We start from the raw sequence: 43100 nt of genomic DNA, 5'->3' as shown, positions 1-43100 counted from the left end.
CCCCCCCCCCCCCCCGGGGCCGGGGGGGGGGGGGGGCCGCCCCCCCCCCCCCAGGGCCGCAAGGCGGCCTCACAAAGCTCAGCGCGCCGGCGCGAGCTTGCCTTTTTCATCGGAGAACACAATCTCGACCCGACGATTCTGCGCCCTGCCCCGCTCCGAGGCATTGGCCTCGATGGGGTACTGGTCGCCATAACCTTCCACCTGCAGGCGTTTTTCGTCGATACCCAGGTCCACCAGCATGTCAGCCACGGACTGTGCCCGATCACGCGACAGCTTGACGTTGTCCTCGGGGGCGCCGGTGCTGTCGGTATAACCCTCGATACGCACCACCCGGCGCGGGTTCAGTTGCAGGAACTGCACCAGCTTGAGCACGGTCCGGCTGGCGGAGTTCTTCAGGTCGGCGCTGCCGGTGTCGAACAGCACGTCACCCAACGTCATCACCAGGCCACGGTCAGCCTGTTCCGAGGCCAGCGCAGCAATCTGCGACTCAACCCACTTGCCCTGCTGTTGCACGCTGGCCAGCTTGGCCTCGCGCAAGGCCAACTGCAGGCGCTGACGCTCCAGATCGAGCTTGGCCTGGCGCTCCTGGCTCAACGCCAGCTTGGCATGCTCGCTGGCGATCTCGCTATAGCGCTGGCTGAGGTAAGCGTAATGGCGCACATCGGAACCGGTGCCGATGTAGCTGGACAGCCGCTCGGCGCGCGCCAGCGACTCGCCTGCGCGGATCACGTCACGCGGCGCACTGCGCAGCACATCGGAATCATCCTTGACCTTCTGGAAAGCAGCCGTGGCGTCATCGAGCGCGGCGCTGCTGCGCTGGCTGGCGCAACCCTGCAAACCGGCCGTTAACGCCAGCAACACCAACGCAGCCAAAGGGGTACGACCATTCATGGCTGCACCTCCAGTTGCTTGCGCAGGCGCTTGACCCGCGTCTGCAGCAACTGCAGCTGCTCTTCACTCTTCTGGTTCAGCACCTGGGCCTCGGCCAGGCGCGCATCCAGCTCGGCCTGCTCGGCGCGCATGCGCGCATCGCGGTAGTCTTCAGTCAGCATGTTGCTTTTGGCCCGGGCCAGCTTGTCTTCCGCCAGCTTCAGCGTTTCGACCTGTTCGGTGGCACCGACTGCCCTGGCCTGTTCCAGTGCCTGTTCGGAAATGCGCATCTGCTCGACAGGGGCCGGGTCATTGGCGCAGCCAGCCAGGCCGAGCGCGGCCAGGGCAAGGATTAGTGGTTGGGTTCTCACGCAATCTTCCTAGTGTTTGGGGGCGTCCGCCGGTACCTGCAACTGCGCTTTCCAGCGCTCGACATTACGTTGCAGCACCGCCTCTGACGCGCCGGAGATCGGCAATTCTGTCAGTTTTTTCGCCAATTGCCCACGCAACCAGCTGTCATTGCAGGCGGAGTTGTGCGATAGCGCCAGGTACAGGCCCGGGCGATCCACCGGCAGGCCGCGGGCGATCAGGTCATTGCTCATGCCCAGGCTCTGCGCCATGGCCATACCGGAATAGCGGCCTGCCAGCACATAATCCACCTGGCCGAGCACCAGTTTCTGGAACGCCTGGGTCAGGTTTTGCGCGGGCACCAGCTTGAGCTGGGCCTTGGCGAAGGCGGTAAAGGCCGGGGTCAGCCGTGCACGCTCGGACAAGCTGCCCTGGTACCGGGCCAGGTCTGCCGGGCCGTCGAAGGTCAACTCGGCATCGTGACGGGTCCACACCAGGTATTCATTGAGTTGCAACGGCGGATGGATGTAATCCAGCGCAGTCAGTTGCTCTACCTGCATGGGGGTGTCGAGCAGCAGGTCCATGCGCCCGCTGCGCACTTCTTCCAGCGCCTGGTCGCGACGGCCGGCATTCAGCACTTCCACCTTCACACCCAACTCGCCAGCCACCTGGCGCAACAGGTCGACGTTGGCGCCGATCAGGTGTTTCGGGTCTTTCGGGTCTTGCCACGAATAAGGCGGCGCATCGGGGCTGCCGGTGGCCACCAGGCGCTCGCATTTGCCTGCGGCCATGGCCAGTGGTGGCATCAACAGTGCCACACATGCCAGCACCCTGCCCGTTCCGCTCAACGTCATCCCTCGCTCCTTAACCCATAAAAAAACCCGGCCCCCTGTACGAGGGCCGGGTTCTTTATAAGTGAAGCAGGCGGATCAGACCAGCTTTTCCAGCTCCGGAACCGCTTCGAACAGGTCAGCGACCAGGCCGTAGTCGGCTACCTGGAAGATCGGCGCTTCTTCGTCCTTGTTGATCGCAACGATCACCTTGGAGTCTTTCATGCCGGCCAGGTGCTGGATCGCGCCGGAGATACCGACGGCGATGTACAGCTGTGGCGCAACGATCTTGCCGGTCTGGCCGACCTGCATGTCGTTCGGCACGAAACCGGCGTCGACGGCGGCACGCGAGGCACCCACCGCAGCACCGAGCTTGTCGGCCAGGCTGTACAGGTGCTTGAAGTTGTCACCGTTGCCCATGCCACGGCCGCCAGACACGACGATCTTGGCAGCGGTCAGCTCAGGGCGGTCGGACTTGGCCAGCTCTTCGCCGACGAAGGCCGAGATGCCGGCGTTGTGGGCAGCGCCAACAGCTTCAACGGCAGCCGAGCCACCTTCGGCAGCGACCGGGTCGAAACCGGTGGTACGCACGGTGATGACCTTGACCGCAGCGCTCGACTGCACGGTGGCAATGGCGTTACCGGCGTAGATCGGGCGCTTGAAGGTGTCGGCGGACTCGACCGAGATGATCTCGGAGATCTGGTCCACGTCCAGCAGCGCGGCAACGCGCGGCAGGATGTTCTTGCCGTTGGTGGTGGCCGGGGCCAGCACGTGGCTGTAACCGCTTGCCAGCTCTTTGATCAGCGGCGCGACGTTCTCTGGCAGCACGTGGGCGTAGGCGGCGTTATCGGCAACCAGTACCTTGGCCACGCCAGCGATCTTGGCAGCGGATTCGGCAACGCCGCCCACGTTCTGGCCAGCGACCAGCACGTGCACATCACCACCGATCTTGGCGGCAGCGGCGACAGTGTTCAGGGTGGCCGGGGCTACGGCACCGTTTTCGTATTCAGCGACAACCAGGATAGTCATTTAGATTACCTTCGCTTCGTTCTTCAGCTTCTCGACCAGTTCGACCACCGATTTGACCTTGATGCCTGCGCTGCGGGCAGCCGGGGCTTCAACCTTCAGGGTCTTGTTGGTGGAGGCGAGGGAAACGCCCAGCGCGTCTGGAGTAACGGTCTCCAGCGGCTTCTTCTTGGCCTTCATGATGTTCGGCAGCGACGCGTAGCGTGGCTCGTTCAGGCGCAGGTCGGTAGTGACGATGGCAGGCAGGTTCAGTGCCACAGTCTGCAGGCCGCCGTCGATTTCACGGGTGACGTTCAGCTTGTCGCCAGCCACTTCCACCTTGGAGGCGAAGGTGCCCTGGGCATAGCCGGTCAGCGCAGCCAGCATCTGGCCGGTCTGGTTGTTGTCGCTGTCGATGGCCTGCTTGCCGAGGATGACCAGCTGCGGCTGCTCCTTGTCGACAACGGCTTTCAGCGCCTTGGCCACGGCCAGGGAGTTCAGTTCATCGGCGGCTTCGACCAGGATGGCACGGTCGGCACCCAGGGCCAGGGCGGTACGCAGTTGCTCCTGGGCAGTGGTCGGGCCGACGGAAACCACGACGATCTCGGTGGCCACGCCTTTTTCCTTCAGGCGGACGGCTTCCTCGACGGCGATTTCGCAGAAGGGGTTCATGGACATCTTGACGTTAGCAAGGTCGACGCCGGAGTTGTCCGCTTTGACGCGAACCTTGACGTTGTAGTCGACCACTCGTTTGACAGCTACAAGAACCTTCATGGATTCCTCGTTACTCTCCGGTGAATAGATAGTCGCCTGGGGCAGAGCCCAGCGATGCGCGTGGGTACAAGGGCACCTCTAAAAACGTATCGGGAGGCAGTATCTTCACTGTGACCGAACAGTCTTGTCCGGACTCTTGCGACAAATACTCACGGGTCATTTCCTGTCGTGGCGTGTAAACTCCACTACAAACCGGCCTAAGCCCGCAAAACCCTGCTCCACACCTGGTCTTTAGAGGTGTACCTGCGCCCGGCTGCAAGCCTACGGCGAACGTAAAACCGCTCGTATCTTGACCGTAACACCCAATCCGGTCAATACGGCAAATCGGTCACCCTCCAGCCGCGTTCCTGTGATTTTACTGGCCTGCGGCAAATTCAAACAAACGTTTGTATTGGACCCGCCAAGTGGTGTAGATATAATGCGCGGCCAAGACAAAACGGTGTAGTCCGTCATTTGCGCAGCTACAGTTTCGCTCCCGTGATGAGCCACTGTGCGCAAGCACCCATAAGACAAAGCAACAGCACGAGCCTTGATGAGTAGGAGAGAACCTGTGGAACGCGAATACATGGAATTCGACGTGGTCATCGTCGGCGCCGGCCCGGCGGGCCTGTCCGCCGCCTGCCGCCTGAAGCAGAAGGCCGCCGAAGCCGGTAGCGAAATCAGCGTCTGCGTGGTGGAAAAAGGCTCTGAAGTCGGCGCTCACATCCTCTCCGGCGCGGTGTTCGAGCCCCGCGCCCTGAACGAGCTGTTCCCTGACTGGAAAGAACTCGGCGCACCGCTGAACACCGAAGTGAAGCGCGACGACATCTACGTGCTCAAGGATGCCGGCAGCGCCACCAAGGTGCCTGACCTGTTCGTGCCCAAGACCATGCACAACCATGGCAACTACATCATCTCGTTGGGCAACCTGTGCCGCTGGCTGGCCCAGCAGGCCGAAAACCTGGGCGTGGAAGTCTACCCGGGCTTCGCCGCCCAGGAAGCGCTGTTCGATGAAAACGGCGTGGTGCGCGGTATCGTCACCGGCGACATGGGTGTGGACCGTGAAGGCAACCCGAAAGACGGCATGTACACCCCGGGCATGGAGCTGCGTGGCAAGTACACCCTGTTCGCCGAAGGCTGCCGTGGCCATATCGGCAAGCAGTTGATCAAGCGCTTCAACCTCGATAACGAGTCCGACGTCCAGCACTACGGCATCGGCCTGAAGGAAATCTGGGAAATCGACCCGGCCAAGCACGAGCAAGGCCTGGTGGTGCACACCGCTGGCTGGCCGCTCGACGTAATGGCCAAGGACAACACCGGTGGTTCGTTCCTCTACCACCTTGAAAACAACCAGGTGGTGGTCGGCCTGATCGTCGACCTGTCCTACGCCAACCCGTACCTGTCGCCGTTCGACGAGTTCCAGCGCCTCAAGCACCACCCGGTGATCAGCCAATACCTCGAAGGCGGCAAGCGCATCAGCTACGGCGCCCGCGCCCTGGCCAAGGGTGGCATCAACTCGCTGCCGAAAATGGTCTTCAATGGCGGTGCACTGATCGGTTGCGACCTGGGCACCATGAACGTGGCCAAGATCAAGGGCAGCCACACCGCGATGAAGTCCGGCATGCTTGCCGCCGACGCGGTAGCCGATGCCCTGATCGCCGGCAGCGAAGGCGGTGACCAGCTGAATGGCTACGTCAGCGCCTTCAAGGCCAGCTGGCTGTACGAAGAACTGTTCGCCAGCCGCAATTTCGGCCCGGCCATGCACAAGTTCGGCCCGCTGCTGGGCGCGGCGTTCAACTATGTCGACCAGAACTGGTTCGGCGGCAAGCTGCCGTTCACCCTGCACGACACCAAGCCGGACTATGCCTGCCTGAAGCTGGCGGCCGACTCGCAGAAGATCGACTACCCGAAACCGGACGGCAAGCTCAGCTTCGACAAGCTCAGCTCGGTATTCCTCTCCAGCACCAACCACGAAGAGGAACAACCCTGCCACCTGAAGCTGACCGACCCCAACGTGCCGATCGCCAGCAACCTGCCGCTGTACGACGAGCCGGCCCAGCGTTACTGCCCGGCGGGCGTGTACGAAGTGGTCACCCAGGAAGACGGCAACAAGCGCTTCCAGATCAACGCGCAGAACTGCGTGCACTGCAAGACCTGCGACATCAAGGACCCGGCCCAGAACATCACCTGGGTTACCCCTGAAGGCGCGGGTGGGCCGAACTACCCGAACATGTAAGGCCCTGCCTTGCGATAACAAAAAGCCCCCGGTTCTCACGAGCCGGGGGCTTTTTGTTGGCCATGTGCGGTCGTTGTAGGAGCGGCCTTGTGTCGCGATCGGGCCGCATAGCGGCCCCCAGCAATTTGTGCCGGGGCCAAGATCCTGGGGCTGCTGCGCAGCCCGATCGCGACACAAGGCCGCTCCTACAAAGGCGGCGTCGTGCGGAAACCGGGACCGCTACATGTTCATTTGTCACCACACATGACCGGCATCGGCTCCGCGGCGAACGCCAATGGCTCACGACGCCCGAAATACAAGGCCGTCAGCAGCCCCACCGCCCCCATGATCAGACAAAACCCGACACACACCCACGGGCTCCACGGCATCAGCGCAATCAGTGCCAGCGGCGTGGTACTGGCCCACAGCGCGTAGGCCACGTTGTAGGTAAAGGAAATGCCCGACACACGGATCTCGGCCGGGAACAGGCCGACCATCACCGACGGTACCACCCCCACCACGCCGCAGCTCAACCCCGCCAGCGCGTAGGCCAGCCAGGTCATGCCCCACTGCCCCACCAGGCTGGCGTACAACGCGCCGACTCCCAGTGGCAGCAACAGGCTGTAGAGCATCAGCGCACGCCAGGCGCCCACACGGTCGACCAGCAGCCCGGCCAGCACGCAGCCAATGTTGAGGAAGACGATACCCACACTACTCAGGGCAAAGGTGTGCCCGGCAGTCATACCGAAGCGCTGTTGCATCACCGTCGGGGTGATCACCACCAGCACTACTACCGCCGACGTCAGCACACACGTCAGCAGCGCGGCCGGGATCAAGGCCCGGCGGTGCTCGCCGAGCACACGCCGTAGCGGAAACGTCACGGGTTGCTCCTGACGCGCGCGCAGGGCCAGGAACACGGGTGTTTCGCTCAGCCAGCGGCGCAACCACACACCAATCACTCCAAACACCCCTCCCAGCAGGAACGGGTAGCGCCAGGCGTAGTCGAGGATTTCCTGCGGGCTGAACAGCTGCGCCAGCAGGGTCGCGGTCAACGCCCCCAGCAAATAGCCAAAGGTCAGCCCGGCCTGCAGAAAGCCAAGGGCATAGCCACGCCGCCCGCTGGGTGCGTGCTCGGCGACGAAGGTCCAGGCACTCGGCACTTCACCGCCCACGGCAGCACCCTGCAGGATGCGCAGGGCCAGCAGGATCAGCGGCGCAGCGTAGCCAATGTCGGCGTAGGTCGGCATCACCCCGATCAGCAGGCACGGCAGGGCCATCATCAGGATGCTCAGGCTGAACACCCGCTTGCGCCCGAGGTGGTCGGCAAAGTGCGCCATCAGGATGCCGCCCAGTGGCCGCGCCAGGTAACCGGTGACGAAAATGCCGAAGCTTTGCAGCAAGCGCAGCCATTCGGGCATTTCGGGCGGGAAGAACAGCTGGCTGAGGGTCAGCGCAAAGAATACGAAAATGATGAAGTCGTAGATTTCCAGCGCGCCGCCCAACGCCGCCAGGCCCAAGGTCCGGTGGTCGCCGCGGCTGAACCGGGGCGGGCGAGCGGTATCGATGGCAGTCATGGCAGGGTCCGCAAATCGGCAAAGGGCAAGAGCATAACAAATAGCGGCCCGGTTGCCCTGCCTACAGCGGCGCTAGCGGTGGAACACGGTACGGGCGAAGTTGGCTCGTGGCCGCGGCCGCGCCGCATTGGCCGCCAGGGTGCCCGGCAGCGGCAACTTGCCGACCAGCAGCGGCGCGTCGATGATCGCCATGAACGACTCCAGCGCCTCGTTATCGGGCGCCTGAGGCAGGCTCAGGCTGACCGCCTGGCGCTCGGCCTGCGACACTGCAGGTACTTTCAACTGGGCTGAGTGGTAAAGCAGGGCGTGCTGGATCTGCGAACTGACACGGCAAAAGCGCTCCAGGTCGACCCCGGCATGGCTGGCCAGCTCGATATTGCCCAGCAACAGGTGGAAAGGCTGCAAGGCGCACTGCACCAGACGCTGCAACTCCTCGAAGCTGTCCACGGGGGCTATCCGGTAATAGCCCAGGCCATTGAGCAGCCGCTCCAGCTGCAGGCGCTGGCACGGGTGTGCGTCGGCGATGAGGATGCGCAGGGTCTTGTTTGCCATGGTCGGACCTGGGCAGTTGGGTAATGGGTGCATTCCATGACCTACTGCGCCAGTAACGGCTACTGCCAAGCTTACCCCCGGCAGCGGTCTTCTTTGATAGAAGTCGGAAAAACCGCATAAATCAAGTGATTGGCTGACGGAATTTACATTCACCTTCACGCCAGCAGTCGCCCCTGCAGACAACTCCCGCACTAAACCCAGCCACTCGCGTTTCGTATGAAAAGAGGCCCATGCCCCAAGGCATCGCTTCATACATTCGCGGAGAACCCAGATGTTTCGCCCTGCCCTAGCCTTTTTTGCCCTGACCCTGTCCAGCGTCGCATGGTCCGCCGAGCACTGTTCGGTGGACATCCACAGTACCGATCAGATGACCTACGACCTGAAGACCATCAACGTACCGCAGACCTGTCAACGCTTCACGGTGAACCTCCAGCACACCGGCACGCTGCCCAAAAACATCATGGGTCACAACTGGGTGCTGGCCAAAAAGGAAGACATCAAAGGCGTGACCACCGATGGCGCTGCGGCAGGCGAAGCCGATAACTACATCCAGCCCGGAGACAAGCGAGTACTCGCCCATACCCGACTGATCGGTGGTGGTGAAAAGGATTCGGTCACCTTCGACACCCGGGCGTTGCAGGCAGGCCAGGCATACGAGTTCTTCTGCTCCTATCCTTTCCACGCAACCATGATGAAGGGTGCCCTGACACTGGGTACTTCTTCCGCCGACTGAAGCTGGCGGCAAGTGGGCCGCGCGCCAGAAATGCGCTCAGGCTTCGGCCCACTCCCGCATGCGCAGGCGGCAATGTTTCATGGCGTTGACGATGTGCTTTTCCACCATGGCCCTGGACAGCCCGAGACGCGCGGCGATCTCGCCATGCGAAAGACCTTCGAGCTTGCGCAGCAGAAAGCACTGCTGGCAGGTTTCGCTCAATTCCGCCACCGCTCGTTGCAGCAACGCCAGGCGCTCTTCCTCCCGGCAGGCCCCATGTACTGGCGCGACGAAGAATCGCTCGTCGGTTTCCAGTACTTCCAGGGGTTCGACGCGACGCAACTGGTTGCGCCGATGGCCATCGGTGACCAGGTTCAGGGCAGTGCGATAAAGGAAAGCGCGCGGATGGGAAATCTGCGTGCCGTCACACCGTTCGAGTATCCGCAGATAGGCTTCCTGAGCAATATCCTCGGCAGCATGCTGGCTACCAAGGCGCGAACGGAGGTAGCCCACCAGTTCGCGGTAATAATGCTCGAGCAGTACACCCGAAGATGGCATCGAAGCGCTTTCCCTGTAGTCCGATGATGATAGAAACCCGATAGAGGCCAGGTAATGGCACTGCTGACCCATAAAATATAATAATTCTCATCAAGCTTAAAGACGTTGTTACATTTCCCGCGCTTGGTGCGGGTGTTCCCAGCTAAATCCGCGCTTATCGCTTTCGTTTAATCGGCAGCCTCCCTAGCTGATCCCTGGTGACAGCGGCCCTCTAATGGTCGGAATCCTGCATGATCCCACAACGCCTTACCCGTCGTGCCGTAACCCTCGTACTGTGCCTGGTCCCGGTGGCCGCATTCGCTGCCTGGCAATTATTGCCCGCCGAGGCCGATCAGCGGCCTTTCGTGAGCGTCAGTCGGGGCAACATCGAATCCAGCGTCACCGCCCTGGGTACCCTGCAGCCCCGTCAGTACGTGGATGTCGGCGCGCAGGCCTCCGGGCAGATCCGCACCTTGCATGTAGAGGTGGGTGACACCGTCAAGCAGGGTCAGCTGCTGGTAGAAATTGACCCTGCGACACAGCAGGCCCAGCTGGATGCCGAGCGCTATGCCATTGAAACCCTGAAAGCGCAGGTCAAGGAGCAGCGCGCCGAGCATGTTCTGGCCGAGCAGCAGTTGCGTCGCCAGCAACGGATGGCCAGCGACGGCGCCACGCGTGAAGAGGATGTGCAGACGGCCCAGGCCAAGGTACTGACAACCCAGGCGCGTATCGATATGTATCAGGCGCAGATCCTCCAGGCACAGGCCACCTTGCGTAGTGCAGAGGCCGAGCTTGGCTACACGCGCATCTATGCCCCGATCAGCGGCACAGTGGTGGCTGTCGATGCACGACAGGGGCAGACCTTGAACGCGCAGCAGCGCACTCCGCTGATCTTGCGGATCGCCAAACTGTCGCCGATGACGGTCTGGGCCGAGGTCTCGGAAGCCGACATCGGCCAGGTCAGGATCGGCATGCAGGCTTACTTCACCACCCTGGGCAGCGGTGGCAGGCGCTGGACCAGCACCGTCAGGCAGATTCTGCCAATTCCGCCAAAACCGCTGGATCAGCTCAGCCAAGGTGGTGGCAGCCCGGTCGCTGCCAGCGGTGCAAGCGGCAACGGGACCGGACGCGTGGTGCTCTACACCGTGCTGCTGGACGTCGAGAACGATGACAACGCACTGATGGCGGACATGACCGCACAAGTATTCTTCGTCGCCGGCGCCGCCAAGGATGTACTGACCGTACCCATCGCCGCGCTTCAAGGACGCGCCCAGGGCGAAGGGCTGCAGACAGCCCATGTCCTGACCGGCAAGGGCGACGTTCAGACGCGCCAGGTACGCACCGGGCTCAGCGATCGCCTGCGCGTGCAGGTACTGGACGGGCTGGCCGAGGGTGACAAGTTGCTGATCGGCCCTGTCGGCGGCGAGGGCTGACATGAGTACTCCGCTGATAGAGCTGGCAGGCATCTGCAAATCCTACGGTGGCGGCGACAGCCCACAGGTCGATGTGCTGCGCGGCATCGACCTGCAGATTCATGCCGGGGAGTTCATCGCGATTGTTGGTACCTCGGGCTCTGGCAAGTCGACCCTGATGAACATCCTCGGTTGCCTCGACCGCCCAAGCAGCGGGCAATATCGCTTTGCCGGCCAGGATGTTGCCGGCCTGAACAATGACGAACTGGCCTGGTTGCGCCGCGAAGCGTTCGGCTTCGTGTTTCAGGGCTATCACCTGATCCCTTCCGCCTCGGCCCAGGAGAACGTTGAAATGCCGGCGATCTACGCCGGGACCGGCGCCGCCCCGCGCGCCGAAAGGGCACAGGCCCTGCTGCAGCGCCTTGGCCTGGGAGACCGCACGGGCAATCGCCCGCGTCAGCTTTCCGGCGGCCAGCAACAACGGGTGTCCATCGCCCGGGCATTGATGAACGGCGGCCACATCATCCTCGCGGACGAGCCCACCGGCGCGCTGGACAGCCACAGTGGCACCGAGGTCATGCGTTTGCTGGATGAGCTGGCCGAGCAGGGCCATGTAGTGATCCTGATCACCCACGATCGTGATGTGGCCGCTCGTGCGCAGCGCATCATCGAGATCCGCGATGGCGAAGTGATCAGCGACAGTGGGGCCGGACAGCCACCGCCACAAGGGCGCCCGGGCGCGCTGCAGGCAGATGACCTTGCCCGGCGCCTGGTCCGCGCCGACAGCCAGGGCAGCCCCTGGCTGGGCGAGACCCGCGACGCCCTGCAGGCCGCCTGGCGGGTCATGTGGAGTAACCGTACGCGCACCGCGCTGACCCTGCTGGGGATCATCATCGGTGTCGCGTCGGTTGTCGTGATGCTGGCGGTGGGTGAAGGCAGCAAGCGCCAGGTCATGGCCCAGATGGGCGCGTTCGGTTCGAACATCATATTCATGAATGGTGCCCCCCCGGCACCGCGCGCGCCGCCCGGCGACGTTCGCCTCAGCGACGTGCAGGCACTGGCCGAGCTACCCCAGGTGAAGTCGATCATGCCGGCAATGACGGTGGAGGCGCAGGTGCGCTTCGGCAATCGCGACCTGGAATCGACCATTGGTGGCTATACACCGGTGTTCCCGAGCCTGATGAGCTGGCCCGTCAGCGAAGGCAGTTTCTTTACCGACAACGACCTGGCAACCGCGGCGACCGTGGCGGTGATCGGCTCGGAAGTGCGCAAGAAGCTGTTCGTCGACGGCCAGGACCCGATCGGCCAGTACATCCTTATCGAGAACGTGCCTTTCCAGGTCATCGGCGTGCTCGCCAGCAAAGGCTCCAGCGGCGCCAACCAGCGCAACGACCTGCGCATCGCCGTCCCGTACTCAGCAACCTCCATACGCCTGTCCGGCACGCAACACCCGGAATACGTGATTATCGGCGCCGCCGACAGCACGCAGGTGCATGAAACCGAACGGGCGATCCGCCAACTGATGCTGAGATTGCACGGTGGCATCGAAGACTTCGAGATCGACAACAGCGCGGCGATGATCCAGGCCGAAGCAGCGACGCGCAACGGGCTGTCCCTGATGCTTGGCGCCATTGCCGCCATTTCTCTACTGGTCGGCGGGATCGGCGTGATGAACGTGATGCTCATGACCGTTCGCGAGCGCACCCGCGAGATCGGCATCCGCATTGCCACCGGCGCCCGCCAGCGCGACATCCTGCGCCAGTTCCTGACCGAGGCCGTGGTGCTGTCGTTGGCCGGCGGCCTGATCGGCGTCTGCCTGGCACTTCTTATCGGCATGGCGCTCAGCCTGGCCCAGGTGGCCGTAGCGTTTTCCGCCCTGGCGATCGTGGGGGCCTTTGCCTGCTCGGTAGCCACTGGCGTCATCTTCGGCTTTATGCCCGCGCGCAAGGCCGCCGCCCTCGACCCTGTCGCCGCCCTGACCAGTGAATGACCATGACCAGATCCCCGCTTTTTCTGCTGCCGCTGCTGACCTTGCTAGGCGCCTGCAGCCATACCCCTGCGCCATTGGACAGCGGCATCGCTGCGCCCGCCAGTTGGCAAGGCCCGACTGGCGATACGGCTACCTCGGCGCAATGGTGGACAACCTTCAACAGCGCGCAATTGAGCCAACTGATCGAGCAGGCGCGCCAAGGCAGCCATGACCTGCGTGCTGCCGTGGCCAGGGTCCGGCAGGCACGGGCCGACCTGCGGATTGCCGGTGGCCCATTGCTACCGCGCCTCGACGCCAGTGCCGACGCCTATCACCAGCGGTTGCTGCGAGGCCAGGGTTACAGCGAACAGGACGCCTCGAGCAGCGAGCGGACCTACCGTTACTTCAACACTGCGCTGACCACCAGTTACGAGCTGGACTTCTGGGGTAAGAATGCCGCTGCGCGTGACAGTGCTCGCCTTGGCCTGCAAGCCACTGCACTGGATCGTGACACGCTGGAGCTGAGCCTGACGAGCAGTGTTGCCGATTCCTATCTGGGCACCCTCGCCGCTCGCGAGCAGGCGCGCATCGCCACGCTTAACCTGGATAACGCCGAGAAGATCCTGAACCTGGTGCGCACACGCGTCCAGGCCGGGTCATCCACTGCCCTGGAACTGGCCCAGCAAGAGAGCCTGGTGGCCAGCCAGCGACGCCAGTTGCCGCTGTACCAACAACAGGCCCGCGATGCGCAGATCACATTGGCGATCTTGCTAGGCGTACCCGTGCAGACACTGGAGCTTGCCGATCAGCCTTTCGAACAACTGAGCGGCCCGAGCATTGCCGCCGGCATTCCCAGCCAGCTGCTGAGCCGCCGCCCGGACATCGCCAGCGCAGAGGCACGCCTGGCCGCGGCTCAGGCAGATGTCCGCGTTGCGCGCGCGGCCCTGTTTCCCACCGTGAGCCTCACGGCCAGCCTGGCCTCCGGCGACAGAAAAGCCATCGACCTGCTGCACAATCCGGCGCTCAACCTTGGTGCCGGCCTGACTGCCCCCATTTTCAACAATGGCGCATTGCGTGCCGAGCGTGATCGCGCCATCGCGCGCCAGGATGAGTTGCTGGAGGCCTATCGCGGTGTTCTGATCACCAGCTTCGGAGAAGTCGAGAAGGCGCTGAACAGCGTCGACGGCCTGGACCGCCAGACACACTGGCAGAATGAAGAACTTGCCCAGGCACAGCGCGCCTTCGATCTGGCCGAGAACCGCTATCGGGCCGGAGCCGAAGACCTGCTCAGTGTGCTGGAAGCGCAACGCAGCCTGTTCACCGCGCAGGCCGAGCGGGTACGGCTGCGCCAGGCGCGATTGCAGGCAAGTGTTGCGCTGTACAAGGCACTGGGCGGGGGCTGGACGGCGGCGGGCACAGTGGTGACGGCAAGGTAGCCTGATGATGGCCGGCGAGCACCGGCGCAGCCGGTGCCATGTACCGCAATGCCCGCACCTCATACTGCGTGCGCTACAAACCATCCCGTCGTGGGCCCGGTGCCAGATGGCGGGCATACCAGGGCCGCTGTGGAACCCTGCCGGACAGACGATCGCCATCTTCCTCAGGGCTGAAGATGACTTGCAAGGCCAGTTTCATGGTCTCGATGTCCAGTTTGCCGGTACCGCCACCATTCCCCAATCCCCAGGCACCACAACCATCACGGGTAGGCCCCAGCCATGGCTCGGCCACACGCACCCAGCGCCCCGGCGCAAACCACGGCACACCATCGATCATGCGCCGCTTCACCTCACCCGGGTGCGCCTGCTGGTGGGCCAGGTACCAATCGTCAAGGCGGTCGTCGATCCAGCCATGAAAGGCCCAGAACACCGGGTTTGCATGAGAGGAAAACGGGTCGCCAAGGAAGTCGTTGTCGGCGCGGAACCAGCGTTCGGCAAAGTCATAGTTGCGGCGCCCGTATGGCATCGGGTAACCCGAGTTGGGATCTCGCCCCAGGGATGCCCAGCGCATGTGCAGCCAGTCGTGAATTCCCAACTCGATGCGTGAACCCAATTCCCCCAGGCACAAGGTGCTGAGGTATTGCGGATCATGCAACTGGGCTTCCCACAACTGGAAGTTGGCGTGCAACCCCTGGCTGCTCTTGACGTAGTACAGCCACTGGCTGAAAGCATCATCGCCAGCCGCCTGCCAGTTGGGCGGGACGCTGTAGCCGTCGCGATTATCGAGGTAATCGTAGAACGCCTGGGCGCCATGCCCGAGCGATGGACGTGCCGCAGGCAAGCTGACCCAGGAGCGCAGGTCCTGGACTTCACGTACGCCATGCAGCATGTGCCGATGCATGAACAGAAAATCCTCGCCGGAGCCGTTGCGGTGGCGATCATGCCCGCGGGCGTTGCGCTCCTTGCCCAACGGGCCAACCTGCCACCCCAGCGCACGCACCATCTGCCGCCGGGATTCATCGATGCGGTGCCAACGATCGCGGCTGGCATGCCACAGCTGATGATAGTAACGGCGCTGTGGTGAAATCAGGTCTTCGTGCAGGGCGGACACGAACGGCAGCCGCTCACGCGCCAACACGAAAGGCCGGCGAACGGCGACAAAGCCCGCCTGCGCACCTGAATGCCCTGCCTGGGTGCCTGCCAGGCGGACTTGCCCACTCAAGGTCGCACTGCCGCCACCCTCGCTCCAGTCAACCCAGATCTCATCCAGCACGGCATCGCAGTCATAAGCCACGCCAGAGCCAGCAACCATCTTCAGTTGTACCTTCGGCAGCCGGTCGGCAGCCAACGGCCCGTAAACCTGCAAACCCTGGCCGCCATACGGCGCAGTGCCCAGGTAGCCGCGCAGGGCACGCCCCCCCTGGCCTACGTCGAGCAGCAATTGCTGCGGCCGGGCCAGTTCGGCCAGCCCGGGATGATCGCTGGTCAGCCGCCAGTCCCAGATCCCGACCAGGCGCTCACCCAGCAGCGCATTGGGCAAGTCATCGACCGGCACAGCAGGCTCGTCACTGCTCAGCTCCGCTTCCTCGGCCCGCTGCCACTCCTGCCGTGCGTAATAGCCAGCAGGCAGTACTACACCGGCGGCCACCAGGCCAGCCAGGATCTTTCGACGTGACACCTTCATCCACTGTACTCATGACGTGACTCCTGCTGCGAAAACGAATGGTTGAGGGAGCGATTTAGAGGGTTGCTAAATTCTCTTGGCCTCGGCTCGTTTCACCCAGCAAGTTCGAACGGCATGGGGCCGTCGTGCAGGCGGTCGAGTACGCAATGAAGAAACAGGCTTTTTTTTCGCGCAGATGGCCATGGGTTCTGGCACTTCTGCTCTTGCTCCTGGCGGCCGCAGGTGCCTGGTGGTATTGGTTCTATCTGGCCAAACACCCTTACGGCCGGGAAATCGAACAACGGGCCAACGCCCTGCAAGCGCGCATTCCGGCCCTGGATGCACACCTTGACGTGCCGCTTAGCTATGGCACTGATGGCGAGGAACCAAACCGTGACGGCCCCACCCAGTTCGACTTGGTAAAAGCCGCCAAGGGCCGCCTGAGCGGCGCCTCGATCGCGATCTGGTCATGGCCGGAGTTCTGGAGCGGGCCCAATTGGCCGCACCGCCCCACACCCGGGTTCGAAGCCGCGATGGCCAATGAACTGGAAGTGCGCTACCGGATCATCACCAGCATCGCCAGGGATTTCCCTGCCCAGGCCGGCATCGCCTACACCCCGGCCGACTTCCGCCGCCTGGTCAGCGAAGGCAAGTTCGCCATCATCATCAGCATGCTCAACGCAGCGCCCCTGGGCGACGACATCGACAAGCTGGACCACTGGGCGGCACGCGGCATGCGGGTATTCGGGCCGGGCTACGTCGGCAACAACAGCTGGGTCGATTCGGCGCGCCCCCTGCCCTTCCTCGGTGATTCGGTCGACCCGCTGGGCGGGCTTTCCGACATCGGTCGCCGCGCCATCACCCGGCTCAACGACCTCGGCGTGGTTATCGACGTGTCGCAGATGTCCAGCCAGGCCCTGACCCAGGTCACCCAGCTGAGCCGGGCACCGGTCATGGCCTCGCACACCGGCGTGCAGGGCCTGATGGACATTCGTCGCAACCTCAGCGATGCGGACCTGGCACACATCAAGGCCACCGACGGGCTGGTCAACATCGTTGCCTACTCCCACTACCTCAAGCCGTTCTCGCGCCCGACCATCGACAAGATGAACGCCTTGCGAGCCAAGCATGGCTTGCCTGACGTACAGAACCAGACCCAGATGGGCACCACCACCGACCCGGTGTTCTCGATCTGGTCGGAGAAGAAGTTCGGTGAATACCTCACGCCGTTCTACGACATCCTCGGCGCCGAGCCCGAAGCGACCCTGGCCGACTATGTCGACTCGATCGATTACGCGGTGAAAAAGATCGGTATCGACCATGTCGGCATCAGCTCCGACTTCAACGACGGCGGCGGTGTGGCCGGCTGGGAAGATGTCAGCCAGAGCCGCAACGTCACCGCTGAACTGATGCAGCGCGGCTATTCCGACGAAGACATCGCCAAGCTCTGGGGCGCCAACTTCCTGCGTGTGTGGGAAGCCGCCCAGAAAGCCGCCAGACCGGCTCCTCCTGTTGCCCACAACCCGTAAGGAACTCCATGAAACGGCTGACTTCACTGATTGCCCTCGGTTGTCTCTCGCTGTCGTTCGACGCCCTCGCTGCCGACCCGACTGCACCAGGCAAGGTCTTCAAGGACTGCAAGGATTGCCCGGAAATGGTCGTGCTGCCCGCTGGCAGCTACGTAATGGGCACCCCCGATGACGAACTGGGCAAACAGGACGATGAAGGTCCTTTGCACACGGTGACATTCGCCAAGGCCTTCGCCATGAGTCGCTTCCATGTGACCGCCGGGCAGTGGCAAGCCTATGCCAGGGAAACCCACACCGTACTGCCCGATGGCGACGACCGCCCGGGGCGCCTGTGCAGGAACGGCAAGCCCAGCTACCCGCAAGGCCCCACCCAGCCGGCAGTGTGCATGACCTGGGATGAAGCGCGCGGCTACATCGCATGGCTCGCGAAGAAGACCGGCAAGCCCTACCGCATGGTCAGCGAGTCCGAACGCGAATACGCCGGCCGCGCCGGCTCCACCGGCCCCTTCCCGTTCCCCTTCGACCAGGAAGGCGAGTACCAGATCAGCAAGCATGCCAACACCTACGGGCCACGTGATGGGTTTACCCATACGGCGCCGGTCGGCAGCTTCCCTGCCAACGCATTCGGCATGTACGACATGCATGGCAACGTCTACGAGTGGGTCGAGGACTGCTGGCATACCGATTATGTCGGCGCGCCCACCGACGGCAGCGCCTGGACCACAGGTGGCACCTGCACGCACCGGCAGATCCGCGGCAACGACTACCTGGAGCCCCCCATTTTCTCCCGCTCGGGCAACCGCAACGAGCGCGAACCCGACGTGCGCGGTGACTGGCTGGGCTTCCGCGTAGCCCGCGCCCTCCAGGATGGCGAACACAACTGACAACCCACAAGGAAAGTGACCATGCCCACTTTGAGCAGACGCCGTTTCGTAGCCGCGGCCACCTTCACCGGCCTGGCACCCGCCCTGCCCGCCTGGGCGGCTGGCGCCACCAGCGCAGCGCCAGCGGACGACGGCATCATCCGCCTGGACTATAACGAGAGCCCCTACGGCCCCTGCCCTGCGGCACTCGAAGCGATGCTGCTGGGTGCACGGCAAAGCGGGCATTATTTTCCGGAACATGAATATCGCCTGGCAGAGCTGTTCGCTCGGCAGAACCAGGTTGCCGAAGACCATGTGGCGGTTTTCTGCGGCTCTCGTTCGCCGCTGCAGTACGCCCTGGCTCGCCACGCCGACCAGCGTGGCGTGGTCACCGCCGCGCCAACCTACGACTCGGTGGCCAACGGCGCGCGGGCCGTCGGCGCGACCGTGCATGAGGTGCCACTGGATGCCCGCCACGCTCATGACGTACGCGGCATGCTGGCCGCCGACCCGCAGCCCGGGGTGTTGTACCTGTGCAACCCGAACAACCCCACTGGCACGCTGACGCCACGCGCCGACATCGAGCACCTGGTCAGCCACAAGCCGGCAGGCAGCCTGGCAATCATCGATGAAGCCTACATTCACTTTTCAGACGCACCTTCCTGCCTGGATCTGGCAGTCAGTCACGACAATGTCCTGGTGTTGAGGACGTTCTCCAAACTCTACGGCATGGCCGGTGCCCGTCTGGGGCTGGCGATCGGCAAACCGGCGCTGCTCGCCGACCTGCAACGCCTGAACGGCTACAACTTCGTGCCGCTCGCCGCCGCCATGGGCGGTATCGCCAGCCTGCAACAGGAAAACCTGGTCAGCGAACGCAAACGCATCAATAGGGGTGTTCTGCTGAGCACTACCGACACCCTGCGAAAGGCCGGTTACCGCTGCACCGATGCACAGGCGAACTGTTTCATGGTCGACCTCGGCCGGCCGGCCAAAGCGGTGATCGAAGCACTTGCGCAACGCCAGGTTCGGGTCGGCCGGGTGTTCGAAGCATGGCCGCAGTGGATGCGCGTCAGTGTCGGCACGCCGGAGCAGATGCAGGCCTTCCTGAAGGCGTTCCTTGAAGTCATGCACGGCTGAAGCCAGCCACCTAAATCCACCCGTTGCGGCTTCGTTTCACACCTATCCAACAGCAGCGCACGCAAGGCGCTGCCCCCCCGCCAGCGTCGGCTGACCTATTCAGGAGCACATCATGTCCCAGCCCACCCGCGGCGCCGTGCAGGACCTCTTGGCCCTGCTCAAGCCGTTCAAGTATACCGTCGCGCTATCCGTCTTCCTGGGCATGGTCGGCGGCCTGAGCATCACCTTGCTGCTAGCCACCATCAACCGTGCCCTGCACGACGACACCGGCCTGACCCAAGGCGTGGTCTGGGGTTTCGCCGGCCTTTGCCTGGTGGCCCTGGCCAGCTCGGTACTTTCCGACATCGGTAGCAACCGGGTCGGCCAGAACATTATCGCCGCCTTGCGAAAGGAGCTGGGCGAGAAGGTGCTGTCGGCGCCCATCGAACAGATCGAGCGTTATCGCAGCCATCGACTGATCCCGGTGCTGACGCACGACGTGGACACCATCAGCGATTTCGCTTTCGCCTTCGCGCCACTGGCGATTGCCCTGACCGTTACCATTGGCTGCCTGGGATACCTGGCAATGCTGTCCTGGCCAATGTTCCTGCTGATGCTGGCAGCCATTGCACTCGGTACCGTCGTGCAGTACATCGCCCGGGCCAAGGGTATTCGAGGGTTCGTCGCGGCACGGGATGCCGAAGATGAACTGCAGCGGCACTACAATGCGATCGCCGGCGGCGCCAAGGAGTTGCGTATCCACCGCGCTCGCCGCCAGCGCATGTTCAGCCGCAACATCCAGGGCACGGCCGACCAGATACGCGACATCCAGATCCGTTCCATCAATACCTTCGTCATCGCCAAGACCTTCGGCTCGATGCTGTTCTTCGTGGTCATCGGCCTGGCGCTTGCCCTGCAATCCTTGTGGCCTAGCAGCGACAGGGCAGTGATGAGCGGATTCGTGCTGGTGCTGCTGTACATGAAGGGCCCGCTCGAGTATCTGGTGGGGACTTTGCCCATCGTCAGCCGCGCCCAGATCGCCTTCCGCCGAATTGCCGAGCTGTCCGAGCAGTTCTCCTCTCCCGAACCGCACCTGCTGCTCGAAGACAAGGCCAGCCAGCTTCCCGCCTTGTGCACCTTGGAGCTGCATGACGTGCGCTTTGCCTTCCCTCCGGTCGACGGCAATGCGCCGTTTACCCTAGGGCCGGTGAACCTGCAGATCAGCCAGGGCGACATCGTTTTCATCGTCGGCGAGAACGGCTGTGGCAAAACTACCCTGATCAAGCTGCTGCTAGGTCTGTATCCGCCGCAAAAAGGCGAGATACGGATCAACGATCAGGCCATCACCGCGCTGAACCGCGATGATTATCGTCAGCTTTTCACCACCATCTTTTCCGATTACTACCTGTTCGAGGACCCCTTCCTGGGGGCCCAGCAGGTGCCGGAAAGCGCCGAGGTCTACCTCAAGCGGCTGGAAATCGCCCACAAGGTCAGCGTCCGCGACGGCAGCTTCACCACCACCGACCTTTCGACCGGGCAACGCAAGCGCCTTGCGCTGATCAATGCCTGGCTCGAAGAGCGCCCGGTGCTGGTGTTCGATGAATGGGCTGCGGACCAGGACCCGACATTCCGACGCATCTTTTACACCGAGCTGCTCCCTGAACTGAAGCGCCTGGGCAAGACAATCATCGTCATCAGCCATGATGACCGCTACTTCGACGTCGCCGACCAGCTGGTGCGCATGGAGGCCGGGAAAGTGGTAGTCGAGGCGTGCGTCGCCTGATGCAATGAAAGCGAAATATTTGCATTCCGGTTTATGACCCGCCGTGCGTCATACCCGTAGTCAACATAAAAAACAGATCTGCCCAGCCTACTCATTCAACATTCACCACGAGCACCGAAATGCCCACTCACCTTCGTTTGAATCATTTGACCCGGGCGCTTGGCCTTCGAAGCGCTATCAACGTACAACTGCCGGCACTGGCATTGAGCCTGGCTCTGCCCTTGGCCGCCCACGCGCAAGATCAGCAACTGGCCTTGGACATCCCCGCGCAACCATTGAGTTCGGCGCTGCAGAAATTTGCCGAACAGACTGACGTGCAAGTGTTGTATGAGCCTGATGCCGTGCAGAACCTGCGCTCGGGTGCGTTGAACGGTCGCTACAAACTGGATGAATCGGTACGTATCCTGCTCAGGGAGAGCGGTCTGCGCTATCAGTTGCGCGACAACACCCTGACCTTGCAGGCGTCCAATGAGAGCGACAGTGCAATGCTCCTCGATGCCACAAACATCCAGTCCGCGGCCCTGGGTGCTACTACCGAAAACACGGGCTCATACACCACAGGTGTGACCAGCACAGCCACCAGGCTGGGGCTGTCGCCACGCGAGACGCCGCAGTCGGTTAGCGTCGTCACCCGCCAGCAGATGAACGACCAGAACATGCAGTCCCTGGAAGACGTGGCCATGGCCGCGACAGGGATCAATACCGTCAAGGGTTTCGGTACCGAGCGTCCACTGTATTACTCACGAGGATTTCAGGTGGACGACCTGCAGGTCGACGGCCTGCCGACCAGCGTGACCGAAAGCTTCTCGATGGACGTCATGTCCGTGAACAACATGGCCATGTACGATCGGGTCGAGATCGTGCGCGGCGCCAATGGTCTGCTGCAGGGTGCGGGCAACCCATCGGCGGCCATCAACATGGTGCGCAAGCGGCCTACCCGGGACTATCAGCTCAAGGCCGAGATAGGCGCAGGTTCATGGGATAACTACCGAACCCAGCTGGATGTTGGCGGCCCGTTGAATGCCGAAGGGACCCTGCGCGGTCGAACGGTACTGATGTACAACAACCGCAATAGCTACCAGGACTACGCTGGCAAGGAAAACCAGCTGTTCTATGTAATCGGGGAAGCGGATCTGAGCGACTCGACCACCTTGACCGTCGGTGGATCGCTGCAGCAGGACAACAACAACGGCTATGACTGGGGTGGGCTGCCGACACACAAGGACGGCAGCTTCTACGACTTTTCCCGCTCGACGTCCCTGGCTGGCAAATGGGCCTATCTGGACAAGCTGAACCGCAACGTCTTCGCCGATATCAAGCACGCCTTCAACGAAGACTGGAACCTGACCGTCGCGACAAATCTCATCTGGTCCAATGCGGACTTTCTGGCACAGGTCGGCTATCACACCGCCGACAGCGACTCGATGATGCAGTTCTACCCCAACAGCGCCAGATACGATGATGAGCAGATCAACCTGGACGCAGCGCTGAACGGCGCGTTCAACCTGATGGGCCAGAAGCATGAAGTGGTCGTGGGGACGAGCATGCGCCGCGATCGCCTGCAATACGTGACTGGCTCGCCTGCCATCTACCCCACGGTGGACGTCCTCGACTTCGACGCTTCGCAGTTTCCCAAACCGGAAATTGTCGGCGATCTCACACCAAGCCGCCATGTGCGCAAGGACAAAGGGATTTACGCGGCTACCCGCCTCAATCCTACCGACGACCTCCACGTGATCCTCGGCAGCCGCTTGAGCTGGGTCGATTACGATACCCAAGGGCCATGGGAAACCGACCGCTTCAAGGAAGACCGCAAGGTCATTCCGTACGGCGGCATCGTTTATGACCTCACTGATCAGACCTCGGTCTACGCCAGTTACACCGAAATCTACAAACTGCAAAGCAACTACAGTGTCGACAACAAGCTGCTCGCCCCCACGACGGGTAGCAACTACGAGATCGGCCTGAAGAGCGAGCTGTTCGACGGCAGGCTCAACACCTCCCTGGCGCTGTTCCAGGTCGATCTGACGGGTCTGCCCCAGGTCGTTCCCGAGGCAGGCCGTGTGTGTGGACCGAACCGCGACGCGCGCTGCTATACCGAAGGTGCCAAAGTGCGCAACCAAGGTTTCGATGCTGAAGTATCGGGCGAGCTCATGCCAGGGTGGAATGCCTCGATGGGTTACACCTACAGCCATCCCAAGTACGTTGCCGGGGCCAGCAAGGGCGACACCTACGGCACCGAAAACTCGCCTCAGCGACTGTTCAAGGCGGCTACCACCTATCAGCTGCCGGGTGAGCTAGACCAATGGCGGGTGGGTACCAGCATCTATCACCAGAGCAAGCTGTACCTGAACAACATTACCCAGAGCGCTTACAACCTGGTCGATCTCAATGCGAATTTCCGCGTCAACCAGAATGTCAGCGTCCAGTTGAACCTCAACAACGTGTTTGACGAGAAGTACTACACAGCCATCTTCAGCCCTGACACCGGTAACTACTACGGCGCCCCGCGCAATTTCGCGCTTACCCTGCGCTACGAAAACTGATCTGCCCTGCGTCAGCCATCTGTGAGCCCGGGCTCACAGGTGGCTGACGCCTTGCCCTTCTCCTTTGAACACCACCTCACCCGTCGATTCAGCAGGCCCCTGTGCAAGCGGGCTTGCCCTACGCCCCTGACTGACCAATGCTCACTGCCAGGCCAGTCCGGGCTGATGATCTATCGGGCTTTGGCGATCAGCGCAAGCAGGCTGTCGACCAACCGCTCGTAGACGGTTGAAACTTCTGCAGACACTGACATCATGCGCAGCAGATCGTGGGTCATTTCCTGTGCCAGGATAATCTCCACCTCCACTCCGGATGCTTGCAACCGCTCGGCGTATGCCTGCCCTTCATCCAGCAGCGGATCCAGGCCGGCCAGCAAGACGATGGCTGGCGCAACACCGCTCAGGCTCTCGACCCGCAAGGGAGAGAAGCGCCAGTCGTGACGATCCTGGGGGGTGCGGGCATAGAGGTCGTAGAACCACTCGAGCGTTTCGTCCTCCAGCAGGTAGCCCTCCCCGAACAGGGTGCGGGAGGTGTATTCGCTTGCCGCATCCGTGACCGGGTAACACAACAGTTGCCCGATTGGCCGGACCGCGGCAGCCTGGCCTTGCCTAGCGGCATGCAGGGCCAGGGCGGTGGCCAGTGTCGCGCCGACGCTGTCGCCGGCAAGGACGACGCGTTGCAGGTCCAGGCCCTGTGCCCGGGCCAGCGAGGGCAGCGCCTCGAGCACATCCCAACCGTCCTCGAAAGCCGTTGGGAAGCGGTGCTCGGGAGCCAGGCGATAACCTACCGAAACCACCGCGCAGCCTGACCGTGCGCACAGTTCACGGCATACGCCATCATGTGAGTCCAGGCTGCCGACGACGAAGCCGCCCCCGTGAAAATACACCAGCACCGGTAGCGGCCGGTCATCGGCTTGCGCAGGTTTGTACACACGCAACGGCAAGGCCACACCATCGCGTGTGGTACAGGTCAGCGAACCAAGTACCAGGTCCTGCGGCGCGGGCCAGCGCAGACGCTGCGTGGCCAGCTCGAAACTCGTGCGTGCCTGCACCGGACCAAGCCGATGCAAGGCCTGATCCTGTGGGTTCATTGCAACCATATCGAGAAACGCTTCCAAATCGTTGTTCAACTTGAGATTCCTTGAAAAAAACCGCCTGGCGCTTGCCCTCAGGCAGCGCCAGTCACGCAGAGACAGTGGTCGATCAGCAGTTCAAGTTCTTCGCGGTAGCTTTCCATCAAGGCATCGATGGTCTGCGCCCGATAACGGCGCTTGCTGTAGACGCATCGCAATGAAAGTGAGCCATCGTAGACCTGGCCGACGATTTCCAACCAGTTGGCCAGACGTGCCCTCGGGCTATAGCAGTCGCCTGATCCTTCCGGCGCGGGCTCGAGCAAGGCCTGCTTATCGAAGCTTTGGTCGAACTGGCCGAAATAGTTGAACGTCACACGCGGTTGAGCTGCAGCCGCCAGTCGCTCGCGCATCTGTGGTTCGCCCAGGTAACGCAACACGCCATAGCCGACACCCTTGTCAGGTACCGCCGCCAGTTGTCGTTGCGTCGCCTGGATCGACTCACCAACCGCCGCCGCATCACCCGGCGCCAGCCGTACCGGAAACATGCTGGTGAACCAGCCCACTGTCCGGGACAGATCCACGCCTTCGTAAAGGTCCTCGCGACCATGCCCTTCGAGCTGAATCAATGCGGCATCGTCCCCACTCCAACGGCACAGCACACGTGCCAGAGCCGCCAGCAGGATGTCGTTAACCTGGGTGCGATAGGCGGCAGGCGCCTGCTTGAGCAACTGTGCAGTCTTTTCCCGTGTCAGGTACAGATGGGCGGCCGCCTGCTCGCTGACCTCGTTGCGCCCACGCGGGTTGTCGCATGGAAGCTCGTTCGACAGCGGTTCGAGTTGAGCAAGCCACCAGTCACCCTGCCGCGCGGCAATCGATGCGGCCTCTGTGCGCAGAAGCTCTGCCCAGGCCCTGTAGCTAGTGGTGCGCGCAGGCAGTGCCGGCGTGTCGCCCTGGGTACAGGCTTGGTAAGCCCGCTGCAGGTCTTCGAGCAGTACCCGCCATGACACACCGTCCATGACCAGGTGATGAATGACCAGCAACAGTCGCATCTGCCCATCGGCAAGCTGTACGTGCAAAGCTCGCCAGACAGGCCCATCGACAAGCCCAAGGCTGCGTTGGGCCTGATTCGCCAGCGTCATCAGCGCCTGCTCGTCACACGCCTGCTCGCGCTGCAGCAGCGGCTGCCTGACCTCATCGGCTGTCAGGTAGCGTTGCAGCCAACGACCATTCTCCTGGACGAAGCGCAGCCGCAGGGCATCATGGTGTTCTTCGATGCATGCCAGCGCATGCTCAAGTGCATCCAGGTCCAGCGCGATGCGCGGTTTGAGCATCAGGGCCTGGTTGAAGTGCGCCGGGTCCGGAAGCGCTTCGGCGAACATCCACTCCTGGATGGGCAGCAGATTGAACACGCCGTCCACCGCTGCGGTGGCGGCGGCCTGCACGGGCGCATGATCGGCCTGTTCCTGCTTGCCGACAATCGCCTTGATGGTCTGGTAACGCAGCACATCACGCAGTTTGAGTTCCATGTCCAAAGTCGGGTGATTCCTCACCCGAGACACGACTTGCAGGCTGAGAATGGAGTCGCCACCGAGCTCGAAGAAGTTGTCCGTTATGCCGACGGAATCGACCTGCAACACCTCTTCCCAGATCTGCGCCAGCAACCGCTCCTGCTCGTTGCGCGGAGCGACATGCCCTGAGGACTCGAATATCGGCTCCGGCAGCCGCTTACGGTCGAGCTTGCCGTTCGGTGTAACCGGGAACGCGGACAACACGATGATCTGCGAGGGCACCATATACTCCGGCAATTCGCCGGCCAATGCGGCTTTCAAAGCCTTCGCCATGTTCGCATCTTCACCGACCACATACCCGATCAATTGCTTGCCCACCGACGTTTCGTGCACCACCACTACAGCGTCCCGCACCCCGTCCTGGGTGCGCAGCACGGCTTCGACTTCACCAAGTTCGATCCGGAAGCCCCTGATCTTGACCTGATTGTCGATACGGCCCACGTAGTCGACCGTGCCGTCATCACGTCGACGCACCAGGTCACCGCTGCGGTAGATCCGTGCTCCGTGCTTACCCAGTGGGTCAGGCACGAAGCGCTCCGCCGTCAGGCCAGGGCGGCCGTAATAGCCGCGAGCTACCCCGTCGCCGCCGATCATCAATTCACCCGCAAAGCCCGGAGGCAGCGGATTGAGTTCGTCATCGAGTACGCGAAGGGAGCGCCGGCCTACGGCATGGCCGATAGGTGCATAGGGAGCCAAACATTGACCGTCACCAGACACCTTCCACAGAAGCGGCGTCACCACCGTTTCAGTCGGGCCGTAGCCATTGGTCATCCAGGAAGGCTTGAGCGCCGCCCTGACCTGCTCGAACGTCTGTTCGGGCACCGCATCGCCGCCGAAGCAGTAGATCTGCACCGGTGGCGGCTGATCGCCGCTGGCCTGTACCGACTCTGCCAGTTGCTTCAGGTAAGCCGGCGGGAAGCAGGCGATGCTGATGCGCTCGCGCCACAAGGCCTGCAGGGTCTGCTCCACGGTCCACAAGTCGCCGTCGCGTATAACCAGCGTGCCACCACTGAGCAGGGTACTCAACCAGCGCTCCTGAGCCCCGTCGAAGGCGAACGACATGAAATGCAGTTCGCGCGTCGAGGGCCCCATTTCATATCGTTCAACGATAGCCTGGCAATGCCGGCTCAATGGCCCCTGAGCGACGGCCACGCCCTTGGGCTTGCCGGTCGAACCTGAGGTATAGATCAGGTAGGCCAGGTTGCCATCTTCGATGACCGCGGGAGGCAGCACGCTCCGCGAGGCAGGCTGATCGCCATCAGGCTCGACGACTTGTACGGTATTAAGTGACGGCAGGCGCTGAAGCAGCGAGTGGCGCGTCACCAGCAGCTGCATGCCCGAATCCTCGATCATCCAGGCCAGACGATCAGCCGGATACTCGAGATCCAGAGGTACATAGGCGGCACCCGTCTTCATGATCGCCAGCAATGTCACGACCAGTTCCAACGACCGCTCCAGGGCTACGCCGACGATCACTTCAGGCGCGGCGCCCTTGAGCCGAAGCGCTGTGCACAGTTGCTCGGCCTGCCGCTCCAGCTCCGCGTAAGTGAGGCTTCGCTCGGCACACACCAGCGCGACGGCATCAGGTTGACGTTGAGCGTGTGCTGCGATCGACTGCGCCAATGTCTGCGCACCGTAGACCGTCGCAGGCTCGGCACCCCATCGCGCTGCCTGCTCCAGTTGTGCAGGCAGCAAGCACTGGAGGTTGCCAAGGCGCGCCCGCGGCTGGCTCAGCATCGCGTCCAGGGTGGCTTCCATGGTCTGCCGTATACCTTGTACCGACGCCTCACTGAAGCTGTTGCGCAGGTACAGGTATTCAATCGACAAGGTGTCGTTGAGGTGCACAGCCAGGTCCATGGGGACGTTGGTGACACCCACGCCACTGGACTCGCCAAAGCCCACTTCAGTATCGGACGACTCGCGCATGCTCTCGTCGATCGGGTAGTTCTCGAACACGATGATACTGTCGAACAGCGTCTGCCCTGGGGTATCGGACCACCTCTGGACATCGTTCAGTGGGGTATGCGACCAGTTGCGCAGCTCCAGGTTGTAAGCCTGCAGGTCACGGAGCCAGTCTTCAAGGCAGGCGGTCGGATCAAGTTCCTGCGATACCGGCAACGTATTGATGAACAGACCCAAGGTGCTGTCGGCGCCCGGCAGCGACTCCGGCCGACCGGCGACGGTCGCCCCGAAGGTCACCGCAGATTTGGCCGTGTAGCGTTGCAGCAACAGCAGCCAGGCACCTTGGATCACGGTGTTGGGCGTGATCCTCAGGCTTCGGCAGTAATCCTGCAGCCGCGTCGTCCACGCTTTGTCCCAGCGCGAATAGAGCGCGTTGTGCCCGGTTTCGATGGAGCTGTGCCGCGGGTGAATCGTCTGGGCCAGCAAGGTAGGCTCGACACCTGCCAGGCTTTCACGCCAGAACGCCTCCTGCCTCCCCTTGTCCTGGGACTGCAGCCACGCGATGAAATCACCATAGCGACCGACATTGCCGGACACCGGTTTCCCGGCGTAGTGCTGCATGACCTCGGCAAACAGACGGGATGTGCTCCAGCCGTCCATCAGGATGTGGTGGCTGGTCCAGATCATGTGATAGGTGTTCGAGTCGAGCTTCACCAGCAACAACCGATGCAGAGGCGCCTGGGTCAGGTCAAAACCGTTCAGCCACTCTTCATGGGCAAGCGCCTGCAAGGTGGCTTCAGGCGCCTCGCTGCCCTGCAGGTCTATTTCCCGTACGGGCATTTGCGCGTGTGCATGGACAACCTGCAGCGGTTCGGCCAGGCCGGCCCAGTGGAAACTGGTGCGCAGCACCTCGTGACGCGCGGTCACCGCTGCCCATGCCTGAATGAAAGGCGCCGTCTTCAGGCCGGTCACTGGCAGGCTGACCTGATGGATATACAGCCCTTCACCCTTCTCCTCGATGGAATGAAACAGCATGCCTTGCTGCATCGGCGAGAGCGGGTAGACATCTTCGATGACGTCGACGGACAGGGGCAGCAGTGCGCGCTGCTCTTCACTGACGACGATACGTGCAATGACCGGCTCTTCGCATACAGGCGCCTGGCGCTCCAACGTCGCGGCCAGCTGAGCGATGGTCTGATGCTCGAATACCCGTTTCGGAGAGACGTCGTAACCCGCGAGCCGCGCCTTGCTGGCAATCCGGATCGACACGATCGAATCGCCACCGAGTTCGAAGAAGTTATCGTGGATACCTACCTGTTCCCGCTGCAGGACTTCTTGCCAGATCAGCGCCATGACGCTTTCGACTTCGTTGCTCGGGGCGGTGTATTGCTGCACGGTGGCCTTGAGCTCGGGCATCGGCAGGCGCTTGCGGTCCAGCTTGCCGTTGGGTGACAAAGGCATGCTCTCGAGCAGGACATAATGGTAAGGCACCATGTAATCCGGCAGCCGTCGGGCCAGCACCTCCTTCACATCGTTCAGGTGTTCTTCCCGGTCGATGACGACAAATGCCACCAACTGCTTGCCGGTCGCAAGGTCGATTGCCAGCACTGCGGCTTCCTTCACGGCCGGGTGCTCCAGCAGGCTCGCTTCGATCTCGCCAAGCTCGATACGCAGGCCGCGGATCTTCACCTGGTGGTCGATCCGCCCAGCGTATTCGATCACGCCGTCTTCACGCTGGCGCGCCAGGTCACCCGTACGGTACAGACGCTCTCCGTCACCGAAGGGGCTGACACAGAAACGCTCGGCCGTCAGCATCGCGCGCTCATGGTAGCCACGGGCCAGGCCGATACCGCCCAGGTACAGCTCGCCTGTAACAGGCGGCGGCACTGGATTGAGCTCATCGTCAAGAATGTAGGTACGCAGGTTGGCGATTGGTCGGCCGATCGGGACGCTGTGACTCTGTTCGTCCACACAGTGCCAATGGGTTACGTCGATGGCCGCTTCGGTAGGCCCGTACAGGTTGTAGAACTGGGTACCTGGCAGCAATGCCATCGCGCTGCGTTGCAGCTCCAGCGGCAGCGCCTCGCCGGAACACATCACCTGCCGTAGCGACGTACAGGCCGCCTGCGGGCTGTCGCCGCTGATAAAGGCCTGCAGCATCGACGGCACGAAGTGCAACGTGGTGATGGCTTCAGCCTCGATCAGACGCATGAGCAGCGCCGGGTCGCGATGTTCGCCCGGTTGCGCGAGCACCAATCGGGCTCCCGTCATCAAAGGCCAGAAGAACTCCCAGACCGATACATCGAAGCTGAAAGGGGTTTTCTGCAGGACCTTGTCATCGGTGCCCAACACGTAGGCATCTTGCATCCAGAACAGCCTGTTCAGCAGCGCTTCATGGGTATTGGCCGCACCTTTTGGCTTGCCCGTCGAGCCCGAGGTGTAGATCACATAGGCAAGGTTGCCGGGGTGCCCCGCAAACACCAGGTTGTCTGCCTCTCGTGGCAGGCAGGCGTCCGGCTCGTCGAGCATCAGGGTGTGGATGTGCGGACAGGCAGGCAGCTGCACGTCTCGATGGGTCAACAGCAGCTGGATGCGGCTGTCTTCGATCATGTATGCCAGACGGTCCTGCGGATACTCAGGGTCGAGGGGCACATAGGCCCCTCCTGCTTTCAGGATTGCCAGCAATCCCACAACCATGTCCACCGAGCGTTCCAGGGCAATGCCGACCAATACGTCCGGACCCACGCCGCGCTCGCGCAAGCTGTGCGCCAAGCCATTGGCACGGGCATTGAGCTGTCGGTAAGTGAGCTGCTCCCCCGCGAATACCAGGGCAATAGCGTCGGGCCGTTGCAGGGCCTGTGCCTCAAACAGCTGATGCACGCAATGCGAGCCGGGATACTCGACCGTTGTGTCGTTCCACTGCTCCACGATGCGACGGCATTCATCCACGCCCAACATCGGCAGCTCGGCGATCAGGCGCTGCGGCTTCTGGATGATGGCATGCAGCAGGTTGGCGAAGTGAACGGCAATTTGCTCGATGTCCCGGTCGCTGAAGCTCGAACGGTCATAGCTGTAGTGAACGGACAACTGCGTGCCAAGGCCGATGGCCAAGGTCAACGGATAGTTGGTCTGCTCGTGAATGTGCGTGTCGTTGAACTTCAAGCCTGCAGGAGCGCCTTCGCGCAGTGCCTCAGAAACAGGATAGTTCTCGAACACCAGCAAGGTATCGAACAGTCCATCGGCAGATACCCCCGCCAGACGCTGGACATCATACAGCGCGGTGTGTTCATGCTCGCGCAATGCCAGGTTCCGACCCTGCAGCTCGGTGACCCATTGTTCCACGGTCATCGTCGGCTGCAGCCGATTGATTACCGGCAACGTATTGATGAACAGACCCAGCTGATGCTCCGAGCCGGGCACTTCCGCCGGTCGGCCGGCGACCGTAGCACCCACGGCGACGCATTCCTGGCCAGTATGGCGCTGCAGCAGCAACAGCCAGGCCGCTTGCACCAGCGTGTTGACGGTGACCCGTCGCTCACGGGCAAACTCACTCAGCGACGCCTGCCAGTCCAGCACCTGATAATGGTCGGCATAACCGCTGTCCTTGCCCGACTTGCCTTGTCGGAACACTTGCGCCAGATGAGTCGGTTCCTGAAAATCCTGCACCTGCTCCCGCCAGAAGGCTTCGCTGCGGCCCTTGCTCTGGGCCGACAGCCACTGGATGTAGTCACGGTAGCGTCCAGGCTTGCGCTCGGCCGGTTGTCCTGCATAGTGCTGCAGCACCTCGCCTAGCAACTGCGAGTTGCTCCAGCCATCCATGAGAATATGGTGGCTGGTGTAGATCAGGTGATGGCTGTCGGGGCCGGTACGGATCGCGGTGATCCTGAGCAACGGATCACTCTGCAGATCGAAGCCCTTGCGCCGATCGTTCTCGGCCCAGACGGAGAGCTCCCGCTGCAGATCCTTGTGCGCCGACCAGTCCAGTTCGATGCAAGGTACCTGCACCTGCTGACGGATGATCTGCAACGGCTGCTCGAACAGCGTGATGAAACTGGCCCGCAGGATGTCATGCTGTGCCGCCATCGCTTGCCAGGCCTGACCGAAGCGCGCCACATCCAGGCCCTGCACGTCGACACGCATCTGGTTGATGTAGTCTCCGGTCTGCTCATAGGCGCTGTGGAAAAACATCCCCTGCTGCATCGGCGACAAGGGGTAGATGTCCTCGATCCCGGCAACGGCGACAGGCAGCGCGTCAAGTTGCGCCTGGCTCAAGTTGCACAGTGGGAAATCCGAAGGCGTCCTGCCGAAGGCACCTTCGGACACGCAATGATCAATCAGGTCCTGCAGTTCCCAAGCGTATTCGGCTGCCAGTCGTTCGACCGTCGTGACGTCGAACATGGCTTGGCTGAAGGTCCAGTTCAGGCTCAATTCACCTTTGTATATCTGCCCATCGATCGATAACCAGTTGCCCAGCGGCGCGGTCTCGCCCCGGCTTGCCCCACTGTGCTCGGCGGCAGGTACCAAAAATGCTGCCTCGTGGAGCTCGTCGGCAGGCTCGTCGAAGCTGGCATCGAACTGCCCGAGGTAATTGAAAGTGATCCTTGGCAGTGCCAGTTCCGCCAGGGCCTGGCGGGCCTCCTGATCGCCCAGATAGCGCAGTGCGCCGAACCCGAGACCTTTGTTGGGAACCGCCCGCAACTGCTCCTTGATGGTCTTGATCGAGGTTTCCATCGCTTCGGCAGTGCTGAGCCTGACCGGGAACATGCTCGTGAACCAACCCACGGTGCGGCTGAGGTCGACGGTATCGCACAGTTCTTCACGACCATGCCCTTCCAGTTGCACGAGCACATCATCCTGCTTCGTCCAGCGGGCGATTACACGGGCCAGGGCAGTCAACAACAAGTCGTTGACTTGGGTGCGGTAAGCCCCAGGGGCGTGCTGCAGAAGCTGGCGGGTGTAGCGCTGATCCAGCCGTGTCCGGGCAACAGCTGCATGCCTGGCTTGCAGTGAACCTTCAGCGTTGTCGCAAGGGAGCGTGGTATCGACATCCGCTGTCAGTGCCTGCCAATAAGGCAGTTCATTGCGCAATAGCTCGCTGTTGGCGTACCCCTGCAGCGCCTCGGCCCATGCCTTGACTGAACTGGTCTTGGCCGGCAGGGCAATGGTCTGACCGAGCTCCGCCTGACGGTAGGCAGTCTGCAGGTCCTCGAGCAGAATTCGCCACGAAACGCCATCCACGGCCAGGTGGTGGATCACCAGCAATAGCCGCTGGGTACCGTCGGGCAGGTCTGCCAAAACGGCTCGCAGCAGTGGCCCTTGCTGCAGATCGAGGCTGCGTTGGGCCTTATCGCACAGCGCGTGCAGTTCGGACGGGTGTTGCAGTTGCGCTTGCCACAGGCAGGTCGCCTGGGCAGGCTCGCCAATCTCGCGATAGCAGGCGGACCAGGAACTGCCGTCCTCCTGGCCGAAACTCACACGCAACGCATCGTGATGGGCCAGCAGTGCCAGCAGAGCGCGGTCGAGCACGTTGCTGTCCAGGGCCTGGCCGGGCTTGAGCAGAAGGGCCTGGTTCCAGTGGTGACGATCGGCAATGGCATCGTCGAAGAATGCCTGGTGAATCGGCAGGAGCTGCATGTGCCCCTGCGCGGCACCCTGATCAATCTGCATGGCCTGGGTCTGCCCCTTGGCGACCACTGCCGCCAGACCTTCGACTGTCTGGAGCTGGAATAGCTGCTTCGGAGTGAACGTCATGCCCTCGCGTCGGGCCCTGCTGACCACCTGGATCGAGATGATCGAGTCGCCGCCTAGTTCGAAGAAGTTGTCGGTAGCCCCTACCCGTTCAAGCTTGAGGACGTCAGCCCAGATCGCTGCGATTCGCTGCTCGAGAGGGTTGCGCGGCGCCACATGGTTTTTCTGCCGCTGACGTGTATCCGGGCGTGGCAGTGCCTTGCGATCCAGCTTGCCGTTTGGGGTCAGCGGCAGGGCATCGACGAACAGCAGATGGCTGGGGACCATGTAATCTGGCAGTGTGGCCTTGATGTGTCGGCGCAGATGATCTTCCAGTTCAGGGGAAGGCACATCGACCACCAGGTAGGCAGCCAACTGCTTGGCACCTGGCCCGTCGATATCGATGACCACGGCCTCGCGCACATTCTCGTGCTCCAGGAACTTGGACTCGATTTCGCCAAGCTCGATGCGCAAGCCACGTATCTTCACCTGATGGTCGAGGCGGCCAGCGTATTCGATCACGCCTTCCGAGCGGTACCGCGCCAGGTCCCCGGTGCGGTACAAGCGTGCACCGCCCTGTTCGCTCCGATCATACGGGTCGGGCACGAATCGCTCTGCCGTGAGCCCCGGACGACGATGATATCCACGCGCCAGTCCCACTCCGCCCAGATAAAGCTCCCCTGCCACACCTTGAGGCACCGGCAGCAAGGCGCTGCTGAGGATATGGGTCTTCAGGTTATCGATAGGTGTGCCGATCGGCACGCTGCCATTGGCTTGCGCCTGGCAAGTCCAGTGGGTAACGTCGATTGCCGCTTCCGTCGGGCCGTAAAGGTTGAAGAGCCCGGCTTGCGGGAGCCTGGCCAGGACTTGCTCCGAAAGGTCGGCAGGCAACGCTTCGCCACTGCACACCACCCGCTTGAGGGTGTCACACAGTTCCACGTGCTCGCTGGTCATGAAGGCCTGAAGCATGGACGGTACGAAATGCAAGGTCGTGACCTTGTACTGCCTGATCGCCTCGACCAGACGTTCCGGATCCCGGTGATCACCAGGTTGAGCTACCGCCAGCCGCGCACCGGTGAACAGTGGCCAGAAAAATTCCCACACCGATACGTCGAAGCTGAAGGGGGTCTTCTGCAGCACGGTATCGCCGGAGTCCAGACCGTAGGCCTTCTGCATCCACCAGAGCCGGTTGACCAGCGCCTGGTGGGTGTTGCCCGCGCCCTTTGGCCTGCCGGTCGAGCCAGAGGTGTAGATCACATAAGCCAGATCGGCCGGCAGGTTGAGGTTGGCCGGGTCCGCGTCGCTGTAGCCAGCCAGCCAGTCATCTGCGCCATCGAGCACGATGCAGGCCACACCGGGGTCGATCGGCAACTGGTCACGCAGAGCAGTCTGAGTCAGCAGCAGGCGGATGCCGCTGTCCTCCATCATGTAGGCCAGGCGGTCGGCCGGGTACTCCGGATCAAACGGCACATAGGCGCCCCCGGCCTTGAGCACGGCGAGCAGACCGACCACCATCTCCAGCGAACGCTCCACCGCGATACCGACCAGCACGTCCGGGCCTACGCCTTTGTCGCGCAACGCGTGGGCGAGCCGGTTGGCGCGCTGGTTCAGTTGTCGGTAGGTCAATACATCCTCGCCGAACAATACCGCAGGGGCCTGCGGCGTCGCGCGGGCTTGCGCTTCGATCAGCTGATGCATGCCCTGGTCGGCAGGGTAGGACGCTTGAGTGCTATTCCACTGCTCCACTATCTGGTGGTGCTCCTGCGCCCCCAGCATCGGCAACTCGGCTACAAGCTGCCAAGGTCGCTCGGCGATCGCCTCCAACAGGTGGGTCCAATGCGAAGCCATCCGGGCGATGGACGGCGATTCGAACAGCGCGGTTGCGTAGTTGAGCTCTACCGCAATCCCATGCTCATGCTCGACAGTATTCAGCGTCAGGTCGAACTGCGCGGTCTGTCGCTCCCAGGCGATGCCCTCGACATGCAGACCCTGCAAGCGCCGGGCATCTCCCTTGGGCTGCGTCTGGTGGTTGTACATGACCTGGAACAACGGGCTGTGGCTCAGGCTCCGTTCCGGGTGCAGGGCTTCGACCAATTGCTCGAAGGGCAGGTCCTGATGAGCCTGGGCCGCCAGCGTGGTCTTGTGCATCTGGCCAAGCAGGCCAGTGAATGTCAGCGACCCATCGAACTCGGCCTTGAGGACCTGGGTGTTGACGAAGAAGCCGATCAGACGCTCGGTTTCGAACCGGTTGCGATTGGCGATGGGAATACCGACGCGCACTTCATTCTGGCCCGAATAGCGATGCAGCAAGGTCTGGAAACTGGCCAGCAGCAGCGTGAAGAGCGTCACTCCCTGCTGCTGCGCCTGCTGCTTGAGCGCGCCGGCAAGCGCTGCTTCGAGCTCGAATTTCAGGCTTGCGCCTTCGAAACACTGCGTCGCCGGGCGCGGCCGGTCGCTGGGCAGTTCCAGCACTGGATGTTCATCCCCCAGGTGCGTCTGCCAGTAGCCCAACTGGCGCTCCTGCTCCCCCGCCTCCATCCAGTGCCGCTGCCAGATGGCATAGTCGGCATACTGGATGGGCAGCGGTGCCAGCGACAGGGGGTCGCCGGTACATTCGTGGACGTAATGTTCGATGAGTTCGTCGACCAGCACCTGCATTGACCAGCCATCGGTAGCGATATGGTGCAGGGTGATGATCAGAACATGATCATCCTCTTGCAGACGCAGCAACCTGACTCGCGTCGGCCACTGACGCTCCAGGTCGAAGGGCGTCCGGGCCTCGGATTCGACCCATGCCTTGAGCTGTGGCTCGACTGCAGAGTCAACCCCGATGGCGACGGGTTGCGCGTCGAACTCGAATACCCCAGGCGGGTGAATGACCTGCACAAGCTGCTCGTCGTCGAGCGCGAACGTGGTACGCAAGGTCTGGTGCCGCAGGATCAAGGCCTGGAAAGCGCCGCGCAGGGCGTCGATATCCAGATCTCCCCGCAGCCTCAGCGCGATAGGCAGGTTGTAGGCCGTGCTCTGCGGATCCATCTGCCACAGGAACCATTGACGCTGCTGGGCGAACGATACCGGGACCCGGTCGAACAGTGACTGGGTGCAAGGCACTGGCAAGTTGGCCGGGGAGATGTTCTCGGCGTGCATCTTCTGCAGATACAGCTTGCGCTTGGCCAGTGGCAGCGTGACAAAACGCTTGGCGATATTCAGCGCGGCATCATTACTCATTCATTCACCTCGAACTCTTCAAAAAGCATATCCAGACGCTGCAGTTTTTCGTCGAACGCCGACGCGTCGCCGATGGATTCGATAAATCTGGCGAAATCGCCCAGCACCGGGTGCTCGAACAGCACGGCCGGCTGCACGGTCACTCCCAGTGAAAGTTGCAAGCGCGAGAGCACCGCCAGCGCCAGCAGCGAATGCCCTCCCAGCTCGAAGAAATTGTCATTGAGGCCGACCTTCTCGACGTTCAGCAGCTGCGCCCAGACGGCCGCAACCTGCTGTTCAATCTCGCTTTGCGGCGCCACATGGCCCTGCTGTGCCACGCCCAGGTCAGGCTGGGGCAAGGCTTTGCGGTCGAGCTTGCCGTTGGGCGTCAGCGGCAGCGCATCGAGCCAGGTCAGGTACGCAGGCACCATGTAATCCGGCAAGTTCGCCCGCAGCTGCTCGCGCAGATGTCGGCGCAAGGCGCTACGCTGCTCTTCCGTCTCCACCGCTGCCGCGTCGGAGACCAGGTAGCCGGCCAGTTGCTTGCCACCAGGGCCATCGATGTCGATGACTACCGCCTCGCGCACGGCCGGGTCATCGATCAGCCGTGCCTCGATCTCGCCCAGCTCGATGCGATAGCCTCGGACCTTCACCTGGTGGTCGATGCGGCCCACGTACTCCAGCAGCCCATCGTCGCGATAGCTGGCCAGGTCACCAGTACGGTAAAGCCTGCCGCCGCCCTGCCCGCTGCGATCATAGGGGTCCGGGACAAAGCGTTCGGCCGTCAACGCGGCACGACGCTGATAACCCCGGGCCAGGCCATCGCCACCGATCATCAGTTCACCGGCAATACCGGTGGCGGCAGTCGAGAGGTCGTGCGCCAGTACCTGCAAGGTCGTGTTGGCGATCGGCTTGCCCAGCAACGGCAAGGGGTGCTGGTCATCCAGGCAGTACGCCGCCGACCAGATCGTCGTCTCGGTGGGCCCATACAGGTTCCAGATACGCCCGCACAGCGGCAACAGTTGCGCGGCGAGGTCGACAGGGAGTGCTTCACCGCCACTGATGGCCTTGCAGCCGCGCAACGTCTGCGCAGGCAGCGCCTGCAGCAGCATGCGCCAGGTCGAAGGTGTGGCCTGGATGGTGCTGATGGCGTGGCGCTCGATCACCGCCTGCAACGCCGACGGGTCCTTGTTCTGACGCTCGCCGAGCAGGACGACCGAAGCGCCGGCCAGCAACGGCAGGTACAGCTCCAGGCCGGCGATGTCGAACGACAGCGAGGTCAGCGCCAGAACCCGGTCGCGGGCGTCGATCCCAGGCTCGACCGCCATGCTGGCAAGGAAGTTGACCAGTGCCTGGTGGCGCACCTCGACGCCCTTGGGCCGACCGGTGGAGCCGGAGGTGTAGATGCAATAGGCGAGATGCTCAGGATGCTGCACGACGTCAAGATTTTCGCCATCAAACGCCTCAACCTGGTGCCAATCGCTGTCCAGGCACCAGGCCTGCGCAGCGTGCGTAGGCAGCTGCGGCAGCAGATGGCTGAGGGTCAGCAGCAGATGCGCGCCACTCTGCTCCATCATGTAGCCCAGACGCTCACGGGGATATTCCGGGTCCAATGGCACGTAGGCGCCTCCGGCCTTGAGGATCGCCAGCAAGCCAACGACCATCTCCACCGACCGCTCCACGGCTATTGCCACCAGCACATCCGGGCCTACGCCCAGGGTGCGCAGCTTCCTCGCCAGCCGGTTGGCGCGCTGATTGAGTTCGCGATAGCTCAAGGTCTGCTCGGCAAACAGCAGTGCCGGGGCCTCAGGGGTGCGTGCAACCTGCATTTCGAACAGCTCGGGCAGGCAGCGCTCATGCGGGTACTGCATTTGGGTGCAGTTCCAGTCGTGGACGATGCGCTGCTGCTCTGCGGCATCGAGCATCTGCAGTTCACCGACAGGGGTATCGGCGTGCTGGACCAGGGCGTGCAGCAGATTGGCAAAGTGCCGGGCGATCTGCTCGACACCAGCGTCGCCGAGGTGGCTGCGGTCGTAGTGGTAATGGATCGTCAGTGCATTGCCCGACTCGATCATCAGCGTCAGCGGATAGTTGGTCCGCTCGCGGATCTGCGTGCCCGAAAACACCAGGCCTGCGCTGGAGCCCTGCTGCAGCACTTCACCGACCGGGTAGTTCTCGAACACCAACAACGTGTCGAACAACTGCTCACCGGCCAGCCCAGCCCAGCGCTGGATGTCATACAGCGGCGTGTGTTCATGTTCGCGCATGCTCAGGTTCTGCGTCTGCAACCGCTCGACCCACTCCCCCACACTCAAGTCAGGCTGCAGTCTGCCTGCCACCGGCAAGGTGTTGATGAACAGGCCCAGCTGATGCTCGACACCGCGCAGGTCCGCAGGCCGTCCGGCAACCGTGGCACCGAATGCCACGCCTTCCTGGCCGGTATAACGGTGCAACAGCAGCAGCCACGCTGATTGCAGCAGGGTATTGACCGTCACCCGCCGTTGCCTTGCAAACGCGCTCAACGCGTGGAAGCACTCGGCGTCGAGCGTCTGATGGTGTTCGCCATGGCCGGCGTCCGTGTGGCCGCGTTCCAGGCGCAGCGCCTGGGCCAGCCGGGTGGGTTCACCCAGATGCAGCAATTGCTCACGCCAGAACGCCTCGCTTTGCTCGGCATTTTGCCGCTGCAGCCACTCGATATAGTCGCGGTAGCGCCCTGCCGGTCGCTCCAGGGCAACCCCGGCGTAATGCTGCAACACCTCGCCCAGCAACTGCGCATTGCTCCAGCCATCCATCAGGATATGGTGGCAGGTGAAGACCAGGTGATGCCGATCGCTGTCAGTGCGAATGGCCGTCAATCGCAGCAGCGGTGCCGCCAGCAACTCGAAACCGCGCCGGCGGTCAGCCTCGGCCCAGGCATCCAGGCGTACCTCGAGGTCATTCTGTGCAGCCCAGTCAAGCACCTCGAACGGCAGCTCGACGTGTTTGCGAATCACCTGCACCGGGTGTTCCAGGTGGGCGATGAACGCTGCACGCAGCACGTCGTGCCGGTCCAGCATTGCCTGCCAGGCCATCCTGAAACGCTCGACGTCCAGACCCGAGACGTTGACGCGCATCTGGTTGACGTACTCGCCCTGACCCTGTTCGAACACCGTGTGAAACAGCATGCCCTGCTGCATGGGCGAAAGCGGGTAGATGTCTTCGATAGCGCCTGCCGGAATCGGCAAGGCATCGAGCTGGGCCTGGTCCAGTGCCGCCAGTGGCACATCGGACGGTGTCAGCCCAAGCGCGCCCTGATCGGCGCAATGGTCGATCAACACCTGGAGTTCACTGACATAATCATCGGCCAGGGCCTGGACCGTGACGCGGTCGAACATGTCCTGGCTAAAGGTCCAGGCCAGGCTCAATTCGCCTGCGTACACCTGCCCGTTGATCGACAGCAGGTTTTCCAGCAGGGCCTCGGCGGATTGGCAGGCACCACTGTTTTCACCGGCTGGCTGCAGGAACCGATCGCTGCCGGGGCCAGCGCTTTCGGCAAAGGTGCCGTCAAGCTGCCCCAGGTAGTTGAAGGTGATGGGCGGCACTGGCAGATCAGCCAACACAGCCCGCGCACGCGAATCCCCCAGGTAACGCAGCGCGCCATAGCCAACACCCTTGTCTGGGATGGCGCGAAGCTGCTCCTTGATCTGCTTGATCGAGGTGCCGAGGTCTGGGGCGGCCGTCAGTTTCACAGGGAACAGGCTGGTCAGCCAGCCGACCGTGCGGGTCAGGTCGACCGTATCGAACAGGTCTTCACGGCCATGCCCTTCCAGCTGCACCAGCACTTCGTCGCGTTGGGTCCAACGGGCGATCACCCGTGCCAGCGCGGTCAGCAGCAAGTCGTTGACCTGGGTGCGGTAGGCCGAGGGCGCCTGTTGCAGCAGCCGTGACGTCTGCTGCCGGTCAAGGCGCGCATGCACCGTTGCAGCATGGCGGCCATGCAGCGACCCGTCAGCCCGGTCCACAGGCAGCTGCGGATCAACCCCATGCAGTTGCGCCTGCCAATAGTCGAGTTCTGCCTGCAACGCAGCGCTTTGCGCATAGGCCTGAAGGTGTTCGGCCCAGGCTTTGGTCGAGGTGGTCTTGGCAGGCAATACGGCAGGCTGGCCTGCCAGGTGAAGCGTATAGGCGTTTTGCAGGTCTTCAAGAAGGATGCGCCAGGACACGCCATCCACTGCCATGTGATGGACCACCAAAAGCAGGCGCTGGCTTCCATCGGCCAGGGTCGCCAGCACACCCCGCAGCAACGGCCCCTGTTGCAGGTTCAGGCTGCGCTGTGCGCGTTCGCACAGGGCTAGCAATGCGTCCGGGTCGCTCAGGGTCTGCGTCCACAGCAGCCCGGCCTCGACGTCACCTGGGGCGCAATGAGCGGCAAGCCACGCGCCTGTGTCCGATTGTGGCGTGAAGCGCAGACGCAACGCATCGTGGTGTTCGAGCAGCGTGTGCAGTGCCTTTTCCAGCGCGGCACCCTCGATAGGCCTGGTCGAAGCAAGCAGGACCGCCTGGTTCCAGTGATGCGGTTCGGCGTTCGACTGTTCAAGAAACGCCTGCTGGATTGGCAGCAAGAGTGTTTCGCCGATCACCGGCCCTTGGTCGATCTGCGGGCCGCTGCCTTCCATGCGCGCGGCCACCGAGGCCAGGTCTTGAACGGTCTGATGCTGGAACAGCGCCTTGGGCGTGAAACGGATCCCGGCCTGTCGCGCCCGGCTGACAACCTGGATCGAGATGATCGAGTCCCCTCCCAGTTCAAAGAAGTTGTCCGTCACACCGACCTGATCGAGCTTCAGTACGTCTGCCCAGATGTTCGCGATCTGCTGCTCCAGTTCGCTGCGCGGGGCCACATAGCTGCCCTGCAGGGCGCTGGCGTCGGGCTTGGGCAGGGCCTTGCGGTCCAGCTTGCCGTTGGCAGTCACCGGCAGGCGTTCAAGGAACAGCAGGTGGGTCGGCACCATGTAGTCGGCCAGCCCGAGCCTGAGGTGCTCGCGCAGTTCGCTGCGCAACGCGTTCTGCTGCTGCGGGTCGACCGGGGCTTCGCCGGCCATTACCAGGTACCCGGCCAGCTGCTTGCCACCCGGCCCGTCGATGTCCAGCACCACCGCTTCGCGCACGCCCGGGTGTTCCAGCAGGCGTGTCTCGATCTCACCCAGTTCGATGCGCAGGCCACGGATTTTCACCTGGTGGTCAAGACGGCCCTTGTACTCGATCACCCCGTCGGCCCGATAACGCGCCAGGTCACCGGTGCGGTACAGGCGACCGCCGCCCTGGGCCGTGCTGTCGAAGGGGTCCGGGACAAAGCGTTCTGCGGTCAGAGACGGACGCCGGTGATAGCCACGGGCCAGACCAACGCCGCCCAGGTACAACTCACCGGCCGCTCGCGGAGCGACACTCTGCAGGCCGGCGCCAAGGATGTGCGTTTTCAGGTTGTCGATTGGGCGGCCAATCGGCACGCCGCTGTCACTGCCCGTGTGGCAGGTCCAGTGAGTGACATCGATGGCCGCCTCGGTCGGGCCGTAGAGGTTGTACAACTGGGCGCCGGGCAGCCGCGCCAGGGTCTGTTGCGCCAGCTCAGCGGGTAACGCCTCGCCGCTACAGACCACGCGCTTGAGGCCGCTGCAGCGCTCGACCTCGGCGCTGGCCATGAACGCCTGCAGCATTGAGGGCACAAAGTGCAGCGTAGTCACCGCGTGTTGCCTGATCACCTCGACCAGGCGCTCCGGGTCACGGTGCTCGCCCGGTTGAGCCACGGCCAGGCGTGCACCGGCCAGCAGCGGCCAGAAGAACTCCCAGACCGACACGTCGAAACTGAACGGGGTCTTCTGCAACACCGTATCGCTGGCGTCCAGGCCGTAGGCCTGCTGCATCCAGCACAGGCGGTTG

Annotated in this window: 22 protein-coding genes; 10 read left to right on the top strand and 12 right to left on the bottom strand. The window is 62.7% G+C overall.

The window, feature by feature from the left end; genetic code table 11:
• Positions 1-78: 78 nt before the first annotated feature.
• From IAE39_RS15730 to IAE39_RS15710, 5 genes are all read right to left on the bottom strand, one after another.
• Positions 79-891, bottom strand: coding sequence for an OmpA family protein (locus tag IAE39_RS15730; RefSeq protein ID WP_201203946.1), 813 nt, complete (start codon positions 889-891; stop codon positions 79-81).
• A complete protein-coding gene (locus IAE39_RS15725; RefSeq protein ID WP_201203945.1) occupies positions 888-1241 on the bottom strand; it encodes a DUF4398 domain-containing protein in 354 nt (117 codons plus the stop codon). Before IAE39_RS15725 ends, IAE39_RS15730 begins: the two co-directional genes overlap by 4 nt.
• Before the next feature lie 9 nt (positions 1242-1250).
• On the bottom strand, positions 1251-2072 hold the full coding sequence (locus tag IAE39_RS15720) for a substrate-binding periplasmic protein (protein ID WP_201203944.1): 822 nt from the start codon (positions 2070-2072) through the stop codon (positions 1251-1253).
• Between the two features lie 75 nt (positions 2073-2147).
• Entirely contained in the window at positions 2148-3077 is a 930-nt protein-coding gene (locus tag IAE39_RS15715) for an electron transfer flavoprotein subunit alpha/FixB family protein (RefSeq protein WP_201203943.1), read from the bottom strand.
• Entirely contained in the window at positions 3078-3827 is a 750-nt protein-coding gene (locus IAE39_RS15710; RefSeq protein WP_201203942.1) for an electron transfer flavoprotein subunit beta/FixA family protein, read from the bottom strand.
• A gap of 532 nt (positions 3828-4359) precedes the next feature.
• Here IAE39_RS15710 and IAE39_RS15705 point away from each other — a divergent pair.
• On the top strand, positions 4360-6042 hold the full coding sequence (locus IAE39_RS15705; protein WP_201203941.1) for an electron transfer flavoprotein-ubiquinone oxidoreductase: 1683 nt from the start codon (positions 4360-4362) through the stop codon (positions 6040-6042).
• A gap of 227 nt (positions 6043-6269) precedes the next feature.
• On the opposite strand, the gene IAE39_RS15700 is transcribed toward IAE39_RS15705, so the two are convergent.
• Positions 6270-7595 carry an MFS transporter gene (locus tag IAE39_RS15700; RefSeq protein WP_201203940.1) on the bottom strand — a complete coding sequence of 442 codons (1326 nt, stop codon included), beginning with the start codon at positions 7593-7595 and terminating at the stop codon, positions 6270-6272.
• 72 nt (positions 7596-7667) lie between these two features.
• Positions 7668-8147, bottom strand: coding sequence for a histidine kinase (locus IAE39_RS15695; RefSeq protein ID WP_201203939.1), 480 nt, complete (start codon positions 8145-8147; stop codon positions 7668-7670).
• Positions 8148-8418: 271 nt separating this feature from the next.
• Between IAE39_RS15695 and azu the strand changes: the two genes are divergently transcribed.
• Positions 8419-8880, top strand: coding sequence for an azurin (gene azu / locus IAE39_RS15690; protein ID WP_201203937.1), 462 nt, complete (start codon positions 8419-8421; stop codon positions 8878-8880).
• Between the two features lie 36 nt (positions 8881-8916).
• On the opposite strand, the gene IAE39_RS15685 is transcribed toward azu, so the two are convergent.
• Positions 8917-9417: a sigma-70 family RNA polymerase sigma factor gene (locus IAE39_RS15685; protein WP_201203935.1), complete on the bottom strand. Its 501-nt coding sequence runs from the start codon at positions 9415-9417 to the stop codon at positions 8917-8919.
• Positions 9418-9647: 230 nt separating this feature from the next.
• Here IAE39_RS15685 and IAE39_RS15680 point away from each other — a divergent pair, with 230 nt between their 5' ends.
• Genes IAE39_RS15680 through IAE39_RS15670 form a run of 3 tightly spaced genes read left to right on the top strand, consistent with a single transcriptional unit; the run spans position 9648 to position 14213 of the window.
• Positions 9648-10829, top strand: a complete 1182-nt coding sequence (locus tag IAE39_RS15680) for an efflux RND transporter periplasmic adaptor subunit (RefSeq protein WP_201203932.1) — start codon at positions 9648-9650, stop codon at positions 10827-10829.
• A gap of 1 nt (position 10830) precedes the next feature.
• A complete protein-coding gene (locus tag IAE39_RS15675; RefSeq protein ID WP_201203931.1) occupies positions 10831-12798 on the top strand; it encodes a MacB family efflux pump subunit in 1968 nt (655 codons plus the stop codon).
• Positions 12795-14213, top strand: a complete 1419-nt coding sequence (locus IAE39_RS15670) for an efflux transporter outer membrane subunit (RefSeq protein ID WP_201203930.1) — start codon at positions 12795-12797, stop codon at positions 14211-14213. The genes IAE39_RS15675 and IAE39_RS15670 overlap by 4 nt, the downstream gene beginning before the upstream one ends.
• Positions 14214-14286: 73 nt before the next feature.
• Here IAE39_RS15670 and pvdP read toward each other — a convergent pair whose 3' ends face one another.
• Complete coding sequence (gene pvdP / locus IAE39_RS15665; RefSeq protein WP_201203928.1) at positions 14287-15897, bottom strand: pyoverdine maturation tyrosinase PvdP; 1611 nt, start codon at positions 15895-15897, stop codon at positions 14287-14289.
• Between the two features lie 146 nt (positions 15898-16043).
• On the opposite strand from pvdP, the gene IAE39_RS15660 reads away from it, so the two are divergent.
• The 5 genes from IAE39_RS15660 (at position 16044) to IAE39_RS15640 (ending at position 23713) form a co-directional block, all read left to right on the top strand.
• Positions 16044-17405, top strand: coding sequence for a dipeptidase (locus tag IAE39_RS15660; protein ID WP_201203926.1), 1362 nt, complete (start codon positions 16044-16046; stop codon positions 17403-17405).
• Between the two features lie 8 nt (positions 17406-17413).
• The gene (pvdO, locus tag IAE39_RS15655; protein ID WP_201203925.1) at positions 17414-18289 is read left to right on the top strand and encodes a dihydropyoverdine dehydrogenase; all 876 of its coding nucleotides are present in this window, start codon (positions 17414-17416) and stop codon (positions 18287-18289) included.
• A 21-nt stretch (positions 18290-18310) separates the two neighbouring features.
• A complete protein-coding gene (ptaA, locus tag IAE39_RS15650; RefSeq protein WP_201203924.1) occupies positions 18311-19405 on the top strand; it encodes a pyoverdine biosynthesis transaminase PtaA in 1095 nt (364 codons plus the stop codon).
• A gap of 112 nt (positions 19406-19517) precedes the next feature.
• Positions 19518-21167 (top strand): cyclic peptide export ABC transporter, encoded by a 1650-nt coding sequence (locus IAE39_RS15645; protein ID WP_201203921.1) that lies wholly within the window; start codon positions 19518-19520, stop codon positions 21165-21167.
• A gap of 119 nt (positions 21168-21286) precedes the next feature.
• Positions 21287-23713, top strand: coding sequence for a TonB-dependent siderophore receptor (locus tag IAE39_RS15640; protein ID WP_201203920.1), 2427 nt, complete (start codon positions 21287-21289; stop codon positions 23711-23713).
• Positions 23714-23883: 170 nt separating this feature from the next.
• Here the strand turns inward: IAE39_RS15640 and IAE39_RS15635 are convergent, their stop codons facing one another.
• From IAE39_RS15635 to IAE39_RS15625, 3 genes are all read right to left on the bottom strand, one after another.
• Complete coding sequence (locus IAE39_RS15635; RefSeq protein WP_201203947.1) at positions 23884-24810, bottom strand: alpha/beta hydrolase; 927 nt, start codon at positions 24808-24810, stop codon at positions 23884-23886.
• A gap of 68 nt (positions 24811-24878) precedes the next feature.
• The gene (locus tag IAE39_RS15630) at positions 24879-37208 is read right to left on the bottom strand and encodes a non-ribosomal peptide synthase/polyketide synthase (RefSeq protein WP_201203918.1); all 12330 of its coding nucleotides are present in this window, start codon (positions 37206-37208) and stop codon (positions 24879-24881) included.
• Positions 37205-43100, bottom strand: a 5896-nt coding sequence (locus IAE39_RS15625) for a non-ribosomal peptide synthetase (RefSeq protein ID WP_201203915.1), incomplete at its 5' end; no start/stop codon positions are given. The genes IAE39_RS15630 and IAE39_RS15625, both read right to left, overlap by 4 nt.

The organism is Pseudomonas sp. S37 (assembly GCF_016658545.1).
GTDB lineage: Bacteria > Pseudomonadota > Gammaproteobacteria > Pseudomonadales > Pseudomonadaceae > Aquipseudomonas.
The sequence above is the reverse complement of the archived record's forward strand: the minus strand, read 5'-3'. Positions and strand labels throughout refer to the sequence as shown.

Coding starts and splice junctions, on each gene's coding strand:
- IAE39_RS15705 (WP_201203941.1), top strand. CDS start 4,360: ATGAGTAGGAGAGAACCTGTGGAACGCGAATACATGGAATTCGACGTG.
- IAE39_RS15640 (WP_201203920.1), top strand. CDS start 21,287: ATGCCCACTCACCTTCGTTTGAATCATTTGACCCGGGCGCTTGGCCTT.
- azu (WP_201203937.1), top strand. CDS start 8,419: ATGTTTCGCCCTGCCCTAGCCTTTTTTGCCCTGACCCTGTCCAGCGTC.
- IAE39_RS15695 (WP_201203939.1), bottom strand. CDS start 8,147: ATGGCAAACAAGACCCTGCGCATCCTCATCGCCGACGCACACCCGTGC.
- IAE39_RS15680 (WP_201203932.1), top strand. CDS start 9,648: ATGATCCCACAACGCCTTACCCGTCGTGCCGTAACCCTCGTACTGTGC.
- IAE39_RS15685 (WP_201203935.1), bottom strand. CDS start 9,417: ATGCCATCTTCGGGTGTACTGCTCGAGCATTATTACCGCGAACTGGTG.
- IAE39_RS15670 (WP_201203930.1), top strand. CDS start 12,795: ATGACCATGACCAGATCCCCGCTTTTTCTGCTGCCGCTGCTGACCTTG.
- IAE39_RS15715 (WP_201203943.1), bottom strand. CDS start 3,077: ATGACTATCCTGGTTGTCGCTGAATACGAAAACGGTGCCGTAGCCCCG.
- pvdP (WP_201203928.1), bottom strand. CDS start 15,897: ATGAAGGTGTCACGTCGAAAGATCCTGGCTGGCCTGGTGGCCGCCGGT.
- IAE39_RS15630 (WP_201203918.1), bottom strand. CDS start 37,208: ATGAGTAATGATGCCGCGCTGAATATCGCCAAGCGTTTTGTCACGCTG.
- IAE39_RS15710 (WP_201203942.1), bottom strand. CDS start 3,827: ATGAAGGTTCTTGTAGCTGTCAAACGAGTGGTCGACTACAACGTCAAG.
- IAE39_RS15700 (WP_201203940.1), bottom strand. CDS start 7,595: ATGACTGCCATCGATACCGCTCGCCCGCCCCGGTTCAGCCGCGGCGAC.
- IAE39_RS15635 (WP_201203947.1), bottom strand. CDS start 24,810: ATGGTTGCAATGAACCCACAGGATCAGGCCTTGCATCGGCTTGGTCCG.
- IAE39_RS15720 (WP_201203944.1), bottom strand. CDS start 2,072: ATGACGTTGAGCGGAACGGGCAGGGTGCTGGCATGTGTGGCACTGTTG.
- IAE39_RS15645 (WP_201203921.1), top strand. CDS start 19,518: ATGTCCCAGCCCACCCGCGGCGCCGTGCAGGACCTCTTGGCCCTGCTC.
- IAE39_RS15660 (WP_201203926.1), top strand. CDS start 16,044: ATGAAGAAACAGGCTTTTTTTTCGCGCAGATGGCCATGGGTTCTGGCA.
- pvdO (WP_201203925.1), top strand. CDS start 17,414: ATGAAACGGCTGACTTCACTGATTGCCCTCGGTTGTCTCTCGCTGTCG.
- ptaA (WP_201203924.1), top strand. CDS start 18,311: ATGCCCACTTTGAGCAGACGCCGTTTCGTAGCCGCGGCCACCTTCACC.
- IAE39_RS15730 (WP_201203946.1), bottom strand. CDS start 891: ATGAATGGTCGTACCCCTTTGGCTGCGTTGGTGTTGCTGGCGTTAACG.
- IAE39_RS15675 (WP_201203931.1), top strand. CDS start 10,831: ATGAGTACTCCGCTGATAGAGCTGGCAGGCATCTGCAAATCCTACGGT.